We start from the raw sequence: 52781 nt of genomic DNA, 5'->3' as shown, positions 1-52781 counted from the left end.
GTACGACGCGGACGGCAACCAGCTCATCCGCCGCAACCCGGGCAAGACCACGCTCAGCCTCGCCACCGACGAGCTCACGCTCGACACCGGCAGCGCACGAGGGACGGGAACATCCGGATCCCGAGACGGAGATGTCGGAGCGGGCCCGGGAATCTATACGATGAGCCCATGCGTTCCGTCGATGTGAGCAACCAGGCCCCGGGCACCCGCCTCGTGGCGCGCCTGCACGTCGACCTGTGCCGGCTCGCCAGCGCGATCTGTCCCGGCACGCCCGCGCGCTCACGCTGAGCCGCCACGCCCCACCCGGGCCCGCCGCCGGTCGGCGACGCCGAGCCCCGGGACCATCAGCCCTGCCGCGCCCGCTGCGGCCCACCCCTCACGACTCGCACAGGAGCGCACCCATGGCCATCGAGGTCCGCATCCCGACCATCCTCCGCACCTACACCGACGGCGCCAAGGCCGTCGAGGGCACCGGCAGCAACCTCGGGGAACTCTTCACCGACCTCGACGCCCGTCACCCGGGCATCGCCGCCCGCCTGGTCGAGGGCGGCGAGCTGCGCCGCTTCGTCAACGTCTACCTGAACGACGAGGACGTCCGCTTCCTGGAGGGCATCTCCACCGCCCTCGCCGACGGCGACAGCGTCACCATCCTGCCCGCCGTGGCCGGCGGCGCCCGCTGACCTCCCGGCTCCCCCGCCCGCGCGGCGGGGGAGCCGCCCCCTCGACACCCCCCAACGCCGCGGCCGGAGGCCCCCTTGCGTTACGACAGCCCGCTCGAAGCCGTCGGGAACACCCCGCTGGTCCGCCTGCCCAGGCTGTCCGCCGCCGTTCCCGGCAACGCCGACGGGCTGGTGAGGCTGTGGGCCAAGCTGGAGGACCGCAACCCCACCGGCTCCATCAAGGACCGCCCGGCGCTGCACATGATCGAGCGCGCCGAGGCCGCCGGCCGGCTCACCCCCGGCTGCACCATCCTCGAGCCCACCAGCGGCAACACCGGCATCTCGCTCGCCATGGCCGCCAAGCTCAAGGGCTACCGGATGGTCTGCGTGATGCCCGAGAACACCAGCGAGGAACGGCGCGAACTGCTCCGCATGTGGGGCGCCGAGATCATCCCCTCGCCGGCCGCCGGCGGCTCCAACACCGCCGTCCGCATCGCCAAGGAGATCGCCGCCGAGCACCCCGACTGGGTCATGCTCTACCAGTACGGCAACCCCGACAACGCGGGCGCCCACTACGCCGGCACCGGCCCCGAGATCCTCGCCGACCTGCCCTCCGTCACCCACTTCGTGGCCGGCCTCGGCACCACCGGCACCCTGATGGGCGTCGGCCGCTACCTGCGCGAGAAGGTCCCCGGCGTGCGGATCGTCGCCGCCGAACCCCGCTACGACGACCTGGTGTACGGGCTGCGCAACCTCGACGAGGGCTTCGTCCCCGAGCTGTACGACGCCGAGGTGCTCACCACCCGCTTCTCGGTCGGCTCCGCGGACGCCGTCCGCCGCACCCGCGAACTCCTCCAGCAGGAGGGCATCTTCGCGGGCGTCTCGACCGGCGCCATCCTGCACGCCGCGATCGGCGTCGGCCGCAAGGCCGCGGCGGCCGGGGAGCGGGCGGACATCGTCTTCGTCGTCGCCGACGGCGGCTGGAAGTACCTGTCCACCGGCATCTACACCGCCGAGTCCACCGAGGCGGCCGTCGAGGCGCTGCAGGGCCAGCTCTGGGCCTAGGGCGTGTCTTTCGGATCACGCCAGGCGGTCGCCGCCGGGGCACGCACCTCGCCGGCTTCTCGTCAGTCGCCGATGCTCCGCATGGACTCCCTCCTCGGCACCGCCGATGCACGCACCCCAACGACGCCCGCTGATCCGACGTGATCCGAAAGACACGCCCCAGGGCGCCGGACCCGCGGCCCGTACGGGACCTAGCCGGTCCGCAGGGCCCGTTCGGCGCGGGACCAGACCTGCCGGTCCACCGTGCCGGCCCGGCGGCGGAAGGCCGTCAGCGGCACCTCGCGCAGCTCGTCGGTCTCCAGCCAGCTGGTCCGGCCCTGCCGGTCGCCCACCGAACCGGGCGGCAGCGGCAGCACTCCCGGGCGGTCGCCGTGGTGCTTGCTGGTGATCTTCGCGACGGTGGCCTGCCGGCCGTGCACCCGCAGCACCAGGCACGGGCGGTCCTTCGCCCCCGGGCCGTCCTCGAACGGCACCTCCGCCCACCAGATCTCCTGCGGTCGGGGCACCGCCGCGCCGCGGGTCGCCGGGCGCGGCCGAGGGCCGGTCGGACCGGCCGGTCGGGGAGCCGGGCGGGTCCGCCTGACCAGTGCCGCCGCGACGGCGGCCACCGCCGCGACGCCCGCCACCGCCAGGACCACCCAGATGCCAGTCATGCCGCTCATGCCGCGAACCGTACCGGCCCGCGGCGGCGCCCACCACCGTCGGTGCTGTGACAGTTGAGTATTTGTCCGCCCGTTGCTCCCGGTTCGTCACGGAACGGCCACGGTGCCCGTTCTGCGCACAGGACACCGCCCCGGCCCGGAAAAGCTGCCCACGAACGTCCGCCCCCGCCCCTCCGGAGGTGTCCTCGTGAGCAGGGACAGCGACCTGTGGTCCTACGCCGAGATCGCCCGCCACATCAACGTGCAGCCCGAGACCGTGCGCAACTACCGCCGGCACGGGCTGCTGCCCGACCCCGACGTCGTCGACGACGGCCACCCCCGCTGGCACCCGGACACGATCCGCACCTGGGCCCGCAACCGCCCCCGCCACCGCTGACCGGCCCGGCCACGGCCCCCGCCCCGCCGCGGGACCGCCGGACCGCCCCCGCAACCGCTGAGCGACACCCCCGGCACCGCTGAGCGAGGCCCCCGCCCCGGCCCCGGCGTTCTGGTGATTCCAGCCACAGCCCGGCACGGGGACGGGGGCAAAGTGTCCTTCCGCCCTTACCCTCGACACGCGAAGCAGTGCTCCCGGCCGGTTCCCCGGCCCGGCCTGCCGTTTTCCAGCAGCAGCCAGGACGTGTCGGGGCGGAGGGGCTCGGATGAAGATGACCGTGGTGGGGTGCTCGGGGAGCTTCCCGTCCGCCGACTCGCCCTGCTCCAGCTACCTGGTCGAGGCCGACGGCTACCGCGTCGTGCTCGACCTCGGCAACGGCGCCCTCGGCGCCCTGCAGAAGTACGTCGACCTCTACGCGGTCGACGCCGTCCTGCTCAGCCACCTGCACGCCGACCACTGCGTCGACCTCTGCGCCTACTGGGTCGCCCGCAACTACCGTGCCGAGGGCTGCCCGGACCCGATGCCCGTCTACGGCCCGGCCGGCACCGCCGAGCGGCTCGCCCGCGCCTACGACATGCCGGAGAACCCCGGGATGAAGGAGGTCTTCGACTTCCGCACCCTCACCCCCGGCGCCTTCGACCTCGGCCCGTTCCGGATCGAGGTCGCCCAGGTCAACCACCCGGTCGACGCCTTCGCCTTCCGCCTCGAACACGACGGCCGCTCGCTCGTGTACTCCGGCGACACCGGCGAGAGCGCCGAGCTCGTCGAACTCGCCCGCGACGCCGACCTCTTCCTCTGCGAGGCCGCCTACATCGACGGCCGGGACACCTACCGGGCCGTCCACCTCAACGGGCGCGAGGCCGGCGAGCACGCCACCGCCGCCCGCGCCCGCCGCCTCGTCCTCACCCACATCCCGCCGTGGACCGACGCCGAGCACAACCGCCGGGACGCCGCCGCGGCCTACGCCGGGCCCGTCGAGATCGCCCGGGCCGGCGCGGTCTACCGGATCTGACCCGCGACGGCCCGCCCGGTGGGCCGCCACGCACGACGACCCCGCCCCGCCGCTGGGGGAGCAGCGGCGGGGCGGGGTCGTGGGGTGCGGCCGGGTGTCAGGCCTTGGTGACGTCCTCGATCTCGTCGTCCTCCTCGCGACCGGGGGTCTTGAGGTCGAACTTGGTGATCGCGAAGCGGAAGAGGAAGTAGTACAGCGCGGCGAAGGCGAGGCCGATCGGGATGATCATCCACGGGTCGGTGGCCTTGCTCCAGGCCAGGGCGTAGTCGATCAGGCCGCCGGAGAAGGTGAAGCCGTCGTGCACGCCGAGCGCCCAGGTGACGGTCATCGAGACGGCGGTGAGCAGCGCGTGGATGACGTACAGGGCCGGGGCGATGAAGACGAAGGCGAACTCGATCGGCTCGGTGACACCGGTCACGAAGGAGGTCAGCGCCAGCGAGAGCATCATGCCGGTGACGGCCTTGCGGCGGTGCGGCTTGGCGGCGTGGGCGATGGCCAGGGCGGCGGCGGGCAGCGCGAACATCATGATCGGGAAGAAGCCCGACATGAACTGGCCGGCGGTCGGGTCGCCGGCGAAGAAGCGCGGGATGTCGCCGTGCACGATGGTGCCGTCGGCCTTGGTGAAGTCACCGGTCTGGAACCAGGCGTAGGAGTTCACGAACTGGTGCATGCCGACCGGCAGCAGACCGCGGTTGACCAGGCCGAAGGCGCCCGCACCGAACGCGCCGGCGCCGATCAGGGTGTCGTTAAGGCTCTTGATGGCGTCGCCGACCGGGCCCCAGGTCAGGGCGAAGAGCACGCCGACGGCGGTGCCGACGAAGGCCATCAGGATCGGCACCAGGCGGCGGCCGTTGAAGAAGCCCAGCCAGTCGACCAGCTTGGTGCGGTGGTACTTCTGCCAGAGCACGGCGGCCAGCAGGCCGATCACGATGCCGCCGAGCACGCCCGGGTTCTGGTAGGTCGGGGCGACCCACTTGCCGTCGGCGATGTGGCCCTCGGCGATCGGGAACGCGGTCAGCACGTTCTTGTAGACCAGGAAGCCGACCAGGGCGGCGAGGGCGGTGGAGCCGTCCGCCTTCTTGGCGAAGCCGATCGCGATGCCCACCGCGAAGAGCAGCGGCAGGTTGTCGAAGACCCCGCTGCCGGCGGTGTTGAACACCGCGGCGACCTTGTCCCAGCCGAGGCCGTCCTTGCCGAACACGTCGTCCTGGCCCAGGCGCATCAGCAGGCCTGCGGCGGGGAGCACGGCGATGGGCAGCTGGAGGCTGCGGCCGATCTTCTGCAGACCCTGGAGGAGGCTCTGGCCGAACTTCTTGGTCGGGCTTGGCGTGGCCGGAGCCGTGGCGGGCGCCGGTGCCTGCGCAGACTGACTCATGGGGGTGGGTTCCTAACGGCATGGCGGTCGGTCGGGGGAGGGGCACAGGGGGCCGAACCGCGAACTGGTCTACACCACGTGTGGTGTAGACCAGTTTTGTAGCACGGGTGGAGAAGGCGGGGAACCCCGGAAAGCGCTGCTGCCGGGAAGCGCTATGAAATCGAAACCTACTTGCGGAACGACGATCATGATTACCCGGCGTGATTGGTATTTTGGCTATTTGCGCAACAAAAAGGCCCGGCCTCGCCGGGCGTCGCCGGCTCGCGGCGGAGCGTGCGCGACCAGGCCGGTGGTGCGGCCGCCGAGGCTTTCCCGCCAGGGCAATTGGCCCTTTCTGGAAAGTCGATGGCCCCCGGACCGGCGGGTCCGGGGGCCATTGCGGGTGACGTCCGGTGACGCTCGGTTTCGGGGGCGGTTTCGCGGCCCGCTATCAGGCCTTGGTGACGTCCTCGACCTCGCTCTCGTCCTCCCGGCCGGGCGTTTTCAGGTTGAATTTGACGATGATGAACCGGAACAGCGCGTAGTACACGGCGGCGAAGCCGGCCCCGATCGCGAGGATCAGCCACGGCTTGGTGGCCAGGCTCCAGTTGATGACGTAGTCGATCAGGCCGGCCGAGAAGCTGAAGCCGTCGTGGACCCCGAGGCCCCAGGTCAGCCCCATCGAGACGCCCGTCAGCAGGGCGTGCACCAGGAACAGCGCCGGGGCGATGTAGGCGAAGGAGTACTCGATCGGCTCGGTGACGCCCGTCACGAAGGAGGTCAGGCCGACCGACAGCATCAGGCCGTAGATCTCCTTGCGGCGGTGCGGCTTGGCCGAGTGCGCGATCGCCAGCGCGGCGGCGGGCAGCGCGAACATCATGATCGGGAAGAAGCCGGACTGGAACTGGCCGGCCGTCGGGTCGCCCGCCAGGAAGCGCGGGATGTCGCCGTGCACCATCATGCCGTCGGGCTTGGTGTACTCGCCGAACTGGAACCAGACGAAGGTGTTCAGCAGCTGGTGCATGCCGATCAGCAGCAGCAGGCGGTTGAACAGGCCGAAGAGGCCGGCGCCGGTCGACCCGAGGTCGGCGAGGGTCTGGCTGAAGTCGTTGAGGCCGCGGCCGATCGGCGGCCAGACCCAGACCGCCAGGCAGGCGGTCAGCATGCCCACCAGGGCGGTGATCATCGGCACCAGGCGGCGGCCGTTGAAGAAGCCCAGCCAGTCGACCAGCTTGGTGCGGTGGAAGCGGACCCAGAGCCAGGCCGACATCAGGCCGATCAGGATGCCGCCCAGCACCCCCGGGTTCTGGTACGTGGCGGCCGCCGACTTCGCCGAGCCGTAGTCCACGCACTGGTCGCTGACCAGCACCGTCGGCGGCTTGCACTGCTCCGGGAAGGCGTGCAGCACCCGGTAGAAGACGAGGAAGCCGACCACGGCCGCCAGTGCCGTCGAGCCGTCCGCCTTCTTCGCCATGCCGATCGCCACGCCGACGCAGAACAGCATCGGCAGGCCGAGCGCGGAGTCCAGCAGGGCGCCGCCGGCCGCGGCGAAGACCTTGGCGACGTTGTCCCAGCCGAGGCCGTCCTTGCCGAAGACGTCGGGCTGGCCGAGCCGGTTGAGGATGCCGGCGGCCGGGAGCACCGCCACCGGGAGCTGCAGCGAGCGGCCCATCTTCTGGAGCCCGCCGTAGAGGTTGTGCCACCACACGGTCTGCGGGGTCGTGGCGCCTGCCGAACTCATCCTTCGACCTCCGGGGAGCAGTGGGCGGCCGGTGGCCCCCGGCGGGACCCCGCGCGGGGGCCGGAACGCCCGGGGTCCTTTCTGCGTTCATCGGAGTACACATATATTGGTGTAGACCACTTTGGACGCAGGCCGCACGCCGGGACGCGGGCCCCGCTGATCGTCATCCTCCGGCGGCGGTCGGGACCGTGCGCGCCGGACTGCGCCAAAAGTGGACTAACGTGGCAGACCGGCCCGGAGCGGGTGATGCTAGTCGCGCTGCCCGGCAGCGCGACCACGGCTGAACCGGCGTCAGCACCGGCAGACGGTCCCGGCGGCCACCGGCCGACGGACACCCAGCACAGCGCAGGACGGCACCCGGCAGAGCCGCCGGCAGGCCGAGACAGAGGGAGAGAATCAGATGGCCAGCAAGGCTGAGAAGATCGTCGCCGGTCTGGGCGGCATCGACAACATCGAAGAGGTCGAGGGCTGCATCACCCGCCTGCGCACCGAGGTCAAGGACGCCGCCCTGGTCGACGAGGCCGCGCTCAAGGCCGCCGGCGCCCACGGCGTCGTCAAGATGGGCACCGCGATCCAGGTCGTCATCGGCACCGACGCCGACCCGATCGCCGCCGACATCGAGGACATGATGTGAGCTGAGCCACCGCGCTCACGCTCCCCCCGGCCCGCCGCCCCGCACAGGACGGCGGGCCGGGGCGCGTCCGGCCCGCGCGCAGCGGCACGGCGCCCGCCCCCACCCCGGCGCGGCTCCGCAGCGGCCTCCGCGGACGCTCTCCGGAACACCCGCGCCGAGCGACTACGCTCGGTTCCTATGTCACGCATCGACGGCCGCACCCCCGACCAGCTCCGCCCGATCACCATCGAACGGGGCTGGAGCAAGCACGCCGAAGGCTCCGTCCTCATCTCCTACGGCGACACCAAGGTGCTGTGCACCGCCAGCGTCACCGAGGGCGTCCCCCGCTGGCGCAAGGGCAGCGGCGAAGGCTGGGTCACCGCCGAGTACTCCATGCTCCCGCGCGCCACCAACACCCGCGGCGACCGCGAGGCCGTCAAGGGCCGCATCGGCGGCCGAACCCACGAGATCAGCCGCCTCATCGGCCGCTCGCTGCGTGCCGTCGTCGACCACCGCGCCCTCGCCGAGAACACCATCGTCCTCGACTGCGACGTCCTCCAGGCCGACGGCGGCACCCGCACCGCCGCCATCACCGGCGCCTACGTCGCCCTCGCCGACGCCGTCGCCTGGGCCCGCGACCGCAAGCTCCTGCGCGCCAAGGGCCAGCCCATCACCGGCGGCGTCAGCGCCGTCAGCGTCGGCATCATCGACGGCGTCCCGATGCTCGACCTCCAGTACGAGGAGGACGTCCGCGCCGAGACCGACATGAACATCGTCTGCACCTCCGACGGCCGCTTCGTCGAGGTCCAGGGCACCGCCGAGGGCGCCCCCTTCGACCGCGCCCTCCTCGACCGCCTCCTCGACCTCGGCACCCTCGGCTGCGCCGAACTCGACGAGATCCAGCGCAAGGCCCTCGAGGGCTGAACCTCCCCGGCCCGCGCCGCCGTGGAACGGGACGGACGCGCCGCTGTACAGGCCGGGCCCGGAGCCCGTACGGTTCCCGCAGCACCCCGCTGCGGGAACCGCGCACCCCCCGGCGCGCGTCCCGTCCCACGGAACCCGCGCGCCCCCCAGGAGGACCGGATGCCGTCGAGCATCGCCCGCCCCGCCGCCCTCGCCGTGGCCGGACTGATCGCGATCCTCCCGCTCAGCATGGTCAGTTGCTCCGCCGCGCAGAAGGCGCTCGACTGCGGCAACACCGCCGTGCGGGTCACCGGCGACCTCGCCGACGTCACCGCCGCGTACGGCAACTCCAGCAACGACTCGGCCGCCGCGGCGAAGGCGCTGCAGAAACTCCGCGGCGACCTCGACCAGATCGGCCGGAACTCCAAGAACACCGACGTCGCCAAGGCCGTCGCCGACCTCCAGAAGCAGGCCGACAAGGTCCAGCAGGCCGTCGACAAGAAGGAGGTCCCCGACCTCAAGCCGCTCGGCGACGCGGCCGGCAACCTCACCTCGGTCTGCACCGGCTGACGCCCCCACCGCTGCCGATAGGGTGGGCGATATGTCCACCCGATTGATCCTCGCCACCCGTAACCAGCACAAGGTCGCCGAGCTCCGCGCCATCCTCGGCGAGGCCGGTCTGGACGTCGAACTCGTCGGCGCCGACGCCTACCCGGAGATCCCGGACGTGCCCGAGACCGGCGTCACCTTCGCCGAGAACGCCCTGCTGAAGGCCCACGCCCTCGCCCGCGCCACCGGCCTGCCCGCCGTCGCCGACGACTCCGGCCTCTGCGTCGACGTCCTGAACGGCGCCCCCGGCATCTTCTCCGCCCGCTGGGCCGGCAAGCACGGCGACGACCGCGCCAACCTCGACCTGCTGCTCGCCCAGCTCTCCGACATCGCCGAACCGCACCGCGGCGCCCACTTCTTCTGCGCCGCCGCCCTCGCCCTGCCCGACGGCACCGAGCGCGTCGTCGAGGGCCGCCTGCTCGGCACCCTGCGCACCGCCCCCTCGGGCGACGGCGGCTTCGGCTACGACCCGGTCCTGCAGCCCCTCGGCGAGACCCGCACCTGTGCCGAACTCACCCCCGCCGAGAAGAACGCGATCAGCCACCGCGGCCACGCCTTCCGGGCGCTCGCCCCGGTCGTGAAGGGCCTCGTCGGCTGACGCACCGTCCGTGGAACGCCGAAGGCCCGCCCCGAGAAGATTCGGGGCGGGCCTTCGATCTGAAGGTTTGAGATGAGTGCGGCCTGAGGGATTCGAACCCTCACGGGGTTTCCCCCACCGGATCCTAAGTCCGGCGCGTCTGCCTGCTCCGCCAAGGCCGCGTGGCCCCTAGTCTAGGGCTTCGCCTCCGGTGGGAACACCGTGATTCGGTGCGGGGGCGTGCGCACCGCCCCGGGGGTCGCCGGGCGGGTGCGGGGTCGGCTGCGGGTGGGGCCGTCGGTCCGGCCGTCCGGCCGGTCGTGGGTGGGGTCGCGGGTCCGGTCGTGGGATGTCGGGTTTCGGCCACCGGCTGACTGGTTGTCGAGCGGGCCCGACCTGTGATGTTTGGCTGTTGATTACCAATTGGTACAGACCTATTGACCTATGTGGTTCAGACCACATAGCTTCGGCGCCAATTGCAATCCCCCACGTGCGTGCTCCCCCACAGGCACGCGCCGACACTCTCTCCCGGAGGACCGAGTGTTGATCCGAAGCACGGCGGAGCGGCGTCCCACCGCCGCCACCCGCCGCAAGAGCCCGGCAGCCCGGGCAGGCGCGGCCTCGCTGGCGGCGGCCGGCCTGGCCGGCCTGCTGCTGGCCACGCTGGGCGCGGCGCCCTCGCAGGCGTCGGCGACCGTCGACAACGCGGCCTGTCGCCCCGACGGCATGTACCAGACGCCCGGCGTGGACGTCCCGTACTGCTCCGTCTACGACACCAGCGGGCGCGAGAAGATGGGCGCGGACCACCAGCGCCGCATCATCGGCTACTTCACCGGCTGGCGCACCGGCAAGAACGGTGACCAGCCGTACCTGGTGAGCGACGTCCCCTGGGACAAGGTCACCCACCTGAACTACGCGTTCGGCCACGTCGGCTCCGACAACAAGCTGTCGGTCGGCACGGACGGCCCGACCAACGAGGCCACCGGGATCGACTTCCCCGGCGTGCCGGCCGCCCAGCTGGACCCGACGCTGCCCTACAAGGGGCACTTCAACCTGCTGACGAAGTTCAAGAAGCAGTACCCGAACGTCAAGACCATGATCTCGGTGGGCGGTTGGACCGAGACCGGCGGCTACTTCGGGGACGACGGCAAGCGCGTCAACACCGGCGGCTTCTACTCGCTGACGGTCAACCCGGACGGCAGCGTCAACCAGGCCGGCATCGACACGTTCGCCGCCTCGTCCGTCGACTTCATCCGCACGTACGGCTTCAACGGCGTCGACGTCGACTACGAGTACCCGACCTCGATGAAGGACGCGGGCAACCCGCTGGACTGGCAGCTCGCCAACTCCAAGCGCGGCTCGCTGGCCAAGGGCTACGCGGCGCTGATGAAGACGCTGCGCGAGAAGCTGGACCGGGCCGGCGCCGCCGACGGCAGGCACTACCTGCTCTCGGTCGCGGCGCCGTCGTCCGGCTACCTGCTGCGCGGCATGGAGACCTTCCAGGTGGCGCAGTACCTGGACTACGTCAACATCATGTCGTACGACCTGCACGGCGCCTGGAACAAGTACGTCGGCCCGAACGCCTCGCTGTTCGACGACGGCAAGGACGGCGAGCTGGCGGCGGCCAACGTCTACGGCACCGCCCAGTACGGCGGCATCGGCTACCTGAACGCCGACTGGTCGTACCACTACTTCCGCGGCGCGATGCCCGGCGGGCGCATCAACGTCGGCCTGCCGTACTACACGCGCGGGTTCAAGAACGTCCAGGGCGGCACCAACGGCCTCTGGGGCACCGCCTCGGCGACCACCTGCCCGGTCGGTTCCGGCCTGACCTCCTGCGGTGACGGCGCGGTCGGGATCGACAACATCTGGAACGACAAGGACGACGCGGGCAAGGAGTCCCCGGCCGGGTCGAACCCGATGTGGCACGCGAAGAACCTGGAGAAGGGCATCCTGCCCGACTACCTGTCCAAGTACGGCGTGACGGACACCGCGCTGCAGGGCACCTACGCCCGCAACTACAGCAGCGCCCTGGTGGCGCCGTGGCTGTGGAACGATACCAAGAAGGTGTTCCTCTCCACCGAGGACGAGCAGTCGGTGGGCGCCAAGGCGGACTACATCGTCAACCAGGGCGCCGGCGGCGCGATGATCTGGGAGCTCGCGGGCGACTACAAGTGGGACGCCGCGGCCAACGGCGGCAAGGGCGAGTACGTGCCGGGCTCGACCCTGACCTCGCTGATGTACGACAAGTTCAAGTCGGCGACGCCGTACGGCGCGACCCGCTCGACGGTCGCGCTTCCGCAGCAGACCCTGCCGATCGACGTGTCGTTCACCAACTTCGCGCTGGGCGACTCCAACTACCCGATCAACCCGAAGATCCACGTCGTCAACAACTCGACGGTGACCCTGCCGGGCGGGACGGAGTTCCAGTTCGACTACTCCAACTCGGCCCCGGGCAACGCCAAGGACCAGTCCGGCTTCGGCCTGCAGGTCATCCGGCAGGACAATCCCGGTCCGGGCAACGTGGGCGGTCTGAAGGGCACCTACAACCGGGTCTCGGTCAAGCTGCCGGGCTGGCAGTCGCTGGCGCCGGGCGCCTCGGTGGACCTGGACTTCGTCTACTACCTGCCGGTCTCGACGCCGTCCAACTGGACGGTCAACGTGGGCGGGACGCTGTACGGGATCAAGGGCGACCTGACCCGCGGCGCGGTCGACGGCGGCACCTCCACGCCGACCCCGACCCCGACCTCGACGGCCACCGCGACGGCCTCCCCGACGGCGACGGCCTCGCCGACGGCGACGGCCTCGCCGACGGCGACGGCCTCGCCGACCGCGACGGCCACGGCGACGGCCTCCCCGACGGCGACGGCCTCGCCGACCGCCACCGCGACGGCCACCCCGACCTCGGGGGCCTGCACGGCCGCGCCGAGTTGGGACGCCGGCACCACCTACGCGAGCACCACCAAGGTCTCGTGGAAGGGCCACTACTACCAGAACAAGTGGTGGACCAAGGGCGACGACCCCACGGCCGGCGGCGCGTGGGGCGTCTGGAGCGACCTCGGGCCCTGCTGACCGGCGGCTGCCCGAGGTGAGGGACGGCGGTGGCGGTGCACCCGGTCGGGGGGTGTGCCGCCACCGCTTCCGTCGTCGGTGCGTCAGGCCGTGCCGACCTCGAGGTCGCGCAGCAGCTTGGCGACGTGCCCGGTGGCCTTGACGTTGTAGAGGGCGCGCTCGACCTTGCCCTGCTCGTCCACGATCACCGTGGAGCGGATCACGCCGACGTAGGTGCGGCCGTAGTTCTGCTTCTCGCCGTAGGCGCCGTAGGCCTGCAGCACCGTGTGGTCGGGGTCGGAGAGCAGGGTGACCTTGAGGTTCTCGGCCTCCCGGAACTTCCCGAGCTTCTCGGGCTGGTCGGGGGAGACGCCGATGACGTCGTAGCCGGCGCCGGCGAGGACGTCGAGGTTGTCGGTGAAGTCGCAGGCCTGCTTGGTGCAGCCCGGGGTGAGCGCCTTGGGGTAGAAGTAGACGATCACCTTGCGGCCCAGGTGGTCGGCCAGGGACACCTGGTTGCCGTCGGCGTCGGGCAGGCTGAAGGCGGGCGCGGTGTCGCCGGGCTGGAGACGCTCACTCACGGTCGGACTCTCCTGATGCTGGGGCGGTCGGTCGTACCACGGCAAACTTACCCCTGATGGTGGGTGGGGCCGCGCGGCCGTGCTCGGCAGCTGACAGACTGGGTCAGTCGCACAGGACAACATCGGTAAGTGAATGGGGTGGCCCGAGTGGGCGAGGCGAGCACGCAGGACAAGTCGGCGAGGACGACCGCCCAGATCGAGGCGGACATCGCCCGGACCCGCACCCAGCTGGCGGCGACCCTCGACGAGCTGGCCGTGCGCGTCCACCCGAGCACGATCGGCGCCCAGGTGAAGGCGCGGGCCGCGGCCGCGGTCGAGGAGAAGGCCGGCCGGGCGTACGTGGCCGCCAACGGTCTGGTGGAGCGGGTCCGGGCCGAGTTCGTGGACGAGAAGGGGCGGCCGCGCAAGGAGCGGGTCGTGCCGGCCGCGCTCGTGGGCGTCGGCCTGGTGCTGCTGGTGGCCTCGTCCCGCAAGCGGCGCAAGGGCTGACCGGGAGCCGTGCGCAGGGCCGGGCGCGGGCCGCGCCCGGCCCTGCGCACGCCGGGCCAGCGTCACGCTCCGGGCCCGGGGGCGGTACCTTCGGGACCGTGAGTACGAACGACGAACCGACCCCGCAGTCCGCCTCCGCCGCCTCCGGGGGCGACCACCCGCGGCACGACCGGCTGGGCGAGAAGCTGCCGATCCGGATGCTGCACGACCGCGTGCTGGTGCGGATCGAGGGCGGCGAGGGCGAGCGCCGCTCGACCGGCGGCATCCTGATCCCCGCGACCGCGGAGCTGTCGAAGCGCTGCACCTGGGCGGAGGCCGTCGCGGTGGGCCAGAGCGTGCGCTCGGTGGAGCCGGGCGACCGCGTGCTGTACGACCCGGAGGACAAGCTGGAGGTCGAGGTCCGCGGCGCGACCTACGTGCTGCTGCGCGAGCGGGACCTGCACGCCGTGGCGGCGACCCGCTTCGGCGACACCGAGGGGTCGACCGGGCTGTACCTCTGACTCCGCTCCCGTTCCGGAGCCCCTGACCCGTGCCCGCACCGCCCGCCGGCGGCCGGTGGGCGACGCGCCCCCTCCCGCGGCCCGGGAGGGGGCGCTCCTGTCGGTGGCGGGGGTTATGGTCCGCCCATGAGCAGGCGTGTGCCGGTGATCGGTGTGGAGGAGCGTCGGGCCCGGGTGGGGCGGCGCCAGCTGCTGGCGCCCGCGGGGCGGGCGGCGAGGGTGGAGCAGGTGGCGGACGCGGTGGTGGGGCTGCACGCCTCCGATCCGGCGACGGTGTACCTGTCGGCGTGCGCCCGGTTGGCGGCGCCGTCCGCGGCGGAGGTGGACCGGGCGCTGTACGAGGACGTCACATTGGTGCGGCTGCTGTCGATGCGGCGGACGCTCTTCGCGGTGACGGAGGGCTTCGCGCCGTACGTGAGCTCGTCGACGGCGCGGGCGATCGCGGCGCGGGAGCGGGCGACGCTGCTCAAGCACCTGCGGGACCACGCCGAGGGCTGGGACGAGGCGAGGCTGGCCGGGGCGGAGCGGGCGGCGCTGGCCGCCCTGGCGCTGCGCGGCGAGGCGACGACGAAGGAACTCGCCGACGACGTGCCGGAGTTGCGCGAGACGATGCTGATGTCGGCGGGCAAGCCGTACGAGGCGCGGCAGAGCGTGGGCAGTCGGCTGCTGCGGCTGCTGGCCGCGGACGGGCACGTGCGGCGGGGGCGGCCGCGCGGCTCCTGGCTGAGCAACGTCCACCCCTGGGCGCCGGTGCCGCAGTGGCCGGACGTGCCGGTGCGGGAGGCGAAGGCGGAGGTGGTGCGGCGCTGGCTGGCCTCGTACGGCCCGGCGACGGTGGACGACGTGAAGTGGTGGACGGGCTGGACGCTGGGGGACACCCGCCGGGCGCTGGCGGACGTCGGCGCCGAGGACGTGGAACTGGCGGGCGGGGCCGCCGCGCTGGTGCTGCCGGGGGACACCGGGCCGGTCGCGGAGCCGGAGCCGTGGGCGGCGCTGCTGCCGGCGCTGGACCCGACGGTGATGGGGTGGCGCGGGCGGGACTGGTACCTGCGGCTGGAGGACGTGCCGGCGCTGTTCGACCGGGCGGGCAACGCCGGGCCGACGGTGTGGTGGTGCGGCCGGGTGGTGGGCGGCTGGGCGCAGCGGCCGGACGGCGAGGTGGTGTGGCGGCTGTTCGAGGACGTGGGGGCGCAGGCCGGTGCGGCCGTGGCGGCCGAGGCGGCGCGGCTGTCGGGCTGGTTGGGGGAGGTGCGGGTGACGCCGCGGTTCAGGACACCGCTGGAGCGGGAGCTGGTGGCCGCCCGCTAGGGCCGGGGCTGCCGGCCCGCCCCGGCCGGGCGGCTCACTGGGGCGGCGGCGTCGCCGAGGTCGCCGGCTTGGTGGCGGGTGCGGGGGCCGTGGCGGTGGGCGGGTCGGTCGGGCGGGTGGGCCGGGTCTGGGTGGGCTTGGGGGCGGGGCTGGGCTGGTCCTGGGTGGGGGTGGGCTGGGGGGCCGGCGGGCTGGGGGCGGCGGGGCTGGTCGGGGTGGGCCCCGGTGCGGGGTCGCCGCCGGTGGGGGCGGGCGCGCTGGGGGCGTGGGTGGGGGTGTCGTGCGCGGGGGTGGTCGCGCTGGGGGTGGTGCCGGGGGTCGCGGCCGCGGTGGCGGGGGCGGTGGTGGCGCTGCCGGTGCCGGTGGGGGTGGTGCTGCTGTTGGGGGTGAGGTCGGGCGCGGGGGCGTCGTGGTCGGTCTGCAGGTCGAACTGCTGGGTGGGGGTGCCCTGGAGGGCGGCGGTCATGTAGGCGGTCCAGATCCGGGTGGGGAAGGTGCCGCCGTTGATGCGGGTGAGTCCGGCCGTGCCGGCCAGCGGTTCCTTGGCGTGGGTCTTCGGGTTCTCGCGGAACAGGCCGACGGTGGTGGCGAGTTCGGGGGTGTAGCCGGCGAACCAGGCGGAGAGGTTGGAGTCGGTGGTGCCGGTCTTCCCGGCGGCGGGGCGGCCGAGGTCGAGCGCGGCGGCGCCGGTGCCGCGGGGGCTGACGACGTCGCGCAGGACGTCGGTGACGGCGTCGGCGAAGCCGCGGCCGATGGCGGTGACGGGGGTGTGGTCCGGCATCTTGGGGATGTCGACGGCGCCGCCGCTGTGGACGCGTTCGAGCTTCTGGACGGACCAGGGCGCGGTGGCGTCGCCGTGGTTGGCGAGGGTGGCGTAGGCGCCGGCCAGGTCGAGGGCGCTGGGGGTGGCGGTGCCGAGGGTCATCGAGGTGTTGGCCGGGTCCATGCCGCGGACGCTGTCGGGGATGCCGAGCTTGATGGCGGTGTCGCGGACGCGGGCGAGTCCGGCGTCGACGCCCTCCTGCGCGTACACGGAGTTGACGGACTTCACCATGGCGTAGCGCAGGGTGATGTTGCCGTAGTCGACGTCGTCCTCGTTGGGCGGTGCGTAGGGGGTGGGGCCGCCGGTGACGGGGCGTTCGCTGGCGCCGTCGTAGCGGCTCTCGGTGGTGATCGGCCGCCCGTCGAGGGTGTGCTGGGCGATGAGGCCGGCGGCGAGGTCGATGGGCTTGAAGGTGGAGCCGATCTGGTTGTCCTGGCGCAGGGCGTCGTTGAAGGGCTGTTTGGCGTAGTCGGGGCCGCCGTAGACGGCGACTACGCGGCCGGTGGCGGGTTCGACGGAGGCGCCGGCGACGCGGACGTCGGTGTCGGTGGCGGGGCGGGCCCGGGGGTCGAGTTCGCCGGTGAGTTCGTCCTGGACGGCCTTGACGAAGGCCTCCTGCCGGGGCTTGTCGAAGGTGGTGGTGATGCGCCATCCGCCGGCCTTGAGGGTGGCGGCGTCGATGATCCCGGCGGAGACGAGGTAGTCGTCGGCGACGCCGACGAGGTAGCCGGCCTGGCCGGAGAGCCCGGTGGCGGGCTGCGGGTCGAGCAGCTCGGGGAAGGTGGTGGCGGCGCGTTCGGCGGGGGTGAGGAAGCCGAGCTGGACCATGCCGTCGAGGGTGTAGTTCCAGCGGGCGACGGCCTTCTCGCGGTTGGCGGGGGTGGCGGTCTTGACGTCGTAGCTGCTGGGGGCCTGGAGCAGGGCGGCGAGGTAGGCGCCCTGGGCGACGCTGAGGGCGGAGACGTCCTCGCCGTAGTAGGCGTGGGCGGCGCTCTGGATGCCGTAGGCGCCGCGCCCGAAGTAGCTGCTGTTGAGGTAGCCGGCGAGGATGTCCTTCTTGTCGCGCTGCTGGTCGACCTTGAGGGCGATGAAGAGTTCGCGGCCCTTGCGCTCGATGGTCTGGTCCTGCGTCAGGTAGTAGTTCTTGACGTACTGCTGGGTGATGGTGGATCCGCCCTGCATGCCCTTGCCGAGGAGGGTGTTCCAGCCGGCCCGGAGCATGCCCTTCAGGTCGATGCCGCGGTTCTGGTAGAAGGTGCGGTCCTCGGCGGAGACGACGGCGTGCTGGGTCTGGGCGGGGATCTGGTCGATGGTGACGTCGGTGCGGTTGACGGCGCCGGTGCGGGCGATCTCGGTGGTGCCGTCGGCGTAGAGGTAGATGTTGTTCTGGGCGACGGCGTGGGCGTTGGCGTCGGGGACGGGCACGATGACGTAGAGCACGGCGAAGGCGCCGACGGCGATCAGCAGCGCGGCGGTGAGGGCGCCGAGGGTGATCCGCCAGGTGGGCAGGAGCCGGCGCCAGCGGGGGAGGGCGCGGCGGGCCGCGCGGCGGGCGGCTCGTTTGGCCTGGCGCCGGGTGCTCAAGGTCATGCGGCGATTATGTGCTATTTGACGTGCGATCAGTGGTGGGGCGGCTGCGGCGTGCGCGGGAAAAACGGGTGCGGGGGCTGATCGCCGGCGGTACGGTGAAAGGTGAGAACCGCATAGCGCACCTGTTTCCGACAGCTCCGTCCGCTCGGCCCGGTACCCCCGGGGTGGGCCGGTCGGGGCCGCTGGGGTGTGCGCGGACGTCGGCCGGCACACCCGTCTGCCCGTATTTGTCGACAAGGAGACAATATGCTGAACGTCGCATCCCCCGGCCCGCGGACCGGGCGCCCGCCCGATCCCGCCGGACCGCTCCCCGTGCTCGGGCTCTACGCCGCCGTCGCCCGCGGCGCCTTCCGCCGCTACTCCGGCTACCGGGCCGCCACGCTGGCCGGCACCTTCACCAACACCGTCTTCGGCATCATCCTCGCCTCCTCCTTCCTCGCCCTCTGGCGGGCCCGCCCCGGCCTCGGCGGCTACGACGAGAGCCAGGCCGTCACCTACATCTGGGTCAGCCAGGCCCTGCTGGTCACCGTCGCGGTGTGGGGCGGCGGCTTCCAGGACGACGTCCAGGACCGCTTCCGCAGCGGCGACATCGCCGTCGACCTCTACCGCCCGGTCGACTTCCAGGGCTGGTGGCTGGCCACCGACCTCGGCCGGGCCGCCTTCCAGCTGCTGGTGCGCGGCACCGTGCCGCTGCTGGTCGGCGCACTGGTGTTCCGCACCCGGATGCCCGAACGGCCCGTCACCTGGGCGGCCTTCCTGCTCTCGGTGCTGCTCGCGGTGGTGGTCAGCTTCGGGCTGCGCTTCCTGGTCTCCGTCACCGGCTTCTGGCTGCACGACTCGGAGGGCGTGCGCTCGGTGATGCTCGTGGTCTCGATGTTCTTCTCCGGGATGCTGCTGCCGATCGCACTGTTCCCCGGCCTGCTCGGCGACCTCGCCCCGGTGCTGCCCTGGGCGGCGCTGGTGCAGGTGCCGACCGACGTCTTCCTGGAGCGCGCCACCGGCGCCGGCCTGCTCGGGCCGCTCGGCTTCCAGCTCGGCTGGGCCGCCGCCCTGCTCGCCGCCGGCCGCGGTGCCCAGTGGCTGGCGACCCGCAAGGTGGTGGTCCAGGGTGGCTGAGCCCCTCGTCGCCCCGGCCGGGCCCGCCGCGCCGCCCGCCGCGCCGCCGTCCGAGTCGCTCACCGTGGCCGCCGAGCCGCTCACCGCCCGGGCCGCCTGGGCCGTCCGCTCCTGGTGGTTCTGCGCCCGGATGTGGATGCGCTCGATGATGGCCTACCGGGCCTCCTTCGCCCTGAACCTGCTGGCCAGCCTGGCGACGCACTCGCTGGACTTCGTCGTCCTGGTGCTGATGTTCCGGCACACCGACCAGCTCGGCGGGTGGCGCCTGCCGGAGATCGCCTTCCTCTACGGCACCGCGACCTTCGCCCTCGGCACCGCCAACCTGCTGGTCGGCTCGGTCGACGGACTCGGCGTGCGGATCGTCAACGGCACGCTGGACACCATGCTGGTGCGGCCCGCCCCGGCGCTCGCCCAGCTGTGCGCGGAACGCTTCTCGCTGCGCCGCCTCGGCCGCCCGGTGCAGGCCCTGGCCGTGCTGGTCTGGTCGCTGGCCGCCCTGGACGTGCACTGGACCTGGGACCGCGTCCTGCTGGTGCCCGTCCTGCTGGTCTGCGGCAGCGTCATCTTCGGGGCCGTCTACGTCGGCGGCGCGACCGTCCAGTTCTGGTGGGGCGAGTCCAAGGAGATCCAGAACTCCTTCACCTACGGCGGCGCGACCCTGCTGCACTACCCGCCGACCATCTTCGCCAAGGAGCTGGTGGCCGGGGCGGTCTTCGGCGTCCCGCTGGCCTTCGTCAACTGGCTGCCCGCCCTGCACGTCCTCGGCCGGCCCGACCCGCTCGGCCTGCCCACCGCCTTCCAGTTCGCCTCCCCGGTGGCCGCCGCGCTGTGCGTCGCCGCCGCCGGGCTCGCCTGGCGGGCCGGACTGCGCGCCTACCGCGGCGCCGGCAGCTGACCCCTCCGACCACGCAAGGAGCACCCATGGCACTGATCGAACTCGAGGACGTCCGCCGCAGCTTCACCGTGCGGGCCCGCACCGGCCGGTTCAGCCGGGCCAAGCGCGAGGTGCGCGCGGTGGACGGGCTCAGCTTCACCGTCGAGGCCGGCGAGTGCGTCGGCTACATCGGGCCCAACGGGGCCGGCAAGTCGACCACCATCAAGATGCTCACCGGCATCCTCGTCCCCAGCAGCGGGCGGCTGCGCGTCGCCGGGGTCGACCCGGCCCGCCAGCGCGTCGCCCTGGCCCGCCGGATCGGCGTCGTCTTCGGCCAGCGCACCACCCTCTGGTGGGACCTGCCGCTGCGCGACTCCTTCGAACTCGCCCGCCGGATCTACCGCATCCCCGAGCACCGGTACCGCGAGAACCTCGGCCGCTGCGTCGAACTGCTCGACCTGGCCGCGCTGCTGGACACCCCCGTCCGCCAGCTCTCGCTCGGCCAGCGGATGCGCGGGGACCTCGCGGCGGCCCTGCTGCACGACCCGCAGGTGCTCTACCTGGACGAGCCGACCATCGGCCTGGACGTGGTCAGCAAGGCCCGGGTGCGCGGGTTCCTGCGCGAGGTGAACCGGGAGCACGGCACCACCGTGCTGCTCACCACCCACGACCTCACCGACATCGAGCAGCTCTGCGACCGGGTGATGGTGATCGACCACGGCCGGGTCGTCCACGACGGCGGTCTGGACGGCCTGCACGCCGCCGGGCGCAGCGAGCGCACCCTGGTGGTCGACCTGGCCGAGGCGCGGCCGGCGATCGAGGTGTCCGGCGCCCGGGTCGTCAAGGTCGAGGGCCCGCGCCAGTGGCTGGCCTTCCCGGCGCGGCAGAGCGCCGCGCCGATCGTCGCGGCGGTGGCCGAGCGCTACCCGCTGGTGGACCTGTCGGTGCGGGAGCCGGCGATCGAGGACGTGATCGCCCGGATGTACGCCGGGACGGCGGTGGGCTGAGCGGCGGGACGGTGACGGGCTGAGTGGCGGGGGCCGGGCGGGTGGGCTGCCCCGGCTGGTGGGCTGCCCGGCGGGTGGTGCGCACGCCCGGCACGCGGGTTCCGGCGCGCGCCCGGCGCGTGATTGCGGGGCGCGCCCTCACCCGCGCCGGGCAGCGGGCAGACTGGCGGGGTGAGCGACGAAGCCTTCAGCGGGACGGGCCCCGGGGTCCGGTTCACCGCCGCCGACGAGCAGAAGAGACAGGGCGTCCGCCGGATGAAGACCATCGCGACCGGCCTGCTGGCCTTCGCGACCCTGGTCTTCGCCCTGGCCACCTGGGCCAAGGCGGCCGGGGCCGGGGCCTGGGCCGGGTACGTGGCGGCCGCCGCGGAGGCCGGCATGGTCGGTGCGCTGGCCGACTGGTTCGCGGTGACCGCGCTGTTCCGCCGCCCCTTCGGCCTGCCGATCCCGCACACCGCGATCATCCCCACCAAGAAGGACGCCTTCGGCCGCTCGCTCGGCGACTTCGTCGGGGAGAACTTCCTCTCCGGCCGGGTGGTGCGCGAGCGGCTGGCCGCGCTCGGCATCGCCCGCCGGCTGGGGGAGTGGCTGGCCGCGCCGGGCAGCGCCGAGCGGGTCACCAAGGAGGCCTCGGCGGCGCTGCGCGGCGTCCTCGCGGTGCTCCGGGACGACGACGTGCAGGCGGTCGTCGCCGAGGCGGTGACCAGGCGGGCCGCGGCGACCTCGGTGGCCGAGCCGATGGGCCGGATGCTGGGCAAGGTGGTCGCCGACGGCGGCCACCACGGCGTGGTGGACCTGGTGGCCGTCCGCACGCACGACTGGCTGGCCGCCAACCACGAGGACGTGGTCCGCAAGGTCACCCAGAAGACCCCGGGCTGGACCCCGAAGTTCCTCGACCAGCAGGTCGGCGAGCGGGTCTACAAGGAGCTGCTGCGGTTCGTCACCGACATCCGGGACGACCCGGACCACCCGGCCCGCGGCGCGATCGACAACTTCCTCGCCGACTTCGCGACCGAGCTGCAGACCGACCCGGAGACCATCGCCCGGGTCGAGCGGGCCAAGGCGGAGCTGCTGGTCCGGCCCGAGGTGCAGGACCTGATCGCCTCCACCTGGGCGGCCGTGCGCACCCTGGTGCTGACGGCGGCCGAGGACGAGGACAGCGAACTGCGCCGGCGCATCCGCGACGGCGTGCGCCGCTTCGGCGAGCGCCTGGCGACCGACGCCAAACTGCAGGCCAAGGCCGACGGCTGGCTGCAGGACGCCGCCCAGTACCTGGTGGACACCTACCGCACCGAGATCACCTCGCTGATCTCGGAGACGGTGGCGGGCTGGGACGCCGACGACGCCTCCCGGAAGATCGAGGCCAACGTCGGCCGGGACCTGCAGTTCATCCGCATCAACGGCACCGTGGTCGGCGCCCTGGCCGGCCTGCTCATCCACACCGTCGCGGTGGCCCTGGGCGGCTGACCCGCGGCTTCGGCCTATCCTTGCCAACACCTGCCGATACGCGCGTAGAAGGAAGAGGGAACCACCGTGGTCCAGCCGGACGGAAGTCGGATCGGAAACCCCACTGGCAAGGGCGGCATCGAGGCGTTCATCGCCGGGATGCCCAAGGCGGAGCTGCACGTCCACCACGTGGGCTCGGCCTCGCCGCGGGTCGTCGCGGAGCTGGCCGCCCGCCACCGCGGCCAGTCGAAGGTGCCGACGGACCCGGCGGCCCTCGCCGAGTACTTCAGCTTCACCGACTTCGCGCACTTCATCGAGGTCTACCTGAGCGTCGTGGACCTGGTCCGCGACGCCGAGGACGTCCGCGCGCTCACCTACGGCGTGGCCGAGGACATGGCGCGCCAGAACATCCGGTACGCCGAGCTGACCATCACCCCGTTCTCCTCGGTCCGGCGGGGCATCCCCGACGTCGCCTTCATGGAGGCGATCGAGGACGCCCGGCTGCGCGCCGAGAAGGAGCTCGGGGTCGTCCTGCGCTGGTGCTTCGACATCCCCGGCGAGGCCGGCCTGGAGGCCGCCGAGGAGACCGCCCGGCTCGCCGTCGACCTGGCCCCGGAGGGCCTGGTCAGCTTCGGCCTCGGCGGCCCGGAGATCGGCGTGCCGCGTCCGCAGTTCAAGCCGTACTTCGACCGGGCGCGGGCGGCCGGCCTGCGCAGCGTGCCGCACGCGGGCGAGACCACCGGGCCGGAGACGGTCTGGGACGCCATCCGGGTGCTCGGCGCCGAGCGCATCGGGCACGGCACCCAGGCGGTCAAGGACCCGGCACTGCTGGACCACCTCGGCGAGCACCGGATCCCGCTGGAGGTCTGCCCGACCTCCAACATCGCCACCCGCGCGGTGGAGCGGATCGAGGACCACCCGATCAAGCGGATGGTGGAGGCCGGCCTGCTGGTGACCGTCAACAGCGACGACCCGCCGATGTTCGGCACCGACCTCAACACCGAGTACGCCGTCGCGGCCCGGCTGCTGGACCTGGACGAGTCCCGGGTGGCGGCGCTGGCGCGCAACGCGGTCGAGGCGTCCTTCCTGGACGTGGCCGGCAAGGCCCGCCTGGTCGGCGAGATCGACGCGTACCTGGCGGGCTGGCGGGCCTGACCCGCCCGCCGTTCGCCCTGGTGGACCGCCCCGTCGGCTTCGGCCGGCGGGGCGGTTCCCGTTGTGGCGCCGGCCCGGTCGCGACGTGGCGCCGGGCCTGCGCGTGACGTGGTGCCGGACCCCTCCGCCGGGTGGTGCCACAGTGGTGCCATTAATGTCTCGACATGGCGCCACCGCTGTGCCATGCTTCTGGCATGGACCTCACGCCGTACGTAGAGAACCTCCGGAACGAGCTCGCCGCGGCGGCCGACGCCGGCGGGGACGAAGCCCGCGCGCTGGCCGAGCGGCTGACGCTCCCGCTGGAGTCCGCCGTGCGGCTCACCCTGCTCAACGCGCTCTCCGCCGCCATGGGCGAGGTCACCCGCGACCTCGCGCCGGGCTCGGTTGACGTCCGGCTGCGCGGGCTGGATCCGGAGTTCGTGGTCACGGTGCCGCCCGGCACCGGCGGCTTCCACGGCGATGTGCCACCCGTGGTGCCGTCGGTGGCGCCGGTGGTGCCACCGGTCTCCTCCCCGGTGCCGGAGGGCGACGAGAGCGGCACCGCCCGGATCAACCTGCGACTGCCCGCGAACCTCAAGGCCCGGGCGGAGGACGCGGCCGGGCGGGAGGGCCTGTCCCTCAACGCCTGGCTGGTCCGGGCCGTCGCCGGCGCGATGGAGGGCGGCCAGCCGGGCGTCCGCCCGGCCGCCGACCTCGGCACCCGCGCCCCGCGCGGCGGGGGCGGCCAGGGCTTCACCGGCTGGGTCCACTGACGCCTCCGCACGCCTCCGCACGCCTCCGCACACCTCCCCACGCCTTCGCACCACCGAGCACCCTGCACCTTCCACGTCACCCCCGCTCCGACCAGCGGGAACACCACCACGAGTCAAGAGGACGGGACAGCCATGCCTACGTACGAGACCGACGGACCGATCTCCGCAGCCCTCGAGTTCGAGATCGGCTCGGTGTGGGTCCGCGCGAGCAAGCGCACCGACACCGTGGTCGAGGTCCGGCCCGCCAACGCGGCCAGGGAGGCGGACGTCAGGGCCGCCGAGCTCACCCAGGTCGACTTCTCCGGCGGCCGGCTCACCCTCAAGGGCCCCAAGCAGCGCACCGTGTTCTCCAACAGGAAGGGCTCGATCGAGGTCCTCGTCGAGCTGCCGGCCGGCTCCGAGGTGCACGCCGACTCCCCGATGGCCGACTTCGTCGCCGAGGGCCCGCTCGGGGACTGCCGGGTGAAGACGTCCATGGGCCGGATCCAGCTGGACCGGGCCGAGGCCGTGCGGCTCAAGACCGACATGGGTGACGTCCGGGTCGGCACCGTCACCGGGGACGCCGAGGTGTCCGGCGGCGGCCGGATCGAGGTCGGCTCCGTCGGGGGCCGGCTGACGGTCAAGAACAGCAACGGCGACACCGAGATCGACGAGGTGCGGGGCGAGCTGGTGGCCAACGCCTCCAACGGCCGGATCCACGTCGGCCTCGCCGGTTCGGGCGTGGACGCCAAGTCGGCGAACGGCCACATCCGGCTCGGCCGGGTGGTCCGCGGCAAGGTCACCCTGCAGACCAGCGTCGGGGACGTGGAGATCGGAATCGCGGAGGGCACCGCGGCCTGGCTCGACGTGCACAGCAAGTTCGGCGGCGTCCGCAACTCCCTCGGCGAGGCGGAGGGCCCGGGCGACGCCCGGGAGACGGTCGAGGTCCGCGCGCAGACCCAGGTCGGCACCGTCGTCGTCCGGAGGGCCTGATGGCGGCCGTCTCCGCGCGCGGGCTGACCAAGTCCTACGGCGACAAGGCGGTGCTGAACGGGGTCGACCTGGAGATCCCCGTGGGCAGCGTGTTCGCCCTGCTCGGGCCGAACGGCGCAGGCAAGACCACCACCGTGCAGATCCTGTCCACGCTGCTCCCGGCGGACGGCGGAACGGCCCGGGTGGCCGGGTACGACGTGGCCGCGCAGGCCGACGGGGTGCGGCGGTCGATCGGCGTCACCGGCCAGTTCTCGGCGGTGGACAACCTGCTCACCGCCGAGGAGAACCTGCTGCTCATGGCGGACCTCCACCACCTCCGCCGTCGGGAGGGGCGGAGGCGGGCCGAGGGCCTGCTGCGGCGGTTCGACCTGACGGAGGCCGCCCGCAAGCCGGTGTCCACCTTCTCCGGCGGCATGCGGCGCAAGCTCGACCTGGCGATGACCCTGGTCGGGGACCCACAGGTGATCTTCCTCGACGAGCCGACCACCGGGCTGGACCCGCGCAGCCGGCGCACCATGTGGGAGATCATCCGGGGGCTGGTCGGCGAGCAGGGGGTGACGGTCCTGCTCACCACCCAGTACCTGGAGGAGGCCGACCAACTCGCCGACCGGATAGCCGTCCTGGACGGCGGCCGGATCGTCGCCGAGGGCACGGCCGAGGAGCTCAAGCGGATCGTCCCCGGCGGCCGGATCCGGCTCCAGTTCGCTGACCCGGGCCACCTGGACGCGGCCGCCCGGCTGTTCGAGTACGCCACGGCCGACGCCGAGGCACTGCGGCTGGAGATCCCGGGGGACAACTCGGTGCTCACCGTGAAGGCCGTGCTGGACGCGCTCGACAACGCGTCGGTGCGGGCCGAGTCACTGGTCGTGGAGACGGCCGATCTGGACGACGTGTTCCTCACGCTCACGGGGGAGGGCGCGCGATGAGCGCGATGACGAGCTACGCGGTCAGCGACTCGCTGACCATGCTGCGGCGCAACCTCAAGCGCGCGCAGCGGTACCCGGCGATGACCTTCTCGGTCGTGGTGATGCCGGTGATGATGCTGGCGCTCTTCAACTACGCCTTCGGCGGGGCGCTGGGGCTGGGGATCGGCGGCGGAAGCTACATCGACTACGTGACGCCGGGGATCGTGCTGATGACGGCGACGGCGGGCTCGGTCGCCACGGCGGTCGGCGTCTGCGTCGACATGACGGAGGGCATCGTCAACCGCTTCCGCACGATGGCGATATCGCGGTCGGCGTTCCTGGCGGGGCACGTGATCGGCAGCGTCATCCAGACGGTGATCGCGCTGGTGCTGGTGACGGGTGCGGCCTTCGCCATGGGGTTCCGGTCGAGCGCCGGGCCGGTGGAGTGGCTGGCCGCGGCAGGGCTGCTGCTGTTCGTGACGCTGGCGCTGACCTGGATATCGGCGGGGATCGGGCTGGTGTCGAAGACCCCGGAGAGCGCCAGCAACACGCCGCTGCCGCTGACCTTCCTGCCCTTCATCGGCAGCGCCATCGTCCCGCCGGACTCGATGCCGACGGTGCTCCGCTGGTTCGCCGAGTACCAGCCCTTCACCCCGATCATCGAGACCCTGCGCGGTCTGCTGATGGGCACCGGGATCGGCTCCAGCGGCTGGATCGCTCTGGCCTGGTGCACCGGACTGACGCTGCTCGGCTACCTCTGGTCGCGGAGCGTCTTCCACCGGCGGTGACGGGGGTACGGCCGGTGGCCGCGGCCCGGGTGACGGCGAGACCGTCACCCGGGCCGTCGGCGGATCCGGTCGGTCGGGTCATCGGCGGTTCCGGCCGGTCGACGCACCGGGGGCTCCGGTCGGCGGCCGGCCCGGGCGGTCACCGGTAGCTGACGAACCACGTCCTGGCGGCCGCGGCGGCGTGTTCCTCGGGGGTGGCGGTCCCGTCACGGTCGTCGTGCTGGAACGGCCGGCCCGGCACGGGCCGCAGCCGGAAGACGAAGACCCGGCGGGTCCGGTTGCCGGGGCCGAGCGCCGGGGCTCGGCGTTCCAGGTGGGGTTCGGTCGGGTCGACGAGGAACTCGCCCAGGTATCGCTGGCGGACGGGGTCGACCGGGCTTCCGGAGGGGCCGTCGGCGGCGAACAGGTGAAGGGCCCGCCCGTGCTCCCGGTGGTCGAGGAGGGCCCTGTTCCCGAGGGTCAGCCGGTGGTCGCCGAGGGCGCCGACGCTCGTGAGGTGGAACACCGGGCCCCGGTCGTCCTCCTCGGCCCACCCGTCGAAGAGGTTGAAGCCCCGGAGCCGCCGGGCGCCCGGATCCGCGAAGAGGAAGATCGACGGAAGCCCGCGGGCGATGCAGATCCGTGTCTCGCTCGCGCCGCGGCCGGCGTTCCGCACCGCGGCGGCTGTGGTGAAGGCGCCGGGGGAGAGGGGGAGTTGTTCGGGCAGCACCCGGCCGATGCTAGTCGTCGGAGTCGTCGTCCTCGGCGGTGCCGCGGTAGGGGCCGAGCCGGAGGCGCCAGGGGTCGGTGGGCTTGTCGGTGTGGAGCTTGAGCAGGCCGGGGCGGGGGATGACGAGGGTGCGCATGCCCTCGCCCTGGAGGTAGACCATGCTGGAGAACCACCGGGGGAGGCCCTCGGGCGCGGCGCACCTGCACTTGTCCCGGTTGTCCTTGTCCCAGCGCCAGCAGTGGCAGATGAACTCGGCGCCCCAGGAGGAGGAGTCGACGTGCAGCAGGAGTTCGGAGGGCGCGTCGGGGCGGAGGGCGACGACGATCTCGCCGGTCCCCTCGCGGGTGCCGGTCAGTTCGTCGGTCTCGGACGGGCCGTAGAGGCGGACGGACCACTCGGAGCGGCCCTGCGCATCGACCTTCAGGTGGGTGACGTCCCGGGACAGGACGGTGCGGGTGCGCTCGGTTCCGTCGGAGGCGCTGACGTAGAGCAGGGTCCGATGGGTGTCGACCCGGGTCGGGGTCCGGGTCATCGGGACGATCCGGACGCGCTTGGAGGACTTGGCGGTGACCTCGACCACCGCGACGGCGCCGGGCTCGGGGAGCTCGATCGGGAACTCGTGATCGGTGTCCTCGTCCCAGACGCCCGTGTGGTGGAAGGGATCGTCGTCGGTTCGTCGGGGGACGGTGCCGGGCGTGTCCCGGGGCCCGGCGGGGCCGAGCCGGGGCAGCCCGTCGTCGACGGGTCCGGCAGGGAGGGGAGTGGCGGGCGCGCGAGCGGGCTCGGGTGCCTTGCGGGACCGCGGCGGCTTGGGCCGCTGGTCGGAGGTGGGGGCCGCCGCCTTCCTGGGGCGGCCCGGACCGGGGAGCGCCTTGGCCGCCTCGGCGGCCTTCCGGGCGGATTCGGCCGCGTCGCGGGCGGCCCGGGCGGATCGGACGGCGTCGAGGGCCTGGCGGCGCAGGGCGGCAGTGGCGATGAGCGCGCCGATGGCGAGTCCGAGGACGAAGAAGGAGATGGCGAGCAGCACAGTTCCCCCCGAGGCACGGTGTAGCGGATCAGCGTACGCGCCGGGGCGGTCGATGACGAGGGCGCGGACGCGGCGCTGCCCGGGTCCTCGGGGAGCGAAGGACCCGGGCGGCGTGGAGAGTTTAGAGTTCGTACTCGCCGTTGCGGATGGCGGAGACGAGGTCACGCCACTCGCCGGGGGTGAGGTGGGCGACGGCGTCGGGCCGGAGGCTGCTGCGGACGTAGACGGCCTCCGAGGTGATGGCCACCTCAGGGCAGCTCGCACCCTCGCCGCATGCCTCGGGGCGCTTCCAGCGAAGTATCTCCATGGCCCTAGATCTCTTTCTTGATGACCCTGATGGCGTCGCGAGACTGGCTCTCGGTGAGCGCCCTCTCGGTCATCCTGTCGATGATGTGGCGGTAGTTCTCCATCATTTTCTGCTCGTGAAGGAACACTGGGCCGCTGGTCGAGTCGAGCTGAACGGTGTCGAGACGGGGCACTGGTCCGTTCGCATAGATGATGCCTTGACCGGCTCCCATGAAGCCATTGGTGCTGAAGGTGACCACCCGAAGCGTCACGTGAGGCAGCTCCGAGTACTCAAGCAGCTTGTCCATCTGCCTCTTTGCGGCATCACGACCACCGAACAGCATGCGCAGAGCGGCTTCGTGCACCAGCGCCGAGTAGGGTTGCGCACCTTCGCTCATCAAAATCGCGGAGCGCTGAACCCGGTGTTCGACGCGCGCCTCGATGTGGCGTGCGGAGAGTGGCGGGTAGACATCGTTGAAGATGGCTCGTCCGTACTCCTCCGTCTGCATGGCGCCGGGGACGTGCGAGATCTGATACGTGCGCATCCCTTGGGCGAAGTACTCCATCTCGGCGATGTTGAGGAACCCGGCAGGTACAGAGCCCCGGAAGTCCTCCCACCAACCCCTGTGGCGTTCCTCGGCCATGGCTGCGAGGGCCTCGATGAAGGCGACGTCGCCCTCTTCGAACTCGGACGCGAGCATCCGCACGCGCTCGGCGGTGATCGGGTACTGCCCCTTCTCGATCTGGGTGATCTTCGTCCGGGCGAACCCGAACAGCGCGGCGGACTCGGCAGTCGTGCGGCTGGCGCAGTCGCGCATCTTCCGCAGCTCGGTACCTACTCGCTCCTGCCTGGCTGACGGAGTGGTTCGTGGTGGCATGCCCCAAGCATCCATCGCCATCCAGTGAAGGGTCCAGCAATCCATCGATCGAGTGAAGGTGGGGGTAGAAGTACCCCAACATGTACCACCGGTCCTACAGTCTGAGATGCACCGATCGCCGAATGGATCGTCAGTAACGCCGCTCGGGCACCGCAGAACACCCATGCCCAGTGGGCTCGTTCACGGCGACGCATCCGCCGGTCTCACCCTTCCCCCTTCGGGAGACCCCTGTGCGCAACCTCAACTCCCCCTCCCTCGCGCTCTCCCGCGAAGCCCTCCGCGACGCGATGACCCGCGCCGGCTGGGCGCCCCCGACCATCGCCGATGCCGAGCTCGCCCTCGTCGAACTCATCGTCAACGCCTGGCGCCACGGGGGGACCGCCGCCCCCGTCGTCCTCATCCTCTTCCTCGACAACACCCTCCGGGTCACCGTCGCGGACCGCTCCTCCGCCCTCCCCGAACAGCGAACGGCCTCCGCGCTCGCCGAATCCGGCCGGGGCCTCCAGCTCGTCGACGGTCTCACGCACCGCTGGGGCGTCGACCCGCAGACGCTCGGCAAGGCCGTCTGGTTCGAGCTGGACGGTGCCGCGTGAGCGCCCACCACCCGATCCACCCGGCCGATCCGGCGCTCCTCCACCTCACCGTCCGCGAGCTCACCGAACTCGTCGTCGAACTCCGGACCGAGGGGCGCGAGTTCGGTCTCCTCTGGCCGTCCGCCAGGGCCGGTGACGCCGATCTCCGCGGCCGCCGCCTGGTCTCCGTCGGCAGCATCCCGGCCAGCACCCTGATCAACCTCCTCGCACTCCTCCGCGAGTACAAGCGAAGCCGGGACGCGCCCCACTGATGCTCGGACTCCTGGCGTTCGACCTCGTGGCCTTCAACCTCCTCGCCGCCCTTCTCGGTGCTCTCTGCGAGGCCCGGGCCGGTCGCCTCTACCGCTACCGGAAGTCCTCCGCGTGGTCACGGACCCAGGAGCGGAAGGTTCGCGCGGGCCGGCCGAGCACCCGCTCCACGGTGTCGGTGACCCGTTCGGGTTGGTGCGTGAACGACTCCCAGGCGCGCAGTCTGGAGTCCACGAAGGCGGCGTCGCCCCAGGCCGCGGTCAACTGCTCGCGGGCCGCCGCGGGGGCGAGCTCCTCCCAGCGCAGCTCGATGTCGAGTTCCTCGCCGATGAGCCGTACCAGCTCGGCGTGGGCGATCGACTCGGGACCGGTGACCACGTGCCGGGCACCGTCGTGGCCGTCCTCTGTGAGGGCCCGCACGGCGACGTCCGCGATGTCGCTTTCGTGGACGAGTGATCGGCGGGCCCGGCCGTAGGGCCAGCGGACGACTCCCTGCCGGACCTGGTCGGCCCAGCCGAGGGTGTTGCCGGCGAAGTCGATCGCGCGCACGAAGGTCCAGCGGACGCCTGACTTCCTGATCAGCCGCTCGATCTCCTGGTGGAAGATCACGGCCGGTTCGTCGTCGGCGAGGTCGGCCACGTCCGCCGAGAGGTAAACGACCCGCTCGGCGTGCGCGGCGATCAGCTCGACCACCCGCGGTTCCACCGGGAGCCCCGGCCACATCAGGTAGACCCGGTCCACCCCGCGCAGCGCCGCCGCCAGCGTCTCCGGCGCCGACAGGTCACCCCGGACGGCCTCGACCCCCTCGGGCAGCGGGACCCTCCCGGGATCCCGTACCAGCGCCCTCACCCCGTACCCGCCCTCCGCCAGGGCGGACGCCACGTGCCGCCCCACACTGCCGGTGGCGCCGATCACCAGAATCACGGTCATGCCGCACCCAACGCCCCTGCCGTCCGAACCATGCCGCCCGGGTCGACCGGGCCGACCGTCCGTCACGCCACGTGCGGGAAGGGCTGGTCGAACCGCCGGTGGGCCCCGCACGAGAAGTCGGCCGGGTCGACTTCACACGCGGAGTCAGGACGTCGGCCCGGTCGCGGGGTCAGAGGACCTCGATCTCCTGCGGGGTCACGCTGCGGCTGCATCCGTCCACGTCGACGGTGTAGCCCTTCGGGGGTTCGAGGGCGGTGGTCCACCAGAGGCCGGTGATCCGTCCGATCCGTCCGACGGCTTCGGCGGCTTCGGCGGGCCCGCCTGGCCGCTCGGGCTCGTCGCGGATCCACACCCGGGTGCCTTCGGGCAGGTCACTGCGGTGGCGGGGCGGCATGCCGGGGTGCAGCCGCCCCAGGGAGGAGAGGAACTCCGGCCGCAGGCGCCAGGGGCTCCCGTCCTCGGTCTCCACCGAGTAGACCGGGCCGGGTCGGCCGTCGTGGTCGTCCCGTTCGACGAGGCACTCGACGACGACCCCCCGGGTGCCCAGCAGGTCCGGACCGAGGAAGCCCAGCTCGGGGACCGGCGGCTCCGGGGTGGTCAGCTCCACCATCTCGCCGTACGCCAGCGTCGCCTCGGCGGGCCAGGGGGTCTCGTCCAGCGGCCACCGGTGTCCGGCCGTCATGCGTGCGCTCCTGTCCCCGGCCTCCGTGGACCAGTCCACGGTATCTCGGCCCCGAGGCTGCCGGCCGGGGCGGCCCTGGCAGGCCAGGCCCGCCCCGGCCGGCGGGGGCGGTCAACCCGCCACGCGCACCACGTACTTGCCCAGGGCGCGGCCCTGTTCCATGGCGTCGTGGGCGGCCGCGACGGAGTCCAGGCCGGGGAGTTCGGTGACGGGCAGGGCGAGGCCTCCGCCGGACATCAGGCCGAGCACCTTGCCGATCGCCCGGCCGAGCCGCTCGGGGGCGGTGGCGGCCAGTCCGCGGTGGCTGAAGCCGGTGACGGTGAGGTTGCCGGCCATCAGGCGGGCGAGCGGCGGCAGGTCGGCGACGGCGCCGCCGCCCGCGTTGCCGAACAGGACGATCCGGCCGCCGGGCGCGGCCACGGCGAGGTCGAGCTCCAGGGCGTCGGTACCGAGCGGGTCGAGGACGAGGTCGACACCCCGGCCGCCGGCGGCGGCCCGGACGGCCTCGGCCAGGCCCTCGCCGCGGGCGAAGGCGGCGTCGTACCCGGCGGCGACGGCAGCCTCCGCCTTCTCCGGGCGCCCCACCGTGCCGATCAGCCGGCCGCCGCCGAGCAGCGGGACGAGCCGGGCGATCGCACTGCCGATGCCGCCGCCGGCGGAGTGCACCAGGACGGTGTCCCCGGCGGTGAACCGGCCCGCGTCGTCCAGCAGCAGCATCGCGGTGGCCAGGCCGAGCGGGACGGCGGCGGCCTCGGCGAGGGCGACCCCGTCCGGCACGGGTGCGGTGAGCGCCGCCTCGGCGAGCACCACCTCGGCCAGCCCGGCACCGACCGGTGCGGCGGCCACCCGGTCGCCCACGGCCAGTCCGGTGACGCCCTCGCCGACCGCCCGGACGGTGCCGGACACCTCCTTGCCCGGCCGGTACGGCCAGTCGGCGGCGTAGGCGCTGTCGCCGCGCCGGGTCATCACGTCCACGAAGTTCAGGCCGGCGTAGGCCACGTCGACGGAGACCTGCCCGGGGCCGGGGAGCGGTGCCCCGACCTCCCGGATCTCCGTGTGCTCGGCTCCGCCGGGTGCGGTCATCACCAGTGCGCGCATGTCGGTCCCCCTCGACTACGATGTTCGACGAACGACGAAATTGTCGCGGGTCAGTGGTACCACGGCGTTTCGAGACCTGTCGAACATCGCAGATCAGAGAGGCTGGACCGTGCCCCGAAGCACCCGGCGCCGACCGGCGCTCGCTCACCCCGAAACCCGGGAGATCGACCTCCTCGACGTCCTGCACGCGCTCGCCGACCCGACCCGGATGACCATCGTGCGCGTCCTGCGCACCGAGCCCGAACGGGCCTGCGGCACCTTCCCGGTGGACGTCGCGCCCTCCACCCTCAGCCACCACTTCAAGGTGCTGCGCGAGTCCGGCGTGATCCGCCAGCGCGAGGAGGCCAACCGCCGGTTCTCCGCCCTGCGCGCCACCGACCTCGAACAGCGCTTCCCCGGACTCCTCGACACCGTCCTCGCCGCGTACGCGCGCACCGCCGCCGAGGCGTAGCCGGGGCTCGGTTCACCGCTTGGTCGGTGTCGGTGTCGGTGTCGGTGTCGGCGGAGGCGTCCGCGTCGGTGTCGTCGGCGCTGGTTCGGGCGTCGGGGCTGCGTCGGGCGTCGGGGTGGGACCGGTCGGCGGGTGCTCGGTGGACGGGGTCCCGTCGACGGCCGCCCCGGCCGCCTCGACGACGGCCGCAGCCCGGTGCCGCCGGTGGTACGAGACGGTGACCGCGGCCAGCAGCGGCCCCCAGGCGACCGTCGGCAGGTAGAGGAAGCCGACCAGGGTGTGGCCGAGCGGGCTCATGCCCGAGGGCGGGAACGTCCACCACGCCGCGAACGGCGTCCACAGGCAGACCAGCCCCGCCGCGCCCAGCGAGGCCGTGACCACCACCGCCCGCGGGTCCACCCGGCGCCCGCCGATGAACGGGACCCACCGCGGCGCCACCGTGCCCCAGGGGCGCACCAGCCCGACCGTGAGCAGCGCGAGGGCCTCCGTCAGCACGCTCAGCGTCACCGGCCACACCGCGCCCGGACCGTCGAAGCCCATCGCCCGGTAGCCCGCACCGGTGTACCCGCCGTGCCAGCCCGCGACCAGTGCCAGGCGCCACAGGCCCGACGGCAGTGCGGTCACCGCGGCGGCGTGCGCGGCGCGGACGGCCCAGCGGGGCGGGTCGGGAACGGCGGTGGCGGGCCGGGGAGCGGTCATGTGCCCACCCTCCCCGCGGGGCCGGTGGCGCCGCGTCCGCCCGGCGGCGGGCCCGGCGCCGCCGACTCCCCCGGGCGGGGGAGCGGCGCGTGCTCCGGAGTGCGGAGCGGCGGCTCGGTGGCCATGCGCCCGGTGGCCGGCAACCCGACCTTCGGCCCGGCGTCCGGTGGCCAGCAACCCGACCGTCGGCCCGGCGTCCGGCGGCCGGTCGCCCGTCCGGCGGCCCGTCCGCCCGTCAGCCCGTCCGTCGGCCCGTCAGCGCAGGCGCGAGGAGGACAGGATCGACGCGAGGTGCGCCACCACCATGCCCCAGGTGATCACCGCGATGCCCGCGACCGTCGCCCGCGTCGCGTCCAGGTTGCCGAGCGCCGCGTCCACCACGGCCGCCGCCAGCAGGACCAGCGAGGCCTCGATGCCGTTCGTCACCCGGTGGATCTTGAACACGGAGGCGAGCCGGCGCGCGGTCGCGATGCCCTGCGACCGGGGCTGCGTGGACTCCTCGTCCGCCGGGGCCTGCCCGCTGCGGGCACGGGCCACGTCCACCAGGTCCGTCGAGGCCTTGAGGAGCACCACGCCCAGCGCCGCCGCCAGACCCACCGAGATCCACAGCTCCGAACCGCCGCGGGCCGCCCGGACCCCGGCGCCGATCATCAGCGCGGCGTCGGCCAGGTAGGCGCCCAGCCGGTCCACGTACACCCCGGCCATGCTGAACTGGCGCTTCCAGCGCGCCACCTCGCCGTCGACGCAGTCGAAGAGCAGGAACAGCTGGAACAGCACCGCGGCCAGCACGGCACCGGTCAGGCCCGGGATCAGCAGGGCCGCCCCGCCGCCGACCCCGCAGACCACCATCACCCAGGTCAGGGTGTTCGGCGACACCGAGGTCCGCACCAGTTGCCGGGTCGTCCGCAGCGAGAGGCGCCGCATGTACATCCGCCCCGCCCAGTGCTCACCGTTGCGGCTCTGCAGCTTGGCCTGCGGCTGGCACACCTCGCGCAGATCCGCGAGTGCCGGAGCAGCCACCATGACGACATCCCTCCACCTGTCCCGGAACGATCACCACAGGATCGATCACCACAGGCTAACGGCCCTCCGCGGACCGCTCCGACCGGCCCGTCCCCCGGCCGGCGCGGGCGAAAACCGGTGGGCCCGCGAACAGCCCGTGGATAGGCTGCGCGGGTTCGCCGGAACCGGAAGCGCCGGGCCCGATCACCCGCCCCCGCAAGCCGGTTGAGGCGGTCCGGAGCAGAACGAGGAGTGCTGATCATGGTGACCACGGGCGGCCTGCCGCAGAGCCCCGACCTGCCCCGACTGCTGGCCGACCACCTGCCGCAGGGCGCGGCGGAGACGGCCGACCACGAGCGGGTCCGCCGCCTCGTCGCGGCCGCCGGAGAGGGCGCCGGTGCCGTCGGGACGGGCGCGGCCGTCAGGACCGGCGCGACCGGCACGACCGGCGAGGCTCCTGCCGCGGGCCTCTGGGACCGCAGCACCCCGCTCCACCTCACCGCCTCCGCGCTGATCGTCCACCCGCCCACCCGCCGCGTCCTGCTGCGCTGGCACGTCCGCCAGCAGGCCTGGCTGCAGATCGGGGGGCACGGCGACCCGGGGGAGACCGTCCCGCTGGACATCGCCCTGCGCGAGGGCCGCGAGGAGACCGGGCTCACCGACCTCGCGCCCTGGCCCGACGCCGCCCTCCTCCACCTCGTCGTCGTCCCCGTCGCGGCGTCCGCCACCGAACCGGCCCACCAGCACGCCGACCTGCGGTTCCTGCTCGCCACCGCCGAGCCGGACCGGGCCCGACCGGAGAACCCCGCCTCCCCGCTGGATTGGCTCACCCTCGCCGAGGCCCGGCAGCGGACCAGCGAGGAGAACCTGCGCGAGACCCTCGACCGGGCCGCCCGCCTGCTCGACGCGGCGCCCGCGCCCCGCGCCTGACCACCGCCCCGCGCCCGGCCGTCGGACCGCGCCCGGCCGTCGCCTCCGGGCCCCTCCCGCCCGTGTTCTCAGACCACGTCTTCAGACTCCGTTGGAGCAGACCCGATGCACACCGACCAGACCCTGATCTTCGACGCCGACGACACCCTCTGGGAGAACAACGTCCTCTTCGAGCGGGTCATCGACGGCTTCCTGGACTGGGTCGCCGCCCCGGCCGACCGGGACGGCGCCAGGGCCGTCCTCGACCGCATCGAGGCCGAGAACTCCGCGGCCCTCGGCTACGGCGCGACGGTGTTCCGGCAGAGCCTCGCCGACTGTGCGCGCGTCCTCAACGGCGACCGCGCCCTCACCGAGGCCGAGGACGCCCGGATCACCGAGCTCCTCACCCCGCTCACCGCCCGCGACGTCGAACTCATCGCCGGCGTCGCCACCACCGTCGCCGCCCTCGCCGACCGCCACCACCTGCTGCTGCTCACCAAGGGCGACCTCGACGAGCAGCAGCGGAAGGTGGCGGCCTCCACGATCGACCACCACTTCCGCGGCGTCCACATCGTGGCCGAGAAGTCCGTCGACACCTACCTGCAGCTCGTCGCCGACCTCGGCCTCGACCCCGACCGGACCTGGATGATCGGCAACTCGCCCAAGTCCGACATCGCCCCCGCCCGCGGGGCCGGGCTGCGGACCGTCTTCATCCCGCACGAGCACACCTGGGTGCTGGAGCACCAGGACCTCGGCCCGGACGAGGCCACCCTGCAGCTCAGGACCTTCCCCGAGCTGCTCGAGCACTTCTGACCGGCGGCGGCCGGCGGCGCCCGGGGCCACGCCGCCCGGCCGGGCACCCGGTGGCCGGCCGGCCGACCGGGCGCCCCGCACCGCTGCGTCCACGCACCCCCGCGTCCCCCGGGCGTCAGAGCGCCAGCGCCGTCGCCGGCGCCGGCGTGCCGTCCCGGTGCAGCCAGGCCCGCTCCGCCGCCGACCAGACGCTCGTGGTCACCAGGTAGAGCGCGGCCGCCACCGGCACCAGCATCGCGAACAGCACCGAACCGAAGGACAGGTACGGCAGCAGGCCCGCCCCCGGCTGCGGGGTGGTCTGCGCCGCCGCCGCACGCCGCGCCCGGCGGAAGTTGACGTACCCGACGGCCGCCAGCCCGGCGTACAGCAGCCCGAACACCGCGAGCTGCCCGGCACCGTGCGCGCCCCCCACGTGCAGGCCGAGCGGCACGCCGAACAGGGTGTGGTCCAGCAGGCCGTTCGGGGTGGTGAAGAGCCGGTACATCACGGAGAAGAACGGGATCTGCACCAGCAGCGGCAGGCACCCGGCGAACGGCGAGGCCTGCTCCTCCCGGTACAGCTCGGCCAGCGCCTCCCGGAGCTTCTCCGGTCGGTCCTTGAACTTCTTGTTCAGCGCGGCGACCTTCGGCGCCAGCCGGGCACGGGACTTCTCCCCGCGCGCCGCGGCCCGCGCCAGCGGGTGCAGCGCCAGCCGGACGGCGACGGTGAACAGGACGATCGCCAGCGCGGTCGGCAGGACCTCGGCGAGTGCGGCGACGGCGGCGTGGGCGACGGCGACGGCCGGGTCGAGAACAGCGAGAACGGACATGGTGAAGCGAGCCCTCCGGGGTCTCAGAACATGAGTGATCGGCGGAGGACGGCCGCGTCGTACGGCGGAACGGAAGGACTACGCGGCCGCCGGGGCCGCACCCGGTGCCCTCGGGCGTCGCCTGCCCCGGGCATCCGGATCACGCTGCGGCAGGAAGGCCGTGCCGAACGCACGACGCCGCAACACCCCGCTGCGCACCGCGGCGGGCGCCCGCGCCCCGAGCAGCCGCGCCCCGGCCAGCGTCCCGGCGACCGCACCGGCCACCAGCACCACGGCCGCGACCGCCGCCACCGAGGCGAACGACCCGCCCTCGGTGACCAGCTCCCCGGTCAGCACCCGGAGCAGCCCGATCAACATCGCCACGATGCCCACGCGCCACTCCTCTCGATGCTCCGGACCCACCGGACGTACAGGAGCCCGATCCTACGGCCTGCACCCACCCGCCCGACAGCCGCTCGGGGAATCTCCCTCGCGGACACCCGCACCCGATCCGTGCCGTCCTGCCCGGGGAGGTGGGTCCGGGGTGTTCGGGGTGTAGCGAGTGGGGCTACGCGGGGCTACCTTGGGGAGCATGAAGACGATTACCCAGCGGGAGTTCCGGAACAACTCCGCCGCGGTGATGGACGCGGTGGAGGCGGGGGAGACCTTCCACATCACCAGGAACGGGGTCGAGGTCGCGGAGCTGCGGCCGGTGGCGGGGCGGCGGCGGCTCACGGCGGAGGAGCTGGTGGCGCGGCACGTGAAGCTGCCGCGGGTGGACTACCAGGAGATGCGCAAGGAGGCCGAGGAGTACTTCGGTCCGGAGGAGCTGGTGGGGGACGACGGCGACGACCCGTTCGAGCGGCCGCGTGGCTGAGCGCCGACGGGCGTCCCGGCGGCGGCCGGCCGGGGTGCTGGACACCTGCGTGTACATCGATCTGGCGCTGCTCTCCCCGGCGGACCTGCCGGCCGTGCCGGAGCTGACCGCGATCACCTTCGCCGAGCTGCAGCAGGGCGTGTCGATGGCGCGCGACCCGGTCAGCCGGGCGGCCCGGCTGGAAGTGCTGGGCGCGGCGATGGCCGACTTCGACCCGCTGCCGTTCGACGCGGCGGCCGCGGCCCGGTACGGGACGCTGGTGACCCTGACGATCGCCGCCGGGCGCCAGCCCCGGCCGCGACGGATCGATCTGATGATCGCCGCCGTCGCCTCCGCGCACGGCCTGCCGCTCTACACCCGCAACGTCGCCGACTTCCGGGGCCTGGGCTCGGCGGTCGAGGTCATCGGGGTGTGAGGGCCGCGACCCCGTCGCGTTCGACCCGGTCGGCCAGCGCCGCCGCGGCCAGCAGGGCCGGCCGCCGGCTCGGGGTGCGCCGCAGGACGAGGTTGCGCTCGTGCTCCTGTGCCTGCCAGGCCTTCTGCTGCGCCTCGTGCCGGGCGTTCCAGGCGGCTTCCCGCTCCTGCTGCCCGGCCGACCAGGCCCGTTCGCGCTGCAGCCGTTCCTCGCCGCTGACCGGTCGCCCCCGCCGACTGTCCATCCGGCCACTCCAGGGTCCGCGGGGTGGGGGCGACAGTCTCGGGGACGTGCGGGGGCGACGGGCCCGGCGCGGGTTCAGTCCAGCCGGACGGTGGTGCCGGTGGCGGCGGAGGTGCGCGCGGCCTCCAGGACGGTCAGGGTGGCCACCGCGTCGTGCGGGTCGACCGGCGGCGGGGTGCCGGGGGAGGCCAGCGAGGCGGCGATGCCGGCGTAGTAGGCGGGGTAGTCGCCGGGGTCGGTGGGCAGGGTGATCACGGACTCGTCGGTGCCGAGGGTGCCGTACTGCGCGGGCTGGTCCGCGCCCCAGGGCCGGCTGCCGTCCGGCCGGTGTCCCGCGCGCAGGTCGGCCTCCTGCGGGTCCATGCCGGGCTTGACGTACCCGGCGGTGTCGCCGAGGACGCGCAGCCGGGGGCCGATCAGCGGGGCGATGGCGCTGGTCCACAGGTGCGAGCGGGTGCCGGAGGCGTGGGTGAGGGCGAGGAAGGCGTCGTCGTCGACGACCGCGCCGTCCCGGCGGACGTCGATCTCCGCGTACACGGTCTCGACCGGTCCGAACAGGGTGAGCGCCTGGTCGACGAGGTGGCTGCCGAGGTCGTACAGGGTGCCGCCGACCTCGGCCGGGTCGGCGAGTTCGCGCCAGCCGGGCTTGGGCTTGGGCCGGAAGCGCTCGAAGCGGGACTCGAAGCGGTGCACCCGGCCGAGCGCGCCGCCCCGCACGAGCCGGGCGGTGGTGAGGAAGTCGCCGTCCCAGCGCCGGTTCTGGAACACGGAGAGCAGGGTGCCGCGGGACTCGGCGAGGCGGCAGAGCTCCAGCGCCTCGGCGGCGGTGCCGGCCAGCGGCTTGTCGACGACGGTGGCGAGCCCGGCGCGAAGGGCGGCGCGGGCGAGCGGGGCGTGGGTGCGGTTGGGGGAGGCGATGACGACGAGGTCGAGCGCGTCCGGGTCGGCGAGCAGTTGTTCCGGGGTGTCCACGGCGCGGGCGCCGGGGTGTTCGCGCTGCAGCTGCTCGCGGCGCTCGGGGTTGGCGGTGACCACGGCGTCCAGGCGCAGCCCCGGGGTGGTGGCGATGAGCGGGGCGTGGAAGGCGGAACCGGCCAGGCCGTAGCCGATCAGGCCGACGCGGAACGGGCGGGAGGTCTCGGGGCTCATGGGGCCCACTCAATCATGAGGCGCCCGGTTGCTCCCGGTTTGCTGCGGGGCCACCCGCCCGGGCCGACGGGTCACGCCGGAGGGGACGGCAGCGGGGACGGGGGCTGGGGCGGAGTTCCGCTGCGCGGGACGTGCTGCCGTCGGGCAGGCGTGCGGATTAGGCTGTGCCGCGTCAGGGCCCACCGCACGACGTTGCAACACTCGGGAGACACGCACGTGGCAGACCGCAAGCCCATCGAGTCCTGGCTGACCGACATGGACGGTGTCCTCATCCACGAGGGCACCCCGATCCCCGGGGCGGAGGAGTTCCTGCGCAGGCTGCGGGAGTCCGGCAAGCCGTTCCTGGTGCTCACCAACAACTCCATCTACACCCCGCGCGACCTCAGCGCCCGCCTGGCCGGCATGGGCCTGGAGGTGCCCGAGGAGTGCATCTGGACCTCCGCCCTGGCCACCGCCAAGTTCCTCAAGGGCCAGCGCCCCGGCGGCACCGCGTACGTGATCGGCGAGGCGGGCCTGACCACCGCGCTGTACCAGGCCGGCTACGTGCTGACCGACAACAACCCGGACTACGTCGTCCTCGGCGAGACCCGCACCTACAGCTTCGAGGCGCTCACCAAGGCGATCCGCCTGATCAACCAGGGCGCCCGGTTCATCTGCACCAACCCGGACGAGACCGGCCCCTCCACCGAGGGCGTGCTGCCGGCCACCGGTTCGGTCGCGGCCCTGATCACCAAGGCGACCGGCGTCGAGCCGTACTTCGTCGGCAAGCCCAACCCGCTGATGATGCGGGAGGCGCTGAACACCGCGGGCGCCCACTCCGAGACGGCCGTGATGATCGGCGACCGGATGGACACCGACATCGTCGCGGGCATGGAGGCGGGCATGGAGACCATCCTGGTCCTCACCGGTCTCACCGCCGCCGCCGACGTGGAGCGCTTCCCGTACCGGCCGACCCGGGTGGTCAAGTCGATCGCGGACCTGGTCGACCTGGTCTAGCCTCTGCGGTGCTGTCGTGGGCCCCGTTCCGGCCGGTCGCCGGGGCGGGGCCCGCTTCGTACCTGGGGAGAGGCAACGGCGGGATGAGTGCGACGGGGGACGTCGGAGCGGTGGTTGCCGCGGCAGGGGACGTCAGGGCGGTCGACGTCGGAACGGTGGACGTCGGGGCGGTGGACGTCGGAACGCCGGACGGCGGCGCGGCGGGAGGCGGCGGGGCGGCCGAGGAGAAGCGGGTCACCTGGGCCGAGCTCTACTTCGACCTGGTCTTCGTCTTCGCGATCACCCAGGTCTCCGGGCTGCTGCACCACCACCACGACGGGGCCGGCCTCGTCCGGGCGCTCGTGGTGTTCGTGCCGGTCTACTGGTGCTGGGTGGGCACCACGGTGCAGGCCAACATCCGGGACGTGGACAACCCGCGGGACCGCCTCGGCATCCTGGCGGTGGGGCTGGCCGGCCTGTTCATGGCGCTGGCCGTCCCGGGCGCGTACGGCGGCCGGGGCGTGCTGCTCGGCCTCGGGTACTGGCTGGCCAGGGTGGTGCTGCTGCTCCTGCTGATCCGGGTGCCGGGGGTCTGGCGCGGCCCGTACGGCGCGGGCGTGCTGGTCAGCGGGCCGCTGCTGGTGCTGGGCGGGCTGCTGCCGGACGGCCCGCGGCTGGGGCTGTGGGCGGCGGCCGCGTTCTGCGACCTCGCGGCCCCGCTGGTGTTCCGGCGGCGGCTGGCCGCGGTGGCCTACCACCCCTCGCACATGCCGGAACGGTTCGCACTGTTCCTGCTGGTGGCGCTCGGCGAGTCGATCGTCGGGATCGGCGGAACGGCGGCCGGCGCGCGGCTGGACGCGGCCGAACTGGTCGCCGTGGCGGCCGCGTTCACCATCTCGGCGGGCCTGTGGTGGCAGTACTTCGTCTACGCGGCGGACGCGATGCGGCACGCCGTCGAGGTCGCCGACTCCCGGCGCGACGTCATCCGGCGGATCTTCCAGTACGGGCACCTGGCGCTGGTCGCCGGGGTGATCGGGGTGGCGGTCGGCTTCGGGGAGACGGTCGCGGACCCGTGGCGGGCGCTCGGCCCGGGAGCGGTGGCGCTGCTGTACGGCGGATGCGGGCTCTACCTGCTGACCTTCGGGTACACCCGCTGGATGATGTTCCGGCAGGTGGCGAGCACCCGGATCGGCGCCGCGGTGCTGGTGCTGGGGCTGGCGCCCGCGATGGTGCGGCTGCCGGCGCTGGCGGTGCTGGTGACGCTGGCGGTGCTGCTGGTGGGGCTCAACGTGCTGGAGCACGTGCGGGTGGCGCGGGCGGCCGCCGCGGCCGCTCCGGCTCCGGGGGAGTGAGTTGTCGGTGGGGCTGTGTAGCGTTCGGGGTGAAAGAGGGCGTGCGGCGCAACAGCCGCGGTGTGGGAGGTGGATGTCGTGACGGACACTGTCGAGGCGGGCGTCGTCGAGGCCGGTGCGGGCGGCGGGCTGGAGCTGCCCGAGTCCTGGCGCGCGGTGCTGGGTGCCGAGACGGAGAAGCCGTACTTCGGCGAGCTGGCGGCCTTCGTGGCGGCCCAGCGCGCGGAGCACGAGGTGTTCCCGCCGAGCGGCCAGGAGTTCGCCGCGCTGGAGGCCACCCCGTACGACAAGGTCCGGGTGCTCGTCCTCGGCCAGGACCCGTACCACGACAACGGCCAGGCGCACGGCATGAGCTTCTCGGTGCTGCCCGGCACCAGGACGCCGCCGTCGCTGCGCAACATCTTCAAGGAGCTGGACGCCGACCTCGGCATCCCCGCCCCGGACAACGGCTACCTGATGCACTGGGCCGAGCAGGGCGTGCTGCTGCTCAACGCGGTGCTCACGGTGCGCGCGCACGAGGCCAACTCGCACAAGGCCAAGGGCTGGGAGAAGTTCACCGACGCCGTGATCAAGGCGGTGAGCGAGCGCGAGGAGCCGGTGGTCTTCGTGCTGTGGGGGAACTACGCGAAGAAGAAGCTGCCGCTGATCGACACCTCCAAGCACGTGGTGGTGCAGGGCGCGCACCCGTCGCCGCTGTCGGCCAAGCTGTTCTTCGGGAGCCGGCCGTTCTCGCAGATCAACACGGCGCTGGACGGCTTCGGCGGCGAGCCGATCGACTGGCAGGTGCCCGACCTCAAGCAGGGCTGAGCGCCCGGGGGTTGAGCGCCCGAGGGCGTTCGGGGCTCGAACGCCCGGGGCGTTCGGGGGTGGGGCCCCGGCGGCGTCGGGGTGGCTCGGCGGACGGTCCGGGCGGGCGGTCGCCCGCCGGCCGCTCCACGGCCACCCTCCGTTCACCGGGCGTGGCGGGCGGTCGGTACCCGGTGTGCTTAGCTGGTGCCGACCGGTCGCCGGACCGGCTCTGGGGAGGGGCGGAACGTGCGCCGGGTGGGACGGGTAGGGGCATTCCGACGGGTCGCGGGGGCGGCCCTGGTGGGACTGTTGGTGGGGGCCGCGGCAGGCTGCGGCGGTTCGACCGGGGGGTCGGGGGGATCGACCGGCCGGACGCCGGGCGCCGCGCCGACCGCCGTGCCCACCGACCCGAGCCCGGGTGCCGCGAGCGGGGGTGCCGGTACGGGAGGTGCGGGAGGTGCGGGAGGTGCGGGAGGTGCGGGAGGCGTCGGCCCCGGCGGGCTCGCCCAACTCCCCGGCCAGGCCTTCTACGTGTCCGACCGGACCAACGCCGCCCGCCAGGTGACCGCCCTGCGCGGCCAGGGCCGGACGGCGGAGGCCGACACCCTGCTGCGGATCGCCGCCCAGCCCTCCGCGCAGTGGCTCGGCGAGCAGGGCGCCAGGGAGATCGCCGAACAGGTCAGCAAGCGTGCCGCCGAAGCCGACCGGACGGCCGTCTTCGTCGCCTACAACATCCCGCACCGCGACTGCGGCCTCTACTCGGCCGGCGGCGCCACCGACGCCGCGGCCTACCGGGCCTGGATCAGCGGCGTCGCGGAGGCCCTCGGCGACCGCAGGGCCTGGGTGGTGCTGGAGCCGGACGCCGTCGCGCACACCCTCGACACCTGTGGGATCAAGGGCGACGTCGCGGCCGAGCGCTACGGTCTGCTGGCCTTCGCCGTCCAGGAGTTGAAGAAGCGCCCGCAGGTGCGGGTCTACCTGGACGCGGGCAACCCCGGCTGGTCACAGGACCCGGCCGAACTGTCCACCGCCCTGCGCAAGTCCGGGATCGCCGCGGCCGACGGGTTCGCCGTGAACGTCGCCAACTTCTACGCCACCGACCGGAACGCGGCGTACGGCGCCCAGCTCTCCGCCGCCCTCGGCGGAAAGCCCTTCGTGATCGACACCAGCCGCAACGGCAACGGCCCGCTGGGCGGCGACGCCTGGTGCAACCCGCCGGGCCGCGCGCTCGGCGAACGGCCGTCCGCCGACACCGGCCGGCCCGGGGTCGACGCCTACCTGTGGATCAAGAACCCTGGGGAGTCCGACGGCGAGTGCGGGCGCGGCGAGCCCCGGGCGGGCGAGTTCTGGCTGCCCTACGCGCTGGGTCTGGCGCAGGCCGCGCCCTGACGGGCCGGGCGGTGGCGACCTCCCGCTGAGGGCGGCTGCCGACGGGCCGGGCGGCGAGGGAGCGCCCAGGGCTCGCCGGTTCGGGCTCGGGCCCTCCGGGGGGCGAACCGGCGAGGCCCTGGCCGCCGCGGGCCCCGGTCAGCGCGTCACCTGGATCCAGCGGGCGACCGACGGCGTGCCGGCGGCGTCCGTCACGAAGAGCATGTACCAGCCGGGCGGCAGCAGGTCGGGGTTGGCGGGGAGGGTGAGGGCGACGCCGTCGGCCGTGCGCGCGCCGATGTCCAGGGCCACCGACCGCTGCTCGACGTCGGTCACGTGGGTGACGGAGCTGGGCCGGATCAGCTTGGCGGTGGTGACCGTCTCCGGCCGGGTGCTGCCGATCCGGACGGTGCCGCCGAGCTTCGCCCGCTCCGGTGCGGCGCCGACCTGCGGACGCTCACCGTGGAACAGGTACGGCGGCGTGTACACCTCGATGCGCTGCTCGAAACCGCCCGGGGTGGTCTCGGCCTTGTCCGCGAACAGGGGGTTCGAGCCGAGCACGGCCACCCGGCCGTCCGGCAGCAGCAGCGCCTCGGAGTGGTAGTCGCGGCCGACGGTGGGCTCGGCCGCGGCCGTGAAGGTGTTGCTGTCCGGGTGGTACACCTGTGCCCTGAGCAGGTCGCTGCCGCCCCGGCCGCGGTACCCGCTGGAGCCGCCGGTGGTGAGGACGGTGTCGTCCGGGAGGATCACGCTGTTGAGGTAGCGGGTGCCGCCGGCCGGCAGGTCCGGGCCCGGGGTGAAGGCGGGCGCGGCGGCGGACAGGTCGGCGATGTCGGTGCGCGCGGTGGACGACGGGGACTCGCCGACGCCCCCGCCGCCGAGCACCATCACCTTCTGCGCCTGCGCGGGCGGCAGCAGCACCGAGGAGGACGTCTCGGTGAGGTCCGGGTCGCGCAGGCCGGGGACGGGCTGGAAGCCGTTGGTGGCGAGGTCCCAGACGCCGGGCTCGCGGCCCTTGTCGGCCGGGCCGTAGCCGGCGTTGGAGCCGGAGTAGAAGAGCTTGCCGGCGGCGGTCAGGAAGATCGACGGGTACGTCGGGAAGTAGCGGTCCGGGCCCTTGGACCAGGTCCTGCTCCCCGGGTCGTAGATCTCGTTGTCGTTGCCGTTGAGGATCTCCCCGGTGTCGTCCAGGCCGGAGACGGTGAGCACCCGGCCGTCGCCGAGTCCGGTGAGCGTCGGGTACCAGCGGGCCGAGGCCATGTCGGTGACCTGCTCGTAGAGCTCGGTGTCCGGGTTGAACTCGAAGGCCGAGCGGATGCCCTGGTACTCCTGCTTGTCCAGGGTCAGCTTGGCGCTCTGCCCGTACAGGTCGTGCGCGTCGGCCCCGTCCAGGCCCTTGATCCGGTACTGGGCGGGGGAGCCGGCGACCCAGTCGGCGCCCTCGCCGACCGCCTCGACGAACACGTGCTGCTCGCCGGCGGTGACGACGGTCTGCCGGCCGGAGCCGCTCTTCACCGCGGCCGGGACGGTCACCGGGGCGGTGGAGGCGTACTCGCGTCCGTTCGGGCCGACGAAGACGGTGCCCCTGGGGAACGTCCGGGCGCCGGCCGGGCTCTCGTTGCGCACCCGCATGACGCCGGCCGCCCGCTTCACCGCGCCCGCCAGCTTCTCGTAGCGCTGCGTGCCGCCGGCGAGCAGCAGCCGACCGTCCGGCAGGGAGGCGTGGCCGCCGCAGAACATGTCGGCGGGGGTGGGCACCAGCTTGTAGGTGTTGTCGGCGGGGTTCCAGAGCAGGCTCCGGAAGGTGCCCGCGTCGAAGTGCTTCTCGTCGTTGCCCGAGCCGGCCACGATGAGCACCTTGCCGGTGCGCAGCAGGGAGGCGTGGACGGCGTTGACCCGGAACCCTGCGGGCAGGGTGAGGGTCTGCCAGTGCCCGTACTCCGCCTTGTACTCGGGGCGGTTGATCACGTACTGGTGGTACTGGTGGGTGGCGAACCCGAGGACGGCCGGCGCGTTCATCCCGGCGACGGCCAGGGCCACGGTGCTGCCGAGGGCGAAGCGCTTGGTCCGGCCGGTCTTGTGGATCTTCACGGTGGTTGGTCCCCTCGGGAAGCTCTGCCTGGTCTGCCTGGTCTGCCTGGTCTGCTCGGTCGTCCTGGTCTTCGTGGTCTTCGTGGTCGTCTCGGGCTGTCGGCTCCGTCGGTTCCGGCGGGTTCCGACCGGTTCTGCCGGGGCGGGTTCAGCGCCCGGTGGTGCTCCCCGTCCGGTCCGGCGCGGCCCGGGGGAACGGTGCGGGCGGGGGGAACGGCGCGGGCGGGCCCCCTTCCGGGCCGCCGCCCCCCGGCCGGCGGGCGTGCCGGGGGCGGCGCTTCTCCAGCAGCACCTTCGGCGCCGCCGCAGGGCCGCCGGTGACGGTGAGGGTGGCCGTGGGGCGGGTGCGCCGGCGGCGGACGGCGTCACCGGCCAGCACCAGCACCGGCAGCAGGGTCAGGAGCAGGGCGATCCAGGCCCAGGTGCGCATCGCGACGTGGTCGTGCCCGGTGACGAAGGATGCGGCGATCGCCCCGCCGAACACCAGTGCCCAGAAGAGGTGGAAGCGGAAGGTGCCGACCCGGTCCGTACTGGCCGAACGGCCCTTCGGCGTCACCACGAACCGGCTGCGCCGCCGCAGCAGCGCCTGCACCAGGGAGGCGGCGTAGACCGGGCCGCAGAGCGCCGACATCAGCATGCCCGCCACCCCGGAGGAACCGGCCGGCTCGTGCGGGCTCACGTTGTGCTTGCGGTTCCAGGTGTAGAGCAGCAGCTGGAGGGCGGCGGCGTCGCTGTACAGCATCATCCAGATCTCGGAGGACACGTGCACGCCCGAGGCGCCGAACACCAGGTAGAGGACGCTGGACGCACCGCCGAGCAGCCAGGTGAGCGCCGCCATCGGGTAGAAGCCCACCATCAGCGAGTAGTTGAGCAGACGGCCGGGCGACAGCTGCCAGAGCACCCGCCAGTACCGGGTGAGCAGGGTCTCGTAGGTGCCGCGGCTCCAGCGGAGTTGCTGGGAGAAGAAGTCGGTCCAGGAGGACGGGCCCTCGCCGACCGCGAGCACGTCCGGCGTGTACACGGACTTCCAGCGTTCACCGGTCCCGGGGTTCCGGCTCCGGTGGAACTCCAGGCCGGTCGCCATGTCCTCCGTGACGGAGTCGGACAGTCCGCCGATCGACTGGAGCGCGCGGATCCTGACGGCGTTGTTGGTGCCGACGAACATGGGCGCGCCGTACCGGTTCCCGGCGCGCTGGACGAGGGCGTGGAAGAGGTACTGCTGGCTCTCGGAGAACCTGGTGACGGCCGATCCCGAGCTCCGGTAGTTCCCGTACACCTGGGGGCCGACCACGAACGCCACGTCCGGGTCGCGGAAGTAGCCGAGCATCCGCTCGCAGAAGTCGGGCAGCGGGGCGTGGTCGGTGTCGACCGAGACCCAGAAGTCGTAGTCGTCGCCGTGCGCCTGCAGCCAGGCGTTGTAGTTGCCGTGCTTGGTGTGGGCGCGGAACCGGCCCTCGGGCCGGTTCCAGTGCGGTTGGCCGGACCGGCTGAAGTGGCGCACGCCGAGCTCGGCGCAGAGGGCCCGCATCGCCGGGTCGTTCCCCTCGTCCAGCAGCCACAGGTCGTACGGTCCGTCGTGCCGCACGGCGCGCGCCGCGACGAGCGTGGCCCGGACCATCTCCGGCGGCTCCTTGCCCGGCACACAGGTGGTCAGGAAGGCGACCCGGGTGCCCGGTTGCGGTGTCACCGGCACCGGGTCGCGGGCGACCAGGGTCGCGTGGGTGTTGGAGACCACGTTGACCAGCCGGAAGAGCTCGACCACGGCGATGATCCCGATCATCACCCGGTCGCCGAGCAGCACCAGCGTGTCCGTCTCGCCGGGGCGCTCGGGCCAGTGCTCCGGCAGGAGCAGCCAGACCAGCAGCACGGCCTCCACCAACGGGGCCGCCACCAGCAGCAGCACCGCGCGGACCCGGTGCGGCTCGCGGCGCAACAGGCTGCGGTACTGCACCCGGTAGGGGGCGGGGGCGGTCGGCTCCGCCGTGCGGTCCGGAGACAGGTCCCCGGGCAGGTCCGCGAGCCGCGCCTCGGGGGGAGCGCCGTGGTCCGGCCCGTGGGGGGCGGGCTCGGGCCAGTGGGGAACGGACTCGGGCCGGTAGACGCCACCGCCGAGGTCGTCGTCCTCGTCCGGGTCGTGGGCCGGGCCGGCGAGTCGGCTGAAGTGGCCGTAGTCGTAGGGGGCTTCGGGAGCCGGGACGGAGGCCAGTTCCTCGTCGAGCCGCCGTCGGGCGCCCCGCCCGCGGGCCGTTCCGGCATCCCTCTGCCGTGCGAACGGCGTGGTCATCGTCAGCTCCCCCCAGCGGGGCCGGCCGTGTCGGCGGGCCTGTTGGTGCGTGTCCGGAACGGGAGTATGCGACCTGCCGCGTCGTGCTGCGCCCCGGTGCGCCGGCGGTCGCGTTCGGCGGGGCCGGTCCGCGCCCCCCGGAGCCTTGCTGCGCTCCGTGTCTCGCTCTGTGCTTGGTTACGCCCTGCTGCGCCCTGCTGCGCCCGACTGCGCCCGAAAGCCGGTCCGGTGGAAGTCCGCCGGGTGAACTGCGGCGTTCCGGGCCGATCTCCGGCCGCCACTCGCGCCATGCGTCCGCGCGCCGGGCGTCCCCGGGTCATCTGTCCGCGGGTCATGCGTCCGCGAGCGGAATTCGTCGAGCGCCTGCAGGGGAGTCCACGTGCGGATCCCGTGACGCGTCCCGGCTTCCCCTCCCGGGTGCGGGATCCACTGCGCCCCAACTCTCCCGGAGCGCAACCGTGATCGCAACCGATCCGGGGGATGAGCGCCGTGCCCGCGTGAGGATCGCACGGTTCTCGGCCATTCCGGGCCTCGCCGGTGCCGATGCGGTGAATCCGGCGTGTGTGCCGGCACGAGGGGCGGCCGGTGGTGCTACGGGCCGGGCGAACGGCCGGCGCACCGCGAGGCGTCCGGCCGTTCCGTCGGGCTCTCCTGTTCCTCGTTCCGCTTCTCCGTTCCCCTTCTCCACTCAGGCTCGCCGTGCCGTGCCCCGGCAGCCTCAGAGCGGGGGCAGCAGGGTCGCGGCCGTCGCGGCCCTGACCGCCGCGAACTCCACGCCCGGGGCGGTCTCCACCAGCCGCAGCCCGTCCGGGGTCACGTCGATCACGGCCAGATCGGTCACGATGCGGTCCACCACCGCCCGCCCGGTGGCGGGGAGCGAGAGCTCCTCGACGATCTTCGGAGACCCGTCCCGGGCGGTGTGCTCCATCACGACGATCAGTCGGCGGGCGCCGTGCACGAGGTCCATCGCGCCGCCCATGCCCTTGACCATCCGGCCGGGGATCGTCCAGTTGGCGAGGTCGCCGCCGGCCGACACCTGCATCGCGCCGAGCACCGAGACGTCGATCCGGCCGGCCCGGACCATGCCGAAGGAGAAGGCCGAGTCGAAGTACGAGGCACCGGGGGCGACCGTCACCGTCTCCTTCCCGGCGTTGACCAGGTCGGCGTGCTCGGCGCCCCCGACCGGGTACGGCCCTACGCCCAGGACGCCGTTCTCCGAGTGCAGCACCACCTGGACGCCCGGCGGGAGGTGACCGGGGATCAGGGTGGGCAGGCCGATGCCCAGGTTCACGTACTGTCCGTCGCGCAGCTCCCGGGCGGCGCGGGCCGCCAGGGCGTTGCGCGCGTCGAGGACGGGCGGCCGCCCGGCGGGGCCGGCCGGTCCGGCGTTCGCCGGGGAGGGCGCGGCCGGTTCGGGGCGGACGGTCCGGCGCTCGATGCGGCGGTCCCCGGGGTCGGCGGCCACCACCCGGTCCACGTGGACCCCGGGCAGGTGCACGGCGTCCGGGGCGAGCTCGCCCGGTTCGACGATCCGGTCGGCCTCGACCACGGTGATCCGGCCGGCCGCCGCGCACAGCGGGTTGAAGTTGCGGGCGGCCGCGTGGAACACGCAGTTGCCGTGCCGGTCCGCCACCTCGGCCCGGATCAGCGCGAAGTCGGCCGTGATCGCCTCCTCCAGCAGGTACCGGCGGCCGCCGAACTCCCGGACCTCCTTGGCCGGGGAGGCCAGGGCCACCGAGCCGTCCGTCGCGTAGCGCCAGGGCAGCCCGCCCTCCTCGACCTGGGTGCCCACACCGGCGGGCGTGTAGAAGGCGGGGACGCCGGCGCCGCCCGCCCTCAGCCGTTCGGCCAGGGTGCCCTGCGGGGTCAGCTCCACCTCCAGCTCACCGGCCAGGTACTGCCGGGCGAACTCCTTGTTCTCGCCGACGTAGGAGGACGTCATCCGGGCGATCCGGCCCGCCCGCAGCAGCAGGCCCAGCCCCCAGTCGTCCACTCCGCAGTTGTTGGAGACCACGCGCAGGCCGGTGGTGCCGGTGTCCACCAGGGCGCCGATCAGCGTGCTCGGGATGCCGCAGAGGCCGAAGCCGCCGACGGCCAGCACCGCGCCGTCGGGGATGTCCCCGACGGCGTCGGCGGGGGAGTCCAGGACCTTGTCCAAGGGGTCACCTCGTGAGGAGTGGGAGAGGGAGGAAGGGATCGCTCCGGGGGGAGGTGGTGGTGGTGCGGCGTCGGAGGGGGTAGGGGAGACGGAGCGGCACCCGGAGGGGAGGGACGCGCAGCCGCGACGGGCCGGACGGCCGCCGTGCCGCCTCCACCGTCACCGGGCACGGGCCGCCGTAGCCATGGCCGCCGCCGCCATGCCCGGGTGCCGGGGCGTGGCGCACGGCCACACCCCGGCACCCGGGGAGCCGCGCGGACCGGGCGGTATGGCGGCCGCAGCCACATCGCGGTGGGCCGATGCGTCGCCCGGTCACATGTCGCCCGGCCCACCGCACACCTACGGTTCCGGCATCCAGCCGCCGCACCCCCAGGAGTCGGCCACCATGCGCAGCTCGACAGTACCCACCGGAACCGCCTCCGGTGCCCGCCCGGGCGCGGGCCCGACCGGTGGCCCCGCCCGGCGGCTCGCCGTCCTCGCGGTGGTCCACCTGCTGCCCGGCGGCCTCGCCCGTCGTCCGGGGCGCGTCCGCGCCGCCCGGTCCGCCCGCCCGGTCCGGACGCCGGCCGGTGTCCGGCCCGCCCGCCCCTTCGGAGGTACCCCCGCATGAGCCAGTCCCCCCTGCACCCGGAGGAGGCGGCCGTCCCCGTGCCCGGCGGTGAGCTGGCGGTGCTGCGCTGGCCGGCCGACCGCCCGGACGCCCCGACCGTCGTGGCGGTGCACGGCATCACCGCCAACGGCCTCGCCTGGTACGAGGTCGCCCGCCGGCTCGCCGGGCGGGTCACCCTGCTCGCGCCCGACCTGCGGGGGCGCGGTGGAAGCCGGGCGGTCGCCGGGCCGTACGGGCTGGCCCGGCACGCCGACGACGTGGCCGCGGTGATCTCGGCGCTCGGCGCGGGGCCCGTCACCGTGGTCGGCCACTCGATGGGGGCCTGGGTCACCGCGCTGGCCGCGGTGCGGCATCCGGACCTCGTCCGCCGGGTGCTGCTGGTGGACGGTGCGCTGACCTTCCCGCTGCCGGAGGGCGTCCGCGAGGAGGA

At 73.5% G+C, this 52781-nt stretch carries 56 protein-coding genes, 1 tRNA gene and 1 pseudogene (1 of these 58 cut by a window edge); 35 read left to right on the top strand and 23 right to left on the bottom strand.

Going from position 1 to position 52781, the window contains the following annotated elements:
- The 4 genes from AB0N04_RS23705 to AB0N04_RS23690 form a co-directional block, all read left to right on the top strand.
- Window positions 1-187, top strand: a 187-nt coding sequence (locus AB0N04_RS23705; RefSeq protein WP_363365213.1) for a hypothetical protein, incomplete at its 5' end; no start/stop codon positions are given.
- Complete coding sequence (locus AB0N04_RS23700) at window positions 169-288, top strand: putative leader peptide (RefSeq protein WP_347878546.1); 120 nt, start codon at window positions 169-171, stop codon at window positions 286-288. The genes AB0N04_RS23705 and AB0N04_RS23700, both read left to right, overlap by 19 nt.
- Before the next feature lie 113 nt (window positions 289-401).
- Window positions 402-680 (top strand): MoaD/ThiS family protein, encoded by a 279-nt coding sequence (locus AB0N04_RS23695; protein ID WP_196952340.1) that lies wholly within the window; start codon window positions 402-404, stop codon window positions 678-680.
- 75 nt (window positions 681-755) lie between these two features.
- On the top strand, window positions 756-1724 hold the full coding sequence (locus tag AB0N04_RS23690) for a cysteine synthase (protein ID WP_360223461.1): 969 nt from the start codon (window positions 756-758) through the stop codon (window positions 1722-1724).
- A gap of 191 nt (window positions 1725-1915) precedes the next feature.
- Here AB0N04_RS23690 and AB0N04_RS23685 read toward each other — a convergent pair whose 3' ends face one another.
- Window positions 1916-2386 carry a type II toxin-antitoxin system PemK/MazF family toxin gene (locus AB0N04_RS23685; RefSeq protein WP_360209507.1) on the bottom strand — a complete coding sequence of 157 codons (471 nt, stop codon included), beginning with the start codon at window positions 2384-2386 and terminating at the stop codon, window positions 1916-1918.
- A gap of 187 nt (window positions 2387-2573) precedes the next feature.
- Here AB0N04_RS23685 and AB0N04_RS23680 point away from each other — a divergent pair, with 187 nt between their 5' ends.
- Both AB0N04_RS23680 and AB0N04_RS23675 read left to right on the top strand, forming a co-directional pair.
- Window positions 2574-2762, top strand: a complete 189-nt coding sequence (locus tag AB0N04_RS23680) for a MarR family transcriptional regulator (protein ID WP_360209504.1) — start codon at window positions 2574-2576, stop codon at window positions 2760-2762.
- Between the two features lie 265 nt (window positions 2763-3027).
- Window positions 3028-3774 (top strand): MBL fold metallo-hydrolase, encoded by a 747-nt coding sequence (locus AB0N04_RS23675; protein ID WP_360209501.1) that lies wholly within the window; start codon window positions 3028-3030, stop codon window positions 3772-3774.
- A gap of 97 nt (window positions 3775-3871) precedes the next feature.
- On the opposite strand, the gene AB0N04_RS23670 is transcribed toward AB0N04_RS23675, so the two are convergent.
- Both AB0N04_RS23670 and AB0N04_RS23665 read right to left on the bottom strand, forming a co-directional pair.
- Entirely contained in the window at window positions 3872-5149 is a 1278-nt protein-coding gene (locus AB0N04_RS23670; RefSeq protein ID WP_360209498.1) for a PTS transporter subunit EIIC, read from the bottom strand.
- A gap of 430 nt (window positions 5150-5579) precedes the next feature.
- Window positions 5580-6869: a PTS transporter subunit EIIC gene (locus AB0N04_RS23665; RefSeq protein ID WP_360209495.1), complete on the bottom strand. Its 1290-nt coding sequence runs from the start codon at window positions 6867-6869 to the stop codon at window positions 5580-5582.
- Between the two features lie 280 nt (window positions 6870-7149).
- On the opposite strand from AB0N04_RS23665, the gene AB0N04_RS23660 reads away from it, so the two are divergent.
- From AB0N04_RS23660 to rdgB, 4 genes are all read left to right on the top strand, one after another.
- On the top strand, window positions 7150-7503 hold the full coding sequence (locus AB0N04_RS23660; RefSeq protein WP_360209535.1) for a PTS glucose/sucrose transporter subunit IIB: 354 nt from the start codon (window positions 7150-7152) through the stop codon (window positions 7501-7503).
- A 177-nt stretch (window positions 7504-7680) separates the two neighbouring features.
- Window positions 7681-8406: a ribonuclease PH gene (gene rph, locus AB0N04_RS23655; RefSeq protein WP_360209492.1), complete on the top strand. Its 726-nt coding sequence runs from the start codon at window positions 7681-7683 to the stop codon at window positions 8404-8406.
- A 159-nt stretch (window positions 8407-8565) separates the two neighbouring features.
- A complete protein-coding gene (locus AB0N04_RS23650) occupies window positions 8566-8955 on the top strand; it encodes a hypothetical protein (protein WP_360209489.1) in 390 nt (129 codons plus the stop codon).
- Between the two features lie 31 nt (window positions 8956-8986).
- Entirely contained in the window at window positions 8987-9592 is a 606-nt protein-coding gene (gene rdgB / locus AB0N04_RS23645; RefSeq protein WP_360209486.1) for an RdgB/HAM1 family non-canonical purine NTP pyrophosphatase, read from the top strand.
- Between the two features lie 77 nt (window positions 9593-9669).
- Here rdgB and AB0N04_RS23640 read toward each other — a convergent pair.
- Window positions 9670-9753 (bottom strand) — tRNA-Leu (locus AB0N04_RS23640).
- Between the two features lie 364 nt (window positions 9754-10117).
- Here AB0N04_RS23640 and AB0N04_RS23635 point away from each other — a divergent pair.
- Complete coding sequence (locus AB0N04_RS23635; RefSeq protein WP_360209532.1) at window positions 10118-12643, top strand: chitinase C-terminal domain-containing protein; 2526 nt, start codon at window positions 10118-10120, stop codon at window positions 12641-12643.
- A gap of 83 nt (window positions 12644-12726) precedes the next feature.
- Here AB0N04_RS23635 and bcp read toward each other — a convergent pair whose 3' ends face one another.
- Window positions 12727-13203: a thioredoxin-dependent thiol peroxidase gene (gene bcp / locus AB0N04_RS23630; RefSeq protein ID WP_360209484.1), complete on the bottom strand. Its 477-nt coding sequence runs from the start codon at window positions 13201-13203 to the stop codon at window positions 12727-12729.
- 147 nt (window positions 13204-13350) lie between these two features.
- Here bcp and AB0N04_RS23625 point away from each other — a divergent pair, with 147 nt between their 5' ends.
- The 3 genes from AB0N04_RS23625 to AB0N04_RS23615 all read left to right on the top strand — a co-directional run bounded on the left by AB0N04_RS23625 (window position 13351) and on the right by AB0N04_RS23615 (window position 15500).
- Window positions 13351-13692, top strand: a complete 342-nt coding sequence (locus tag AB0N04_RS23625) for a DUF3618 domain-containing protein (protein WP_360209481.1) — start codon at window positions 13351-13353, stop codon at window positions 13690-13692.
- 197 nt (window positions 13693-13889) lie between these two features.
- A complete protein-coding gene (locus tag AB0N04_RS23620) occupies window positions 13890-14192 on the top strand; it encodes a co-chaperone GroES (protein WP_049655715.1) in 303 nt (100 codons plus the stop codon).
- A 126-nt stretch (window positions 14193-14318) separates the two neighbouring features.
- Window positions 14319-15500: a winged helix DNA-binding domain-containing protein gene (locus AB0N04_RS23615; RefSeq protein ID WP_363365207.1), complete on the top strand. Its 1182-nt coding sequence runs from the start codon at window positions 14319-14321 to the stop codon at window positions 15498-15500.
- 34 nt (window positions 15501-15534) lie between these two features.
- Here the strand turns inward: AB0N04_RS23615 and AB0N04_RS23610 are convergent, their stop codons facing one another.
- Complete coding sequence (locus AB0N04_RS23610) at window positions 15535-17913, bottom strand: transglycosylase domain-containing protein (protein WP_360209475.1); 2379 nt, start codon at window positions 17911-17913, stop codon at window positions 15535-15537.
- Window positions 17914-18159: 246 nt separating this feature from the next.
- Between AB0N04_RS23610 and AB0N04_RS23605 the strand changes: the two genes are divergently transcribed.
- From AB0N04_RS23605 to AB0N04_RS23565, 9 genes are all read left to right on the top strand, one after another.
- Window positions 18160-19029 (top strand): ABC-2 family transporter protein, encoded by an 870-nt coding sequence (locus tag AB0N04_RS23605; protein ID WP_363365205.1) that lies wholly within the window; start codon window positions 18160-18162, stop codon window positions 19027-19029.
- Window positions 19030-19159: 130 nt separating this feature from the next.
- On the top strand, window positions 19160-19924 hold the full coding sequence (locus AB0N04_RS23600; protein WP_360209529.1) for an ABC-2 family transporter protein: 765 nt from the start codon (window positions 19160-19162) through the stop codon (window positions 19922-19924).
- 26 nt (window positions 19925-19950) lie between these two features.
- Window positions 19951-20910, top strand: coding sequence for an ATP-binding cassette domain-containing protein (locus AB0N04_RS23595; protein ID WP_360209469.1), 960 nt, complete (start codon window positions 19951-19953; stop codon window positions 20908-20910).
- A gap of 171 nt (window positions 20911-21081) precedes the next feature.
- Complete coding sequence (locus tag AB0N04_RS23590) at window positions 21082-22377, top strand: DUF445 domain-containing protein (RefSeq protein ID WP_360209466.1); 1296 nt, start codon at window positions 21082-21084, stop codon at window positions 22375-22377.
- A gap of 66 nt (window positions 22378-22443) precedes the next feature.
- Window positions 22444-23511, top strand: a complete 1068-nt coding sequence (locus tag AB0N04_RS23585) for an adenosine deaminase (RefSeq protein WP_360209463.1) — start codon at window positions 22444-22446, stop codon at window positions 23509-23511.
- Between the two features lie 194 nt (window positions 23512-23705).
- Entirely contained in the window at window positions 23706-24263 is a 558-nt protein-coding gene (locus AB0N04_RS23580; protein WP_360209461.1) for a toxin-antitoxin system HicB family antitoxin, read from the top strand.
- 132 nt (window positions 24264-24395) lie between these two features.
- Entirely contained in the window at window positions 24396-25235 is an 840-nt protein-coding gene (locus AB0N04_RS23575) for a DUF4097 family beta strand repeat-containing protein (protein ID WP_360209458.1), read from the top strand.
- Window positions 25235-26161 carry an ATP-binding cassette domain-containing protein gene (locus AB0N04_RS23570; protein ID WP_360209455.1) on the top strand — a complete coding sequence of 309 codons (927 nt, stop codon included), beginning with the start codon at window positions 25235-25237 and terminating at the stop codon, window positions 26159-26161. Before AB0N04_RS23575 ends, AB0N04_RS23570 begins: the two co-directional genes overlap by 1 nt.
- Complete coding sequence (locus AB0N04_RS23565; RefSeq protein WP_360209452.1) at window positions 26158-26928, top strand: ABC transporter permease; 771 nt, start codon at window positions 26158-26160, stop codon at window positions 26926-26928. Before AB0N04_RS23570 ends, AB0N04_RS23565 begins: the two co-directional genes overlap by 4 nt.
- A 139-nt stretch (window positions 26929-27067) precedes the next feature.
- Here the strand turns inward: AB0N04_RS23565 and AB0N04_RS23560 are convergent, their stop codons facing one another.
- The 4 genes from AB0N04_RS23560 to AB0N04_RS23545 form a co-directional block, all read right to left on the bottom strand.
- The gene (locus tag AB0N04_RS23560; RefSeq protein ID WP_360209449.1) at window positions 27068-27637 is read right to left on the bottom strand and encodes a hypothetical protein; all 570 of its coding nucleotides are present in this window, start codon (window positions 27635-27637) and stop codon (window positions 27068-27070) included.
- 10 nt (window positions 27638-27647) lie between these two features.
- The gene (locus AB0N04_RS23555; RefSeq protein WP_360209446.1) at window positions 27648-28664 is read right to left on the bottom strand and encodes a hypothetical protein; all 1017 of its coding nucleotides are present in this window, start codon (window positions 28662-28664) and stop codon (window positions 27648-27650) included.
- Between the two features lie 121 nt (window positions 28665-28785).
- Window positions 28786-28971, bottom strand: a complete 186-nt coding sequence (locus tag AB0N04_RS23550) for a DUF397 domain-containing protein (RefSeq protein WP_360209443.1) — start codon at window positions 28969-28971, stop codon at window positions 28786-28788.
- A 4-nt stretch (window positions 28972-28975) separates the two neighbouring features.
- Complete coding sequence (locus tag AB0N04_RS23545; protein ID WP_360209440.1) at window positions 28976-29848, bottom strand: DUF5753 domain-containing protein; 873 nt, start codon at window positions 29846-29848, stop codon at window positions 28976-28978.
- Window positions 29849-30057: 209 nt separating this feature from the next.
- On the opposite strand from AB0N04_RS23545, the gene AB0N04_RS23540 reads away from it, so the two are divergent.
- Both AB0N04_RS23540 and AB0N04_RS23535 read left to right on the top strand, forming a co-directional pair.
- On the top strand, window positions 30058-30420 hold the full coding sequence (locus AB0N04_RS23540; protein ID WP_360209437.1) for an ATP-binding protein: 363 nt from the start codon (window positions 30058-30060) through the stop codon (window positions 30418-30420).
- Window positions 30417-30671, top strand: a complete 255-nt coding sequence (locus AB0N04_RS23535; protein ID WP_360209435.1) for a hypothetical protein — start codon at window positions 30417-30419, stop codon at window positions 30669-30671. The genes AB0N04_RS23540 and AB0N04_RS23535 overlap by 4 nt, the downstream gene beginning before the upstream one ends.
- 94 nt (window positions 30672-30765) lie before the next feature.
- Here the strand turns inward: AB0N04_RS23535 and AB0N04_RS23530 are convergent, their stop codons facing one another.
- The 3 genes from AB0N04_RS23530 to AB0N04_RS23520 form a co-directional block, all read right to left on the bottom strand.
- Window positions 30766-31599: an NAD(P)H-binding protein gene (locus tag AB0N04_RS23530; protein ID WP_360209432.1), complete on the bottom strand. Its 834-nt coding sequence runs from the start codon at window positions 31597-31599 to the stop codon at window positions 30766-30768.
- A gap of 169 nt (window positions 31600-31768) precedes the next feature.
- On the bottom strand, window positions 31769-32281 hold the full coding sequence (locus AB0N04_RS23525; protein ID WP_360209429.1) for a hypothetical protein: 513 nt from the start codon (window positions 32279-32281) through the stop codon (window positions 31769-31771).
- Window positions 32282-32392: 111 nt separating this feature from the next.
- Window positions 32393-33379, bottom strand: coding sequence for a zinc-binding dehydrogenase (locus tag AB0N04_RS23520; protein ID WP_360209426.1), 987 nt, complete (start codon window positions 33377-33379; stop codon window positions 32393-32395).
- Window positions 33380-33488: 109 nt separating this feature from the next.
- Between AB0N04_RS23520 and AB0N04_RS23515 the strand changes: the two genes are divergently transcribed.
- Complete coding sequence (locus AB0N04_RS23515; RefSeq protein WP_360209423.1) at window positions 33489-33830, top strand: metalloregulator ArsR/SmtB family transcription factor; 342 nt, start codon at window positions 33489-33491, stop codon at window positions 33828-33830.
- A gap of 12 nt (window positions 33831-33842) precedes the next feature.
- Here the strand turns inward: AB0N04_RS23515 and AB0N04_RS23510 are convergent, their stop codons facing one another.
- Together AB0N04_RS23510 and AB0N04_RS23505 are read right to left on the bottom strand one after the other, a co-directional pair.
- Window positions 33843-34529 (bottom strand): hypothetical protein, encoded by a 687-nt coding sequence (locus AB0N04_RS23510; protein ID WP_363365198.1) that lies wholly within the window; start codon window positions 34527-34529, stop codon window positions 33843-33845.
- A 255-nt stretch (window positions 34530-34784) separates the two neighbouring features.
- On the bottom strand, window positions 34785-35552 hold the full coding sequence (locus tag AB0N04_RS23505) for a CDP-alcohol phosphatidyltransferase family protein (protein ID WP_360209418.1): 768 nt from the start codon (window positions 35550-35552) through the stop codon (window positions 34785-34787).
- 240 nt (window positions 35553-35792) lie between these two features.
- Here AB0N04_RS23505 and AB0N04_RS23500 point away from each other — a divergent pair, with 240 nt between their 5' ends.
- Together AB0N04_RS23500 and AB0N04_RS23495 are read left to right on the top strand one after the other, a co-directional pair.
- Entirely contained in the window at window positions 35793-36461 is a 669-nt protein-coding gene (locus AB0N04_RS23500; protein WP_360209415.1) for an NUDIX domain-containing protein, read from the top strand.
- 105 nt (window positions 36462-36566) lie between these two features.
- Window positions 36567-37253 carry an HAD family hydrolase gene (locus AB0N04_RS23495; protein WP_360209412.1) on the top strand — a complete coding sequence of 229 codons (687 nt, stop codon included), beginning with the start codon at window positions 36567-36569 and terminating at the stop codon, window positions 37251-37253.
- Window positions 37254-37368: 115 nt separating this feature from the next.
- On the opposite strand, the gene AB0N04_RS23490 is transcribed toward AB0N04_RS23495, so the two are convergent.
- Together AB0N04_RS23490 and AB0N04_RS23485 are read right to left on the bottom strand one after the other, a co-directional pair.
- Complete coding sequence (locus AB0N04_RS23490) at window positions 37369-38061, bottom strand: YidC/Oxa1 family membrane protein insertase (RefSeq protein WP_360209410.1); 693 nt, start codon at window positions 38059-38061, stop codon at window positions 37369-37371.
- Between the two features lie 78 nt (window positions 38062-38139).
- Window positions 38140-38433, bottom strand: coding sequence for a DUF6412 domain-containing protein (locus tag AB0N04_RS23485; protein WP_360209408.1), 294 nt, complete (start codon window positions 38431-38433; stop codon window positions 38140-38142).
- Between the two features lie 199 nt (window positions 38434-38632).
- Here AB0N04_RS23485 and AB0N04_RS23480 point away from each other — a divergent pair, with 199 nt between their 5' ends.
- A complete protein-coding gene (locus tag AB0N04_RS23480) occupies window positions 38633-38917 on the top strand; it encodes a type II toxin-antitoxin system prevent-host-death family antitoxin (RefSeq protein WP_360209406.1) in 285 nt (94 codons plus the stop codon).
- On the top strand, window positions 38910-39332 hold the full coding sequence (locus AB0N04_RS23475; protein ID WP_033333624.1) for a type II toxin-antitoxin system VapC family toxin: 423 nt from the start codon (window positions 38910-38912) through the stop codon (window positions 39330-39332). Before AB0N04_RS23480 ends, AB0N04_RS23475 begins: the two co-directional genes overlap by 8 nt.
- Here AB0N04_RS23475 and AB0N04_RS23470 read toward each other — a convergent pair.
- Window positions 39319-39576, bottom strand: a complete 258-nt coding sequence (locus tag AB0N04_RS23470) for a hypothetical protein (protein WP_360209405.1) — start codon at window positions 39574-39576, stop codon at window positions 39319-39321. The genes AB0N04_RS23475 and AB0N04_RS23470 overlap by 14 nt on opposite strands.
- A 74-nt stretch (window positions 39577-39650) precedes the next feature.
- On the bottom strand, window positions 39651-40724 hold the full coding sequence (locus AB0N04_RS23465; RefSeq protein ID WP_360209402.1) for a Gfo/Idh/MocA family oxidoreductase: 1074 nt from the start codon (window positions 40722-40724) through the stop codon (window positions 39651-39653).
- 216 nt (window positions 40725-40940) lie between these two features.
- Between AB0N04_RS23465 and AB0N04_RS23460 the strand changes: the two genes are divergently transcribed.
- The 4 genes from AB0N04_RS23460 (at window position 40941) to AB0N04_RS23445 (ending at window position 45229) form a co-directional block, all read left to right on the top strand.
- A complete protein-coding gene (locus AB0N04_RS23460) occupies window positions 40941-41720 on the top strand; it encodes an HAD-IIA family hydrolase (protein WP_360209399.1) in 780 nt (259 codons plus the stop codon).
- Between the two features lie 170 nt (window positions 41721-41890).
- Window positions 41891-43051: a low temperature requirement protein A gene (locus AB0N04_RS23455; RefSeq protein WP_360209396.1), complete on the top strand. Its 1161-nt coding sequence runs from the start codon at window positions 41891-41893 to the stop codon at window positions 43049-43051.
- Between the two features lie 78 nt (window positions 43052-43129).
- Window positions 43130-43858 carry a uracil-DNA glycosylase gene (locus tag AB0N04_RS23450; protein WP_360209393.1) on the top strand — a complete coding sequence of 243 codons (729 nt, stop codon included), beginning with the start codon at window positions 43130-43132 and terminating at the stop codon, window positions 43856-43858.
- A 513-nt stretch (window positions 43859-44371) separates the two neighbouring features.
- Window positions 44372-45229 carry a glycoside hydrolase family 6 protein gene (locus AB0N04_RS23445; RefSeq protein ID WP_360209391.1) on the top strand — a complete coding sequence of 286 codons (858 nt, stop codon included), beginning with the start codon at window positions 44372-44374 and terminating at the stop codon, window positions 45227-45229.
- 138 nt (window positions 45230-45367) lie between these two features.
- Here AB0N04_RS23445 and AB0N04_RS23440 read toward each other — a convergent pair whose 3' ends face one another.
- From AB0N04_RS23440 to AB0N04_RS23425, 4 genes and pseudogenes are all read right to left on the bottom strand, one after another.
- Window positions 45368-47227 carry a kelch motif-containing protein gene (locus tag AB0N04_RS23440; protein WP_360209526.1) on the bottom strand — a complete coding sequence of 620 codons (1860 nt, stop codon included), beginning with the start codon at window positions 47225-47227 and terminating at the stop codon, window positions 45368-45370.
- Between the two features lie 220 nt (window positions 47228-47447).
- A complete protein-coding gene (locus AB0N04_RS23435; protein ID WP_360209388.1) occupies window positions 47448-49583 on the bottom strand; it encodes a glycosyltransferase family 2 protein in 2136 nt (711 codons plus the stop codon).
- Window positions 49584-50301: 718 nt separating this feature from the next.
- The gene (locus AB0N04_RS23430; RefSeq protein WP_360209523.1) at window positions 50302-50916 is read right to left on the bottom strand and encodes a 3-oxoacid CoA-transferase subunit B; all 615 of its coding nucleotides are present in this window, start codon (window positions 50914-50916) and stop codon (window positions 50302-50304) included.
- An 84-nt stretch (window positions 50917-51000) separates the two neighbouring features.
- Window positions 51001-51741: pseudogene (locus AB0N04_RS23425) on the bottom strand (CoA transferase subunit A); the annotation flags it as partial.
- A 606-nt stretch (window positions 51742-52347) separates the two neighbouring features.
- Here AB0N04_RS23425 and AB0N04_RS23420 point away from each other — a divergent pair.
- On the top strand, window positions 52348-52781 hold the 5' end (the start) of the coding sequence (locus AB0N04_RS23420; RefSeq protein WP_360209385.1) for an alpha/beta hydrolase. 469 nt of this gene lie beyond the right edge of the window; only the first 434 of its 903 coding nucleotides appear in the window; it begins with the start codon at window positions 52348-52350; its stop codon lies off the right edge, out of view.

Origin of the sequence: Kitasatospora sp. NPDC051702, from assembly GCF_040681575.1 — a bacterium.
In the GTDB taxonomy this organism is placed as follows: Bacteria; Actinomycetota; Actinomycetes; order Streptomycetales; family Streptomycetaceae; genus Kitasatospora.
This window is presented reverse-complemented; position numbering and strand designations above follow the sequence as displayed.

Bases quoted from the DNA above. Each gene is read 5' to 3' on its own strand.
- AB0N04_RS23700 (WP_347878546.1), top strand. From the start codon at position 169: ATGCGTTCCGTCGATGTGAGCAACCAGGCCCCGGGCACCCGCCTCGTG.
- AB0N04_RS23695 (WP_196952340.1), top strand. From the start codon at position 402: ATGGCCATCGAGGTCCGCATCCCGACCATCCTCCGCACCTACACCGAC.
- AB0N04_RS23685 (WP_360209507.1), bottom strand. From the start codon at position 2,386: ATGAGCGGCATGACTGGCATCTGGGTGGTCCTGGCGGTGGCGGGCGTC.
- AB0N04_RS23675 (WP_360209501.1), top strand. From the start codon at position 3,028: ATGAAGATGACCGTGGTGGGGTGCTCGGGGAGCTTCCCGTCCGCCGAC.
- AB0N04_RS23670 (WP_360209498.1), bottom strand. From the start codon at position 5,149: ATGAGTCAGTCTGCGCAGGCACCGGCGCCCGCCACGGCTCCGGCCACG.
- AB0N04_RS23665 (WP_360209495.1), bottom strand. From the start codon at position 6,869: ATGAGTTCGGCAGGCGCCACGACCCCGCAGACCGTGTGGTGGCACAAC.
- rph (WP_360209492.1), top strand. From the start codon at position 7,681: ATGTCACGCATCGACGGCCGCACCCCCGACCAGCTCCGCCCGATCACC.
- AB0N04_RS23650 (WP_360209489.1), top strand. From the start codon at position 8,566: ATGCCGTCGAGCATCGCCCGCCCCGCCGCCCTCGCCGTGGCCGGACTG.
- rdgB (WP_360209486.1), top strand. From the start codon at position 8,987: ATGTCCACCCGATTGATCCTCGCCACCCGTAACCAGCACAAGGTCGCC.
- AB0N04_RS23620 (WP_049655715.1), top strand. From the start codon at position 13,890: ATGCTGCACGACCGCGTGCTGGTGCGGATCGAGGGCGGCGAGGGCGAG.
- AB0N04_RS23615 (WP_363365207.1), top strand. From the start codon at position 14,319: ATGAGCAGGCGTGTGCCGGTGATCGGTGTGGAGGAGCGTCGGGCCCGG.
- AB0N04_RS23610 (WP_360209475.1), bottom strand. From the start codon at position 17,913: ATGACCTTGAGCACCCGGCGCCAGGCCAAACGAGCCGCCCGCCGCGCG.
- AB0N04_RS23605 (WP_363365205.1), top strand. From the start codon at position 18,160: ATGCTGAACGTCGCATCCCCCGGCCCGCGGACCGGGCGCCCGCCCGAT.
- AB0N04_RS23600 (WP_360209529.1), top strand. From the start codon at position 19,160: ATGTGGATGCGCTCGATGATGGCCTACCGGGCCTCCTTCGCCCTGAAC.
- AB0N04_RS23595 (WP_360209469.1), top strand. From the start codon at position 19,951: ATGGCACTGATCGAACTCGAGGACGTCCGCCGCAGCTTCACCGTGCGG.
- AB0N04_RS23580 (WP_360209461.1), top strand. From the start codon at position 23,706: ATGGACCTCACGCCGTACGTAGAGAACCTCCGGAACGAGCTCGCCGCG.
- AB0N04_RS23575 (WP_360209458.1), top strand. From the start codon at position 24,396: ATGCCTACGTACGAGACCGACGGACCGATCTCCGCAGCCCTCGAGTTC.
- AB0N04_RS23570 (WP_360209455.1), top strand. From the start codon at position 25,235: ATGGCGGCCGTCTCCGCGCGCGGGCTGACCAAGTCCTACGGCGACAAG.
- AB0N04_RS23565 (WP_360209452.1), top strand. From the start codon at position 26,158: ATGAGCGCGATGACGAGCTACGCGGTCAGCGACTCGCTGACCATGCTG.
- AB0N04_RS23550 (WP_360209443.1), bottom strand. From the start codon at position 28,971: ATGGAGATACTTCGCTGGAAGCGCCCCGAGGCATGCGGCGAGGGTGCG.
- AB0N04_RS23545 (WP_360209440.1), bottom strand. From the start codon at position 29,848: ATGGCGATGGATGCTTGGGGCATGCCACCACGAACCACTCCGTCAGCC.
- AB0N04_RS23530 (WP_360209432.1), bottom strand. From the start codon at position 31,599: ATGACCGTGATTCTGGTGATCGGCGCCACCGGCAGTGTGGGGCGGCAC.
- AB0N04_RS23525 (WP_360209429.1), bottom strand. From the start codon at position 32,281: ATGACGGCCGGACACCGGTGGCCGCTGGACGAGACCCCCTGGCCCGCC.
- AB0N04_RS23520 (WP_360209426.1), bottom strand. From the start codon at position 33,379: ATGCGCGCACTGGTGATGACCGCACCCGGCGGAGCCGAGCACACGGAG.
- AB0N04_RS23510 (WP_363365198.1), bottom strand. From the start codon at position 34,529: ATGACCGCTCCCCGGCCCGCCACCGCCGTTCCCGACCCGCCCCGCTGG.
- AB0N04_RS23505 (WP_360209418.1), bottom strand. From the start codon at position 35,552: ATGGTGGCTGCTCCGGCACTCGCGGATCTGCGCGAGGTGTGCCAGCCG.
- AB0N04_RS23500 (WP_360209415.1), top strand. From the start codon at position 35,793: ATGGTGACCACGGGCGGCCTGCCGCAGAGCCCCGACCTGCCCCGACTG.
- AB0N04_RS23495 (WP_360209412.1), top strand. From the start codon at position 36,567: ATGCACACCGACCAGACCCTGATCTTCGACGCCGACGACACCCTCTGG.
- AB0N04_RS23490 (WP_360209410.1), bottom strand. From the start codon at position 38,061: ATGTCCGTTCTCGCTGTTCTCGACCCGGCCGTCGCCGTCGCCCACGCC.
- AB0N04_RS23480 (WP_360209406.1), top strand. From the start codon at position 38,633: ATGAAGACGATTACCCAGCGGGAGTTCCGGAACAACTCCGCCGCGGTG.
- AB0N04_RS23470 (WP_360209405.1), bottom strand. From the start codon at position 39,576: ATGGACAGTCGGCGGGGGCGACCGGTCAGCGGCGAGGAACGGCTGCAG.
- AB0N04_RS23465 (WP_360209402.1), bottom strand. From the start codon at position 40,724: ATGAGCCCCGAGACCTCCCGCCCGTTCCGCGTCGGCCTGATCGGCTAC.
- AB0N04_RS23440 (WP_360209526.1), bottom strand. From the start codon at position 47,227: ATGAACGCGCCGGCCGTCCTCGGGTTCGCCACCCACCAGTACCACCAG.
- AB0N04_RS23435 (WP_360209388.1), bottom strand. From the start codon at position 49,583: ATGACCACGCCGTTCGCACGGCAGAGGGATGCCGGAACGGCCCGCGGG.